We start from the raw sequence: 56059 nt of genomic DNA on the forward strand, positions 1-56059 counted from the left end.
GATATTGGTCGTTACCTGACACCGGACCCGGTGAGGTTGGCGGGTGGGATCAATGGGTACCGGTATGTGCCCAATCCTACGGGGTGGGTGGATCAGCTAGGCTTAAGTACGTGTCCAGATGCAGATGGATGTACGCAACATCAACGTACTGAAACCTCCCACGGCCAGGCAAAGGTAGATGAGGGGGCTCCCTCGCTCCCCAGCTCAGATAAAAAAAGAGAATATCTATTTCGCGGGGATTTAAGAGAGCCAGATGAAATTTTTGAAAGAGGTTTTGAAAGTAGAGGCGCCAGCACAGACCTATTCCTGCACACGTTGAATAATGCCAGCCCTCCCAGCAATTTCGTCCCTACTTCGACCTCAAGGAAACAAGCCTTGGTATTCGCTTCAAATTTTGGCTTCGAGGAAGGCTTTCTTTACACCCTAAAAAAAATCCCTGGAATAGACGTAAATAAAGCGTTGGGCGCACGTTCCAAACATAGAAACGAGTTAGAAATCGCAATTCCTGGACGAATTGATACCAAGGATATTTTAGGTGCATCGCCAGTCAACGAAGACGGTACCTTCAAGGGATACACAATATTGAACCCTAATAGGAAATACCCATGAAATCGCGTGAAATCACCATCATTAAAAACGGTATACGTGACAGCGCAGTGATCGAATACGAAGGAGGCAAGCCCACCCTTTATCTTTTGCTAAGCAATGGGACAAAAAAAACCTATACAGCAATGGATTTATACGACTGCTTCGGTGTATTGAGAGCGGATATGAAAGACACCGTTTTTCTTTGCAAAGGCGGAAAAATTAACGTTCATACATCAGGTATGTCCTCACATATGTCAAATGGTCTTATTGCTTACGAGCTAACACTGGGGCGGCCAGATGGGGAGGTTGTACATATATTCGCTCACGAGGAAAACGATCTCACCAATGATATACAACAGCAGCATGATTTCTGCCAGCGATGGGCTGAATCGGTGCAGATCTAGCGGATGCCCCGTGGCAACTAACCTCCTTTGCCACAGGGCTAAACGCCGCCTTTAAATCCCCGCCAACGCCAAATCCATCGCAAAATACGTAAATATCAAATCCGCCCCCGCCCGCTTGATCGACCCCAACGTCTCGCGCACCACTCGATCCTCATCAATCGCCCCGGCCTGTGCGCCGAACTTGATCATCGCGTACTCACCGCTCACCTGGTACGCCGCCACCGGCAGGCGCGAGGCTTCGCGGATGTCGCGGATGATGTCGAGGTAGGCACCGGCAGGCTTGACCATCAGCGCGTCGGCGCCTTCCTGTTCGTCCAGCAGCGATTCGCGCACGGCTTCGCGGCGGTTCATCGGGTTCATCTGGTAGCTTTTGCGGTCGCCCTTGAGCGCGCTACCGCCGGCTTCTCGGAAGGGGCCGTAGAGGGCCGAGGCGAATTTGGTGGAGTAGGCCATGATCGGGATGTGGGTGAAGCCGGCGTCATCCAGGGCGCGGCGGATGGCCTGGACCTGGCCGTCCATCGCCGCTGACGGGGCGATCACGTCGGCGCCGGCGCGGGCGGCGGCCACGGCTTGCTTGCCGAGGTTGACCAGGGTCGCGTCGTTGTCGACATGGGCACCGTGCATCACGCCGCAGTGGCCGTGGTCGGTGTATTCGCAGAAGCAGGTGTCGGACATCACGATCATTTCCGGCACGGCGTCCTTGATGATCGAGGACATGCGCGAAACCAGGCCGCGTTCTTTCCACGTGTCGCTGCCGCTGGCGTCGAGGTGGTGGGACACACCGAAGGTCATCACCGACTTGATGCCGGCGCGGGCGTAACGCTCGATCTCACCGGCGAGTTTTTTCTCAGGAATGCGCAACACACCCGGCATGCTGGTGATGGGCACGAAGTCGTCGATTTCTTCTTCGACGAAAATCGGCAGTACCAAGTCGTTGAGGGTGAATTCGCTTTCCTGGAACAGGCCACGCAATTCCGGGGAGCGGCGCAGGCGACGTGGACGGGCTTGGGGGAACTGGCTGGTCATGGCAATCCTGAAAAATGGCTGAACACTTTGGGGCGAAAGCTTATGCCCCCAAGTCCCGGCAACACAAATGCCGAGGGGCCAATAGTGTATTGCCGGGTGCGTAACAATTCATTGATCTACAGCTGTAGACGCCCTTCGATGCACAACGCTACGGCGCCTCCCACCCAGATTTCATCGCCCTGGCGCTCGATATGAATACGCCCAGCTCGCCCAATCGCCGTGCCTTGGCTGACCACGTAACGGCTGGGCGCCAGACCCTCGGCGAGCAGCCATTGGGCCACGCCGGCATTCAAGCTGCCGGTGGCCGGGTCTTCGGCGGCGCCATCGCCAGCGACAAAAGCGCGCACTTCAAATTGCGCGTCCACCGCATCACGCGTCGGATCACAGGGGGCGATCACCCCTACGGCCAGACCCAGCAGTTGCGCATAGTCCGGTTGCAACGCAAGCACCGCGTCACGATCAGCCAGCATCACCGCCAGCCAACCCGCACCATTATCGACCCACTGGCTGCGCACAATCGCCTCGGGCGCCAGCTTCAAAGCCAGGCGCACGCGCTCCAGCAACGGCGCCTCCACGGGCCCTGCACGCAACAATGGCGGCGCGATAAACGCCAGTTGGTCACCCTGGCGACGAATACGCACCAAGCCGATTTCGCACTCCTGGATAATCTCCTCCCCACGTGGCACGCCGCCAGCCTCCAACCAGGCGTGGCAACTGCCCAAGGTTGGATGCCCGGCGAACGGCAGCTCTTTGAGGGTGGTGAAGATTCTTACCCGATAGTCAGCACGTGGGTCGCGCGGCGTCAGTAAAAACGTGGTTTCGCTGAGGTTGGTCCAATTGGCAAAGTCCGCCATCTGCTGGTCGGTGAAGCTATCGGCCCCCAGCACCACGGCCAAGGGGTTGCCTTTGAGCGGCACGCTGCTGAATACATCCAGTTGTTGAAAATCGAAAGTCGGCATGCATCAGCTCGGAATGTTCAGGCCACGGATCACCGCAGGACGTGCGACAAAGCCGTCCAACGCGCGCAGTACGTTAGGGAAGTCGGTGATGCCTACCAGGTCACCGGACTCGTAGAACCCGATCAGGTTGCGAACCCACGGAAAGGTCGCAATGTCGGCGATGCTGTACTCGTCGCCCATGATCCAGGTGCGGCCCAACAGGCGCTTTTCCAGCACGCCCAGCAAGCGCCGCGATTCGGCGGCGTAGCGATCACGCGGGCGCTTGTCCTCATAAGCCTTGCCGGCGAATTTGTTGAAGAACCCCAACTGGCCAAACATCGGGCCAATGCCGCCCATCTGGAACATCAACCATTGCAGGGTTTCATAGCGCGTGGCCGGGTCTTCGGAGAGCAACTGGCTGGTCTTTTCCGCCAGGTAAATGAGGATCGCGCCGGATTCGAACAACGCCAACGGCTGCCCACTCGGGCCGTTGGGGTCGATGATCGCAGGGATCTTGTTGTTGGGGTTCAGGGACAGGAACTCGGGAGACAACTGGTCCTGGGAGTCGAAGCTGACCTTGTGCGCCTCGTAAGGCAGGCCCAGTTCTTCGAGCATGATCGACACCTTGACGCCGTTGGGCGTTGGTAGCGAATACAGCTGCAGGCGTTCTGGGTGCTGGGCGGGCCATTTGCTATTGATCGGGAAAGCGGCGAGTGCGTTCATCGAGAACCCCCTGGTCGGAAAGCCCCATCATAGTCATCTGCCTGCCGTCGTGCATGGGTCATCGTTGCGCAACATTTGCCGGCTAGTATCCCGCGTGGGCGAACCAAAGCGCCCGAATGCACTCTTAAGAGCGCCCGAACAATGAATGGAGGCTGCTTGCTATATCGACAGGGAACACCGCAGGACGCTGATGCGTCACTGGGGCCGGGCTTGTCCGCCTTAACCCGACGCACGAAGACTCGAACCTATCATGAAGATCAAGCCTCTGCGCCTTGTGCCACAACTCAAACGTTATTCCTACATGGTATTGCCGCTGCTGCTGGTCAGCGCTGCCATCGTCACCGCCCTGGACGCCCGTGAAAGCCGTGCGCAACCGGTCGATGGCGTACAAACCCTGGTATTCCTGCGCCACGGCGAAAAACCGGCCGGAGGCCTGGGCCAACTCAATTGCCAGGGCCTGAACCGCGCCATGAACCTGGCGACTCTGTTGCCGGAAAAGTTCGGCAAAGCCAACTATGTGTTCGCTGCCAACCCGACGCGTAACGTCGAGGAAGGCGAACTGGATAACTCCTACAGCTACATTCGCCCACTGATCACCATCAGCCCCAGCGCGATCAAGCTCGGCCTGCCGGTGAACATCGAGTTCTCAGCGAATGACACCAGTGCCCTGGCCGAAGAACTGGTCGAGGACAAGTACCGCAACGCGACCATCTACACGGCCTGGTCCCATGGTTACTTGCCGGAACTGATCAACAAAGTCGCCAGCGAAGCCGCCGGCGAAAAACACACCATTACCAATGATTGGTCTGGAAATGACTACGACTCCCTGTACGTGCTGACATTGACCTGGCACAACGGCAAGGCTTCGCTGCTCAGCCGCAACTACAAGCAAGGGCTGAATAACGGCGGGGAAAACTGCCCGGACCCGACCCAGGTCAGCGCAGATATCTGAAGCTTGGGCCGCAGGGGCGTATGATGCCGGGCTATCGACTCACCTGCGGATCATCTCCATGTCCAACCTCGCTTCCACCCAGCCCAACCGCGGCTGGGCATTCTGGTGCAAACCTGCGCTGTTTCTCCTGGTGGCCTGCATCGGCCTCTACTATGTGAAGTGGTCGCCCTACTACCTAAAGGCGTTTGTAGCGGCCGACAACCACAGCATTGGCGCCTCGATTCTCAATGACCAGCAAAGCTCGCCTCTGGCGGCGGCGCTGGCCTATGCCCAGGTGTATTTCCTGGCCATCTGGAAAGCCGCCGTACTGGCAGTGATCCTCGGTTCATTGCTGCAGGTATTGATCCCCCGCGACTGGCTGCTGCGCCTGTTTGGCCGCGCCGGGCTGGGCTCGACCCTGCGCGGTGGGCTGTTCGCCCTGCCGGGGATGATGTGCAGCTGCTGCGCGGCCCCGGTGGCGGCGGGCATGCGCCGCCAGCACGTGTCGGTCGGCGCGGCGCTGGCGTTCTGGATTGCCAACCCGGTATTGAACCCGGCGACATTGGTGTTCATGGGCTTTGTGCTGGGCTGGGGTTTCACCGCGCTGCGGCTGGTGGCGGGGATTGTGCTGGTGGTGGGCGTGTCCCTGGTGGCACAGCGTATTGCGCGCCCGGACCAAGTGCCGGAAGCCGCGCTGGAGGCCGTTGCCGACGTCAGCACGGTGGAGTCGCAACCGTTCCTGAGCCGCTGGTTACGCACGCTGTGGCAGCTGTTCTGGAGCACTATCCCGGTGTATATCCTGGCGGTGCTGATCCTCGGCGCGGCACGGGTTTGGCTGTTCCCTCATGTGGACGGGGCGATGGCCGACAGCCTGGTGTGGCTGGTGCCGCTGGCGATTGTGGGCACGCTGTTTGTGATTCCGACAGCGGCAGAGATTCCCATCGTACAAACCATGATGGCCCTGGGCATGGGCACCGGCCCGGCCGTGGCCTTGCTGATGACCCTGCCGAGCGTGAGCCTGCCGTCGCTGTTGATGCTGCGCAAGGATTTCGATGCGCGGGTGCTGGTGACGGTGGCCGGCTTGACCATGCTGGTGGGGGTGGTGTGTGGGTTGATTGGAGCGGTAATTCTTTAGATTTCAAGTGGGGCTGATGGCCTCATCGCAGCATAGGCGAGGTGCCGAGTGGTGGGGCAAGAGCGTTTTGCTTACTTTGGCCTGGGCCGGCATCCCGGCTTTTGCAAAGTGAGCCGCCGTCAGGGCGGAACCCTAGGTGGCCGTTACCGCAGGAATGGATATGTACAGGGTCCAACTGTGTTGACTGTCAGGCCGTCTTCGCAGGCAAGCCAGCTCCCACAGTTGGATCGCGGTGCGTCAGCTCGATCAACGTCGGCTGCCAGGCCATCACGGGAGCAAGCTCCCTCGCCACAGGTCCAGCGTCGCGCCGAAGTTGTGTAGATACCTATGCTCATCACAGGCAAGCCAGCCCCCACCTTTTTAAGTGTGAATACATACAAAGGTGGGAGCTGGCTTGCCTGCGATGGCGTCCGAAAGGTCACCCCACCCGAGCTGCTCGCTCGCGCAAATACTCCACCACCGCACCCTGCTCCCCGGCAAACTCGATACGCGCGCTCTTGCTCTCGCGCTGGAACGCATACATCGGGTCGTAATACTCACGCAGCAAGCCTTCAATCCATACCTGATGCAGCTCCACTGCGCCGCTGCGTGCCTGTTCGGCCAGGGCCTGCTGCAACACCGCCTGCAGCCGTTGGAAACGCTCACCGCCCAGGCGCTTGTGAATATTGGCCAGGCTCTGGGTCAGGCGCTCGGCAAATAATCGCTGGCCGGTTTCCCCAAACACCTCAATGAACTCGGCGCACAGATCCACCACGTAATCCTTCAGGATGCGCTCGACACGGCCCTCGACGCTGTCTTCCAGCCACACCATAGGAAACGTCTGCATACCCTTGTGCAATGGCAGCGGCAGCGCACAGCTGCCGATCATGCGGCTCTCGTCCTCCACCACAAACTGCTCGATACCACCTGCACGCTTCTTCAGCAAATCCACCGCCAGGCGATTTTCGAAGTCGATATTGGAGGGTTGCGCCGTGGCGCGCTTGCCGAAACTGGAACCGCGATGGTTGGCGTGCCCTTCCAAATCCAGGGCATTGCGCAGTTGGCCGAGCACTTCGGTCTTGCCGGTGCCGGTCATGCCGCCCAGCAGTACGAAATCACACTGGGCAGTCGCCTGCTCCAGGGTTTCCAGCAGGAAGGTACGCATGGCCTTGTAGCCACCGCCGACGCGGGGGTATTCGATGCCCGCTTCGGTTTTCAACCATTGCTGCACGATCTGCGAACGCAGGCCGCCCCGAAAGCAGTACAGGTAGCCATTGGGGTTAGCCTGGGCAAACTGCGCCCACTGTTCGATGCGCTCGGCCTTGATTGCCCCCGACACCAGTTCATGCCCCAGCACGATCGCCGCTTGCTGGCCTTGCTGCTTGTAACAGGTGCCGACTCGCTGGCGCTCATCGTCGGTCATCAGCGGCAGGTTGATCACCCCGGGGAACGCGCCCTTGGTGAATTCGACCGGCGCGCGGGTATCCATCATCGGCCGGTCGTTGAGGAAAATGTCGCGGTAATCGGTGATGTCCGTCGCCATCAAATCACCTCAACCGCGTTGGTCTGTCGCTCCAGCAGTTCACCGATAGGCTCAAGGGCCAGGCCCAGCTCGGCGGCCACGGCGTGGAACTCGGCATCACCTTCCGCAGTAACCGCGATCAGCAGGCCACCGCTGGTCTGGGGGTCGCACAGCACGCGCTTGTGCAGCTCCTGCACACGCCCCAGCTTGCTGGCGTAGCTCTCGAAGTTGCGCAAGGTGCCACCCGGCACACACCCCTGGTCCAGGTAATACTCCACCCCCGGCAGGCGCGGAACCTTTGCATAGTCGATACGGGCCGTCAGGCCACTGCCATCGGCCATTTCCACCAGATGGCCAAGCAGGCCGAAACCAGTGACATCGGTCATGGCCGTCACACCGGCCAACTTGCCGAAACGGCTGCCCGGCTTGTTGAGGGTGCACATCCAGTCACGCGCCAGGCCGATATCCGCCTCGCGCAGCTTGCCCTTCTTCTCGGCGGTGGTGAGGATGCCGATGCCCAGGGGCTTGGTCAGGTACAGGCGGCAACCGGCGGTAGCCGTGTCGTTACGCTTCATATGGCGCTTTTGCACCATGCCGGTCACGGCCAGGCCGAAGATCGGCTCCGGCGCGTCGATGGAATGCCCGCCCGCAAGCGGAATGCCAGCTGCGTCGCACACCGCCCGACCGCCGCGAATCACTTCGCGGGCAATCTCCGGCGCGAGCACATTGACCGGCCAGCCGAGAATGGCGATGGCCATCAAGGGATCGCCGCCCATGGCGTAGATATCGCTGATGGCATTGGTGGCGGCGATGCGGCCGAAGTCGAACGGGTCGTCGACAATCGGCATGAAAAAGTCCGTGGTGGACACCACGCCGCGCTCGTCGTCGATGGCGTATACCGCCGCATCGTCGCGGGAGGCATTGCCCACCCACAGGTTGGGGTCGAGGTTCTGTGCACCGCTGCCCGCGAGGATCACTTCCAGGACCTGGGGCGAAATCTTGCAACCGCAACCCGCACCGTGGCTGTACTGGGTAAGGCGAATCGGCTCGTTCATGGGAGACCTCAAGCTATCAAGTGGGCCGATTCTAGCAGACAGCAAAAGGCCGGCTGGGCTCTTGTGAGCACAGCCGGCCTGTTTGTTCAGCGGTTACTGGCGCGCAGCGAGCAAACGTGCGTGCCGGTTGCGCCGGGCGATGTTCAAGCATTCGATCGCAGCCGAGAACGCCATGGCCGCATACACGTAGCCTTTTGGTACGTGGGCGCCGAAGCCTTCGGCGATCAGCGTCATGCCGATCATGATCAAGAAGCCCAGGGCCAGCATCACCACGGTCGGGTTGTCGTTGATGAACTTGGCCAACGGCTCAGCGGCCACCAGCATCACGATCACCGAGACCACCACGGCAATGATCATGATTGGCAAGTGCTCAGTCATGCCCACTGCGGTGATGATGCTATCGATGGAGAACACCAGGTCGAGCATCAGGATCTGGCCAATGGCGGCGGCAAAGCCGATGGTCACGGTGTTGCTGACGGTTGCCTTCTCTTCAGGCTCCGGGTCCATGCTGTGATGGATCTCGGTGGTTGCCTTCCACACCAGGAACAGGCCGCCGGAGATCAGGATCATGTCCTTCCACGAGAACGCCTGGCCGAACACTTCGAACACCGGTGTCGTCAATTGCACGATGAATGCGATGGTGCTCAGCAGGCCCAGGCGCAATATCAACGCCATGCTGATACCAATGCGCCGCGCCTTGGCCCGGTGCTTCTCCGGCAGTTTGTTGGTGAGGATCGAGATAAAGATCAGGTTATCGATGCCCAGCACGATTTCCATGACGATCAAGGTCGCCAGTGCGACCCAGGCGGTGGGGCTGGCGGCCAGTTGTAGAAGGTAATCCATAGGTCAGTCCTGACGTGGTAGTGCTGGGGAATTAGGTTTCTTTGGTGTCGGATTCAGCAGCGTTTTCGGCGTCTTTTTCCTGCTTCTCAGGGCTGATCAAGCCCTGGGTGGCTTCACTCAATGCCTGCTCGGCGGCCTTGTGGGTGTCGTCGATGGCCTGCTTGGCCGACTCGGTGGCTTTGCCTAATACCTGTTGCGCGCTTTTCTCGACTTGATCACAGCCGCTGACCACTATCAATGAAAGCGCAAGCAACGACGCCGCGCCCAGGGAATTGAGTTTCATGATGTATTCCTCGTTAGAACCCTTGGGTCCAAGTAGTGGCCCCTCGATAGCGAGGCATTCTATGCAGGCGAACAGTTCAGGAAAATTCGTATTTTTATCGCGTATACTTCGATTTTTACGAAGTGTAGGCCGTGATGCTCAATTATCGACAACTGCATTACTTCTGGGTGGTGGCCAAGACCGGCAGCATCGTGCGCGCCTGTGAGCAATTGAACCTCACGCCGCAGACCATCAGCGGGCAGATCAGCCTGTTGGAGCAGACCTTCGGTATTGCCCTGTTTCAGCGGGTCGGGCGCCAGCTTGAACTGACCGAAGCCGGGCGCCAGGCGCTGCCCTACGCCGAGCAGATGTTCCAGACCGGCAATGAACTGGAGGCGATGCTGCGCGCCCAGCCTGACGAGCAGCAGATCCCGTTCCGCGTTGGGGTGGCGGATGTGGTGCCCAAATCCATCGTGTACCGGCTGATCGCGCCGACCATGGAGTTGAGCGAACCGATCCGCATCACCTGCCGTGAAGACAAACTCGAACGTCTACTGGCCGACCTGGCGATCCAGCGCCTGGACCTGGTGATTTCCGACAGCCCCATGCCCACGCACTTGGACATCAAGGGCTACAGCCAGAAGCTGGGGGAATGCGGCATCAGTTTTTTCGCCACCCAGGCGTTGGCAGACCAGCATGGGGGGGATTTCCCACAGTGTTTGCAGGGCGCACCGCTGTTGATTCCGGGCGCTGAGACCGTGGTGCGCAGCCGTTTGCAGCGCTGGTTTGCCGAACAGCAGATTCAACCCCGCATCATCGGCGAGTTCGACGACAGCGCCTTGATGCAGGCCTTCGGGCAATCCGGCAGTGGGATTTTTATCGCGCCCAGCGTGATCGCCGACGAGGTGGTGCGCCAATACGGCGTGGCGCTGATCGGCCAGACCGATGCAGTGACCGAGTCGTTTTATGCGATCTCAGTGGAGCGCAAGGTCAAGCACCCCGGCATTGTGGCCATTACCGAGGGTGCCCGGCGGGAGTTGTTTACCGCCCTGCCCTGATCGCTCAGGCATTGAGCGCCGTGGGTTTGGCGGTCATCAGCCACAGTGCGAGCAGGATCGACACCAGGATAAACCCCGAAGCGGCAAACCCCAGGCTGCCCAGGCCCAGAGTGTCGATGACATGCCCGCCCACCATCGCGCCCAGGCCAATGCCGAGGTTGGCGCCGGCGATATTCAGCGACGCGGCAAACGCCGGTGCATGGGGCGCGGCCTTCATCAAGCGCACATGGCTGACCAGGAACATCGCCGCCTGGGTCACGCCCCACACCGCCATCGCCGCGGCCAGGCCGATGGTCGAGTGAATCGCCGGCACCACCGCCACCATGCCCGCGATCATGAACCCGCAGAACACCATGGACGCGATCAATGGGTGACGATCCACGGCGCGTCCGCCAAGGGAGTTGCCAATCAGCCCGACCGCTCCAAAGCCCATCAGGCACCAGCCCACCAATGTACCGTCGAAGCCGGCCAGCCGCTCAAGGATATCTGCCAGGTAGGTATAGGCGGTGAACATGCCACTGAACACCAGGATCGACAGCAGGATATGCCCCTGCATCACGGGGCTGCGCAGGATCCTGAATTGCGAACGCAGACTGCCCTGCTGGTGCTTGGCCGGGGTGACCGGCAGATAGAGATACAGCAGCAATGCCTTGGCCAGGGCAATCACAGCGAGCATGGCGAACGCGGTGCGCCAGCCGAACATATCGGAAATCAGCGTGCCCACCGGAATACCAAATACGGTGGCGCAAACAATGCCAAAGCCGATTTTTTCAATCGCACGCCCGGCGAACTCAGGGCCGACAATGTCTACCGCCGTTTCGCTGGCGAGGGCCCAGAATACTGGCAAGCCCAAGGCGGGAATCAAACGGGCCACGGCCATCACCCAGATATTCGGCGCCAAAGCCGCCACGGTGTTGGCCGCTGCAAACATGATCAGGATGCTGATAAACAGGCGCTTGCGCGAAAAGCGCGCGCAGTAGGCCGTGAGGAACGGGCCGAACGCGGCCACGGTGAACGCGAACAGCGTCACCAGCAGCCCCGCCTGGGACACGCTGACGTTCAGGTCCCGAGCAATCGACGGCAACAGGCCGACGATGACGAATTCTGTGGTCAGCACGGTAAAACCGGCGGCTGACAGCAGCAGGATAGGAAACAACATGAAAACTCCAGAAACGACGATATCAACGACAGCCCGAAGGGCCCGCTGACGGAGAGGAAAGATGAGAGGGGGGAATCTTAACAGAACATGTCCGGATTTGACCAAGCCCGGCTGAAACGGGTGACGGAATGCCGCAGCAAACGAGACGTGCCCTACAGCATGCTAGACTTCGCGCCTACTTCCTACAGTACTTTCTGCCTGCAATGCTGTGCCCTACTAAAAAAACTAGAGACAACTCTTTATGACTGCTGCCCCTTCCCTGCTGCAACGTTTAATGCGCGTCAGCCTGGTCTCCCAAATTGTCATCGGCCTGATTGCCGGGATCGTGCTGGCCCTGCTGTTCCCCGAGGCCGCGCGCGCCACCGGTTTTATCGGCAAGGTGTTTGTCACGGCGCTGAAGGCTGTCGCGCCAATCCTGGTGTTTGTGCTGGTCATGGCCTCGATTGCCAACCATAAGCATGGCCAGGAAACCCATATCCGCCCGATCCTGTTCCTGTATCTGCTCGGCACCTTTGCCGCCGCCGTGGTTGCGGTGGTTGCCAGCATGATGTTTCCGTCGTTCCTGGTATTGGCTACCCATGACGCCACGGTGAGCGCTCCTGGGGGCATTGGCGAAGTGTTGCAAAGCCTGCTGCTCAGTGTGGTGGATAACCCGGTCAGTGCACTGATGAACGCCAACTTCATCGGCATCCTCGCCTGGGCCATCGGCATGGGCATCGCTATTCGCCATGCCGGTGAGTCCACCCGTACGGTATTGGACGACTTGTCCAACGGCGTCACCCTGATCGTACGCGTGGTGATCCGCTTCGCCCCGCTGGGTATCTTCGGTCTTGTGGCCTCCACCCTCGCCACCTCTGGTTTCGACGCCCTGCTCGGCTATGCACATCTGCTGGTCGTGCTGATCGGCTGCATGTTGTTCGTGGCACTGGTGATCAACCCGGCCATCGTGTTCTGGAAACTGCGTCGCAACCCTTACCCGCTGGTGCTGATGTGCCTGCGCGAAAGCGGCATCACCGCGTTTTTCACCCGCAGCTCGGCGGCGAACATTCCGGTCAACCTGGCGCTGAGCAAACGCCTGGGCCTGCATGAAGACACCTACTCGGTGTCGATCCCCCTCGGTGCCACCATCAACATGGCCGGCGCCGCCATCACTATCACCGTGCTGACCCTGGCGGCCGTGCACACGCTGGGCATCGCCGTGGACATGCCAACCGCCGTGCTGCTCAGCGTGGTCGCTGCGGTGTGTGCCTGCGGTGCATCGGGGGTGGCGGGTGGTTCGCTGCTGTTGATTCCCCTGGCGTGCAGCCTGTTTGGCATCCCCAGTGAAATCGCCATGCAGGTAGTGGCCGTCGGTTTCATCATCGGCGTGCTGCAGGACTCGGCGGAAACCGCACTCAACTCGTCTACCGATGTGCTGTTTACCGCGGCGGCGTGTTTGGGCAAGGAAGAACAGGCCGCTTAACACAGCCCCATAAAAAAGCCCGGTGCCGTTCGCAGAGAACGGCACCGGGCTTTTTTGTGCTTGCGGGTTTAGAACGCGCCCATGTAATCGCGCTTGCCCACTTCCACACCGTTATGACGCAGCAGCGCATAAGCGGTGGTGACGTGGAAGAAGAACTGCGGCAGGCCGTAGGTCAGCAGGTAGGACTGACCGCTGAAGCGCTTCTCTTTCGGGGTGCCTGGGCGCGTGACGATCTCGATGCCTTCCTTGCCGTCGATCTGCTCGGGCTTGATGGTGTCGACAAAGGCCAGGACCTTGGCGATCAACGCTTGCAGGTCGGCAAAGGTGACTTCGCTGTCTTCGTACTTCGGTACTTCGATCTCGGCCAGGCGTGCCGACACACCTTTGGCGAAGTCCACGGCGATCTGCACCTGGCGCACCAACGGGAACATGTCCGGGAACAGGCGCGCTTGCAGCAAGGCGTTGGGCTCGATGTTCTTGGCGCTGGCGTGGGCTTCAGCTTTGTTCAGCACATCGCTCAACGCGTTGAGCATTTGCTTGAAGACTGGGATAGAAGCGGCGTACAGGGAAATGGTCATGTCAGTCTCACTGATAATGGCAGGGTTGGAACCAGCGGCGATTATAGCCATGCCCGGTGCTTGTCTTTTATTTTTTGAGGATTACGCTGGTGAGCTTCACTGCATAGGGAAAGCGCGATGACCGCCGAGCACGACACCGACACCCCTGAGCCGCGCCTGAACAGCACGGAAATCCGCATCCTGGGCTGCCTGATCGAAAAACAGGCGACCAACCCGGAAACCTACCCCCTCACCCTCAACGCCCTGGTGCTGGCCTGCAACCAGAAGACCAGCCGCGAGCCGGTGATGAACCTCAGCCAAGGCCAGGTCGGCCAGAGCCTGCGCGCGCTCGAAGGCCAAGGCTTCACGCGCCTGGTGATGGGCAGCCGCGCCGACCGCTGGGAGCACCGTGTGGACAAGGCCCTGGAACTGGTGCCGGCCCAGGTGATCCTGACCGGGCTGCTGTTCCTGCGGGGGCCGCAGACCGTCAATGAGTTGCTCACCCGCAGTGGGCGTATGCATGACTTTGAGGATGCCGAACAGGTTGTGCATCAGCTCGAACGCCTGATTGCACGAGGACTGGCGCTGCTGGTGCCGCGTCAGGCGGGGCAGCGGGAAGACCGGTACACCCATGCGCTGGGGGACCCAGCGGATATTGAGGCGATTATGACCGCACGGGGGAATCCGGTAGAGCGTAGCGCGGGGGCTGTTTCGGTGGAGCGCATTGAAGAGCTGGAAGCGCGGATTGCCGCACTGGAAGAACGGCTGGCGCAGCTGGAACAGGGATAATGCAGATAAACATGTGGGGGCTGGCTTGCGGCCTTCGCGAGCAAGCCCGCTCCCACAGTTGGATCGTGGGGTGTCAGGTAGAGAAGCGTCGGCTGGCAAGGCGCTATCGCAGGCAAGCCAGCCCCCACAGTGGATTGGTGTAAGACTTTAGCTGCGGGCGAAGGCCACCGCTGCCTCGAACTGCTCCTGCGTAGGCCGCACGCCGGTATAAAGCACAAACTGCTCCAACGCCTGAATAGCGATCACTTCCAGCCCGGTAATCACCCGCTTGCCCTGCGCACGCCCCCGCACGATCAACGGCGTTTCCGCCGGGATCGCCACCACATCGAAGACCGTCTCAGCCTGATCGATTGCCTTGGCCTCAAACGCTAACGCATCCGCCTCGACCCCGCCGGTCATGCCGATGGGCGTCACGTTGATCAGCATCTGTGGCCGCAGATTGCCCAGATCCGCCTGCCACTGATACCCCAGGTTCCTGGCCAATGCCTGGCCCGCCACCTCATTACGCGCCACGATCACGCCATTGGCGTACCCTCCGTCACGCAAGGCGCTGGCGACCGCCTTGGCCATGCCGCCGCTTCCGCGCAGGGCGAAGCTGGAGTCCTTGGGCACCGCGTGTTTTTTCAGCAATTGCTCGATGGCGATGTAGTCGGTGTTGTAAGCCTTGAGGTGGCCGTTGGTGTTGACGATGGTATTCAGGGAGTCAATGGCTTGAACCGAATCGTCGAGTTCGTCCACTAAAGCAATGGCGGCCTCCTTGAACGGCATGGACACCCCACAACCCCGCACACCCAGGGCGCGGATACCGCCGATCGCGCCGGGCAAGTCCTGGCTGCTGAAGGCTTTATAGTAAAAATTCAGACCCAACTGTTCATACAGGTGGTTATGAAAACGCAGGCCAAAGTTCCCAGGGCGCGCCGACAGCGACATGCACAGTTGGGTGTCCTTGTTGGGGTGCATCTGCATGGATAACTCCTTGAAGTAAGCAAATCGGTACAGACCTTACACAACCTTTACCCATTGGCCGTGCTGTTTTCTCGAAATACGTTGTCTTAAAAGTATCCCCGCGACAATCCTTGAGTCTATTGATTGCAGACCACAAGCGCAGGGGCTAACCGAGGAAAGACCATCATGCGTAAACTCCCCAGGATCGCCTTGCTTATCGGCGCACTCGCGATGGCCGGCCAAGCCTCCGCCCACGGTGGTGGTTGGGGTGGCCCGGCCGTGTTCGGTGCGCTTGTCGGCGCAGCGGTAGTCGGCTCTGTGGTTGCCAGCCAGCCGCGTGAGGTGTACGTGCAACAACCGGTGTATGTGCAGCCGCAGCCGGTGTATGCCGCTCCGCCGCCGGTCTACTACGCGCCACCGCCACCGGTGTATGTGCAACAGCAGGTTTACTATCGCCCGGCGCCCGTCTACTACGGCCCACCGCGCGGTTATTATGGGCCGCCTCGCGGTTATTACGGCCCGCCCCACGGCTACTACCGCCATGGTTGGTAAGTTTTAATCCGTTGACAGCCACAGGCCTCGCCCACACGCGGGGCCTTTTTTTGCCTGGGAAGTCCGGATTAATCCTGCCAGTGTCGCTGTGAGAACAACGTACGAGCAGCAATCCCACATGATAAGCGTCAAATATCCTCTTGATCGATGACGGGCTGCGCTGTCATGTTTGCGTCACAAAACAGTCGCACTATCGACTCAGTCCAACCAATAACAATTAAGGACGATTGACCATGCCCACACAAAACCCGCACCGCACCGCCGGCCTTTGCACCTCCAGCAAGGTCTACAGCGCCTTGACTGAACTCAAGCACCTTGAAGGCCATCGCAGCGCCAAGTTCCTGGCATTGCTGGCAGAAAACCTGGTGCGCAAGGGCCTGCTCAGTGAGCACGAAGTGGTGAACATGCTCGACCAGGTGGTGGACTAACGCCTGACGTTGATGTCGACTATCGAGCCAGGTGATTTTTCCCAGGCACCGGCAAACCGTAAGGTGACCTCCATAACGTTTGGAGGTACTTATGCCCACTATTCAAATCATGTCCGTCATCGGCAGCGCCGTCCCCGCCCCTCTGCGCAAACTGGGCTTGCTCGCCTGCTGGTACGTTGTGCGCGATGGCGAGCCGATCAGCGGCCCGCTCACTTCGTTATCCGATGCCGAGACACAGCGCCGAATGGCAACCGACTTCAGGCTCGAGGCCTGAAAGCTACGGCAATGGCAACTTGACCCGCGGCTTGGTTTCGACGAACAACGCCCAGCACGACATGAACAACGCTGCCACCAGCGGCCCGATCACAAAGCCGTTAAGGCCGAACACCGACAGGCCGCCCAAGGTCGAGATCAGGATCAGGTAGTCCGGCATCTTGGTGTCCTTGCCCACCAGGATCGGGCGTAGCACGTTGTCCACCAGGCCAATCACGAACACCCCGAACAGCCCCAGCACCACGCCCTGCCAGATCGAACCGCTCAACAGGAAATAAACCGCCACCGGCCCCCAGACCAGCCCGGCACCCACCGCAGGCAGTAGTGACAGGAACGCCATCAGCACGGCCCAGAGCAAGGCACTCGGGATGTCCAGGAACCAGAAGATCAAGCCTCCCAGCGCACCTTGGGTCACAGCCACCAGCACGTTGCCCTTGACCGTGGCGCGCACTACGCGGTTGAACTTGAGCTGCAGGCGACGCTTTTGCGGCTCGGCCAACGGTACTGCCGTGCGCACCTTGCGTACCAGTTCCGGGCCATCGCGCAGCAGGAAAAACAGCAGGTACAGCATGATGAAAAAGCTCACCAGGAAATCAAACGTACCCTGGCCGAAGCTGAACGCCTGGGAGGCAAAGAACTGACTGCCCTGCATGGCGCCCTTGACCACTTTTTCCCGCAGCCCTTCGAGGTTGCCCATGCCAAAACGGTCGAGCAACTGCTGGAAATACGGCGGTAAAACGTTCTTGAATTGCTCGATATAACCCGCTACGTCGAGTTTGCCGCTCTCGATGTTTTTGTAGAGCGTGGCCCCCTCTTGCACCAGCAAAGCACTGGTGATGATCACCGGCAGAATCGCGATCACCAGGCACACCATCAAGGTGGTCAGGGAGGTCAGGTTGCGGTTCCAGCTAAAACGTTGCTGCAGGCGGCGCTGCATCGGCGCAAAGATAATGCCCAGGATCACCGCCCAGAACACCGCACCGTAGAACGGCAGCAATATCCAGATAAAAGCCACGGTGACCAAGGCCAGTAGCAGCAACAGGGTTTTGAATTGCAGGTTGGTTTGATTCATGTCCGGTCCATGTCAGAAAAACAGGGCCGATGGCGGCCCTGTTGCTTAGTCCGCAGCCAAACGTGGGAGTGCCCTTGTTTATCGAACAAGCATAGATCGCGTTATTTAGACCTGGGTCAATATCCCGTTATCGCTCCAGCACTACCCTCGCGCCTTTTTGCGACCCACACCCATGCGCCCGATAACTGCCCCCGAACTGCTCGCTCCCGCCGGAACCCTGAAAAACATGCGCTACGCCTTCGCCTACGGTGCCGACGCGGTCTATGCCGGCCAACCGCGCTACAGCCTGCGGGTGCGCAATAACGAGTTCGACCACGCCAACCTGGCCCTCGGCATCCAGGAAGCCCATGACCTGGGCAAGCGCTTCTACGTGGTGGTGAACATTGCGCCGCACAACGCCAAGCTCAAGACCTTCCTCAAGGACCTGGCGCCCGTGATCGCCATGGGCCCGGATGCGCTGATCATGTCCGATCCTGGGCTGATCATGCTGGTGCGCCAGCACTTCCCGCAGATGCCGATCCACCTGTCGGTGCAGGCCAATACGGTGAATTGGGCCAGCGTGGCGTTCTGGCAGCAACAAGGCATTTGCAGGGTGATTCTGTCGCGGGAGCTGTCTCTGGAAGAGATTGGCGAAATCCGCCAGCAGGTGCCGACGATGGAGTTGGAGGTGTTTGTACATGGCGCCTTGTGCATGGCCTATTCCGGGCGGTGCCTGCTGTCGGGCTATATGAACAAACGCGATGCCAACCAGGGCACTTGCACCAATGCCTGCCGCTGGAAATACCAGGCCACGCCGGCAGTGGAGAATGCCACTGGCGATATCGTCCATGAATACCAACCCACATTGGGCATCGGCACGCCCACCGATCAGGTGTTCCTGCTACAAGAGGCCAATCGCCCCGATGACCCCATGCCTGCTTTCGAAGACGAACACGGCACCTACATCATGAACGCCAAGGACCTGCGCGCCGTGCAGCATGTGGAGCGCCTGGCACAGATGGGCTTGCATTCGTTGAAGATCGAAGGCCGCACCAAGTCCCACTTCTACTGCGCGCGCACCACCCAGGTGTACCGCCAGGCCATCGATGACGCAGTGGCCGGCCGGGCGTTTGACCGCGGCTTGATGACCAACCTCGAGTCCCTGGCCCAGCGTGGCTACACCGAAGGTTTCCTGCGCCGCCACGTGCACGATGAATACCAGAACTACCAGAACGGCAGCTCGGTTTCCGAGCGCCAGCAGTTTGTCGGGGAGCTGACCGGCGAGCGCCGTGGCGCGTTGGCCGAGGTGAAGGTGAAGAATCGCTTTGTGCTGGGCGACCACCTGGAGTTGATGACGCCCGCCGGCAATTTTCATTTTGACTTGCCGAGCCTGCATAACGCCAAGGGCGAAAGCATTGAGCTGGCGCCGGGGGACGGGCATACGGTGTATGTGCCGATTCCGGCGCAGATGGACCTGCGTTTTGGCCTGCTGATGCGCGACGTTTAAACCCTGCCGTGGGTTGGATGGATCAGATCCTGAACTGGCCTACCAACTGCCCGAGGCGCTGGCCCAGATCTGCCAGGCTGCGAGACGTCTGAGCGCCCAACTGGGTTTCGTCCGCCACGCTGTCCACCGCTACGGCAATCTGATGCACGCTGCGGTTGATCTCTTCCGCCACGGCGGTCTGCTCTTCCGCGGCGCTGGCAATCTGGGCGTTCATTGAGTTGATGGTGCCAATCAGTTGCGCCATGGTGTCCAGGGACGCGCCGGCCTGGTTGGCCTGGGCCGAGGTGCCGTCGCCGGCATCGCTGGAGCGGCGCATAGCGTCCACGGCCGCCTCGGTGCCTTTTTGCAGGCGATCGATCATGCCCTGGATTTCCTGGGTGCTGGTTTGGGTGCGACTGGCCAGGGCACGCACTTCATCGGCGACCACGGCAAAGCCACGCCCAGCCTCCCCGGCCCGTGCGGCCTCGATGGCAGCGTTGAGCGCCAGCAGGTTGGTTTGCTCGGCGATAGAGCGGATCACGCCGAGCACACTGACGATTGACGACACATCCTGCTGCAGGCTGTCCAGGGACACGCCGCTGCTGCGAATGTCGTTCACCAGCGCATGGATCTGCGCGATGCTGCCGTCCACCACCCGCTTGGCGGCCTGGCCTTCGGCGTCGGTCTGCTGCGCAGCGACGGCGGCGCCTTGGGCACTGCGTGCCACTTCGTGGGCCGCCGAGGACATCTGGTTGATCGCGGTGGCCACCTGGTCGGTCTCGTGGCGCTGGCGTTCCATGGCCTGCTCTGAGCGCTGGGCCTGGTCGGACACCTGGCTCACCAGCCCGGTGAGTTGGGCGGTCATGTCGGTGATCTGGCGCACCAGGCCGTGGATTTTATCGACAAAGCGGTTGAATGCACCGGCCAGGTCGCCGAGTTCATCCTGGCTGGTGATGGCCAGGCGGCGGGTCAGGTCACCTTCACCCGCGGCGATGTCATCGAGGTTGGCTTTCATCAGGTGCAGCGGGCGCAGGATGGTATTGGCCAGCAGCATGCCCACGGCGGCGATCACCAGCAACACCACCACGGCCACGCCGAGGATGCTCAACAGTACGCCTTGCATGCGCTTCTCGACTTTTGCCTGCACCACCGCCACTTGGGCGTCGATGCCATCAAGGTTCACCGAGGTGCCGATCACCATGTCCCACTTGGGCAGATACTCGGTATAGCCGAGCTTGGGCACCAGCTCGGTCTGGCCGGGCTGGGTCGAGCTGTATTGCAGGTAGTGGGTGCCGTCCTTGCCGACCTTCACCAGGTCGCGGTTGACGTAGACGCCGTTGGGGTCGCGGTTGTCCTTGAAGCTTTTGCCCACGCCGTCCGGGCTGTTGCCCTTGAACAGGCGGATGGTTTCGGAGTCGTAGCCGAAGAAATAGCCGTCTTTGCCGTAGCTGGTATTGGATAACAACTTGACCACCTGCGCCCGCGCCGCGCTGTCGCCGGGGGCTGCCGCGTCGTAGAGCGGCTTGATGGTGGTCATGGCCACCTCGACATAACTTTGCAGGGTGGCCTTGGCGTCGTTGAGCAGGCGCTGACGGGTTTCATCCACCTCGTTGCGGGCCTGGCCCTGCAGAATCCACACGGTGGTCAGGCTGATGACCACGGCAAACAACAACACCGGCACGACAGCAAGGGCCAGGACTTTGGCCTTCAAACTCAGACGCATGGCTTTTCTCTCTTGTTAGTGGCGACTTGAGAGGTTAACGGCCATGTGAGCGATTACTGTAGGAGCGAGCTTGTGTGGCGAGGCAGCTTGCTGCCGCTGGGGTGCGCAGCGCCCGCACGCTTTTTTGGGGCTGCTTCGCAGCCCAGCGGGAGCAAGCTCCCTCGCCACAGAGGTTCTCGCCTGGATCAGAGCGTCATCGCGGCCAGCCAGCCGAACGCCAGTAGCGGCAGGTTGTAGTGCAGGAAGGTCGGCACCACGGTGTCCCAGATATGGTGGTGCTGGCCGTCGATGTTCAGGCCGGAGGTGGGGCCTAGGGTGGAGTCCGAGGCAGGCGAACCGGCGTCGCCCAAGGCACCGGCGGTACCAACGATGCACACGATGGCCACCGGGCTGAAGCCCAACTGCACACACAGCGGCACGAAAATCGCCGCGAGGATCGGCACCGTGGAAAACGACGAGCCGATGCCCATGGTCACCAACAACCCCACCAGCAGCATCAACAACGCGCCGACGCCCCGGCTATGGCCGATGAACGCTGCCGAGGCTTGCACCAGCGAGTTCACGTCACCGGTGGCCTTGAGCACTTCGGCAAAGCCTGAGGACGCGATCATGATGAAGCCGATCATCGCCATCATCTTCATGCCTTCGGTGAACAGGTCATCGGTGTCGCGCCAGCGCACGATGCCCGACACCGAGAAGATCAGGAACCCGGCCAGGGCGCCGATGATCATCGAGTCCAGCCACAACTGGATGATGAACGCCGAGGCAATTGCCAGGCCGGCCACCAGCAGGGTCAGCGGGTTGTACTGCACCGCCACTTGCTCGACACGTTCGATTTTCTTCAGGTCGTACACACGCTTTTTGCGGTAGCTGATCAGCACCGCCACCAGCAGGCCGACCACCATGCCCAGCGCCGGCAGGCCCATGGCGTGGGTGACGTTGACCCCGCTGATATCCACCCCGCTCTTGGCGACGTTGGCCAGCAGGATCTGATTGAGGAAGATATTGCCAAAGCCCACCGGCAGAAACATGTACGGGGTGATCAGGCCGAAGGTCATCACGCAGGCGATCAGGCGACGGTCCAGTTGCAGCTTGGTCAGTACATACAGCAGCGGCGGTACCAGCAGCGGAATAAACGCAATGTGGATCGGCAAGATGTTCTGCGAGGCAATCGCCACCACCCACAACAGGCCGATCAGCAGCCATTTGACGTGGTTGCCACCGCTGGCGTCCTGGCGGTCCACCAGCAGCAAGGCTTTGTCCGCCAGCGCATGGGCCAGGCCGGACTTGGCAATCGCCACGGCGAAAGCACCGAGCAATGCGTAGGACAAGGCCACGGTTGCGCCGCCGCCCAGCCCGCCGTTGAAGGCCTTGAGCGTGGCCTCGATGCCTAGACCACCGGTCAAGCCACCCACCAGGGCGCCGACGATAATGGCGATGACCACATGCACGCGGGACAGGCTGAGTACCAGCATGGTGCCGACCGCGGCGATGACTGCGTTAATCATGGTTACCTCAAGCAGAAACAAAAAAGACAGGCATGCCCGCGCGCGGCCCAAGGGAACAGCTGCCGGCGTGCAGGCTTGAAAGAGGTCTTATTAGAGGGCGCGCACTTTGCAGGAGCTGGGCTGTCATGTCAAAAACTGTGGTGAGACAAAGCCCTCTGCACAGATAAAGAAATACCGGCACTGGCCGATACGCTGTCTCTATGTGCTTTCAGGTAAGGATGTCCCGATGTCGCTCAGGCAGCTCTCCATTCAATGGAAAATCACCCTGCTGGCGGGCCTCTGCCTGCTGGGGATCGTGACCCTGCTGGTGGGTCTGTCGCTGTATCGCATGGCGCAGAGCTCGCAGCAGGTCAAGGCGTCCAGCATGCAGATGCTCGACGAAGCTGCCCAGTCGCGCATCGAGGCCCAAGGCGAAGTGCAAGCGCTGGGCATTCGCCAGCAGTTCATGGATGCTTACCAGTACGGCCATGGCTTTTCCCGCCAGGTGTTGTTTTTGCGCGAGCAGGCCGAGAAGCGCTTTCTCGATGCCTTCGACACCCGTGAAGACCTGACGCGCCAGGTCAAGGCCGCCCTGCAGGCCAACCCCGACCTGCTCGGCCTGTCCCTGGTGTTCGAAGCCAATGCGCTGGACGGCAAGGACGAACTGTTCGCCAATCAGGCGGAACTGGGCAGCAATGACAAAGGCCGTTTCGCGCTGTACTGGTCGCAACCGACACCGGGGAAAATCACCTCGATGGCGCTGCCCGAGAGCGACATGGCCGACACCTCCATCGGCCCCAGCGGCGAAAAGGCCAACGCCTGGTTCACCTGCCCGCGCACGACTCTCAAGCCCTGCGTGATCGAGCCCTACTTCTATGTGATCGACGGCCAGAACGTGCTGATGACCAGCATCGTGTTCCCGCTGATGGTCAATGGCAAAGTCATCGCCTCGCTGTCGGTGGATATCAACCTCAACAGCCTGCAGGCGGTCAGCCAACAGGCCAGCCAGAAACTGTACGACGGCCAGACCCAGGTCAGCATCCTCAGCGCCACTGGCTTATTGGCTGGCTACAGCCCGGATGCCAGCAAACTCAGCCAACGCCTGGAGCAGGTCGACCCGGCCAGCGGCGCACAGCTGACCAGTGCCTTGGCCAGCAGTACCCAGACCCGCAGCCTGCGCACCGACCACCAACTCAAGGTACTGGCGCCTTTTGCGCCGATTCCCGGCGGTAAGGCGTGGGGCGTATTGCTGGATGTACCGGAAAAAGTCCTGGTCGCCCCCGCCGAAGCGCTGAAAAACCAGCTGGACGCCGACAACGCCAAAGGCACCCTGCTGGAACTGGGCCTGGGCCTGCTGGCCGCCGTGGTCGGCTTGATCCTGGTGTGGCTGATGGCACGCAGCGTGACCCGGCCAATCCTCGGCGTGGCGCACATGCTTGAGGATATCGCCAGCGGCGAAGGCGACCTGACCCGGCGCCTGGCCTATGCCAAAAAGGACGAACTGGGCCAATTGGCCGGCTGGTTCAACCGTTTCCTCGACAAGCTGCAGCCGATCATTGCCGAGGTCAAACGCTCGGTGCAGGACGCTCGCGGCACCGCCGACCAGTCCGCCGCTATTGCCACGCAAACCAGCGCCGGCATGGAGCAGCAGTACCGTCAGGTGGATCAGGTGGCCACCGCATCCCACGAAATGAGCGCCACCGCTCAGGATGTGGCTCGCAGCGCCGCCCAGGCGGCCCAAGCCGCCCGAGATGCCGACCAGGCGACTCGCCAAGGCTTGACGGTTATCGACCGCACCACCGCCAACATTGGCGAGCTCGCCGCCGACATGAGCACCGCTATGACCCAAGTTGAAGGCTTGGCCGCCAACAGCGAACAGATCGGCTCGGTGCTCGAAGTGATTCGCGGCATCGCCGAGCAGACCAACCTGTTGGCGCTCAACGCCGCCATCGAAGCCGCTCGCGCCGGTGAAGCCGGCCGCGGTTTTGCCGTGGTCGCCGACGAAGTGCGCAACCTGGCACGGCGCACCCAGGAATCGGTGGAAGAAACCCGCCTGGTGATCGAACAATTGCAAACCGGTACCAGCGACGTGGTCGGTTCCATGGGCAACAGCTATCGCCAGGCCCAGGGCAGCGTCGAACAGGTCGGCCAGGCCGTCACCGCCTTGCGCCAGATTGGCGATGCGGTCACGGTGATCAGCGACATGAACCTGCAAATCGCCAGCGCCGCGGAAGAGCAAAGCGCCGTGGCCGAAGAGATCAACAGCAACGTGGCGACCATTCGCGATGTGACCGAATCGTTGTCGGAGCAGGCCAATGAATCGGCGCGGGTCAGCCAGGCGTTGAACAGCCTGGCGAACCAGCAGCAGGGGTTGATGGATCAGTTTCGGGTCTGAATGTAGCTAGGCTTTTCTGTGGGGGTCGGGCTTGCCCGCGATACAGACACCTCGGTATTTCAGGTAAACCGAGTCGATGCTATCGCAGGCAAGCCAGCTCCCACATTTTGAGCAGCGGTGCGCCAGTGTCAGCGGCGTGGCAACTGGATCAATACCTTGAGCCCACCCAGCTCGCTCTCTTGCAGTTGCAACACCCCGCCCCACACCTCAACGATGTCCCGCACGATCCCCAAACCCAGGCCATGGCCAACCCTTTGCTCATCAAGGCGTGCGCCACGGCTGAACACTTGGTCGCGCTGGGCCTCGGGAATGCCGGGGCCGTCGTCTTCCACCGCCAGCCGATAGCCCTGGGGCGTCTCGCTGACGCTCAGGCGTACCTCGGCGTCCGCCCATTTACAGGCGTTGTCCAACAGATTGCCCAGCAGTTCCAGCAGGTCTTCCCGGTCCCAGGGCAGTTGCAGGCCCGGCGCCACCTGATAGCTGAGGTCCAGGTGTTCGCCGTGGATCATGCGCAGGGTGGCCAGTAAACCGGGCAGCTCTTGTTCACAGTCAAACAACGCGCCCGGCAAGGCATCGCCCGCCAGGCGCGCACGGTTGAGTTCACGGTTGAGGCGCTGCTGCACCTGCTCCAATTGCTCGCGCAGCAACTGGCTCAGTTGCGGATGATCCTTGAGCGCGTCACTGGAGGCCGCGCTCAACAACACCGCCAGCGGGGTTTTCAGCGCATGCCCCAGGTTGCCGAGGGCGTTGCGAGAGCGCTTGAGGCTGTCTTCGGTGTGCGCCAACAGGTGGTTAATCTGCGCCACCAGTGGCTCCAGCTCAAGCGGCACTTGGGTGTCGAGTTGCGAACGCTGGCCTTGTTGCAGTTGGGCGATCTGGTTGCGTGCGGTCTCCAGGGGGCGCAGGGCACGGCGCACGGTGACCCGTTGCAGGATCAGCACCAACAGCAGCGCCGCCAGCCCCATCACCAGGCCGACCTGGCGCATCAGGCGAAAGCTTTCGCGCACAGGCGTGTAGTCCTGGGCCACGCTGATGGAAATCGATTGGCCGAAGCGCTTGTAGTCCGAGCGCAGCACCAACAGTTGCTGGCCTTCGGGCCCCAGTTGCAGGTTGCCCTTGAGCCCCGCCACCGGGAGCCGGGGCAGTTCCTGGTCCCACAATGAACGGGAGCGCCAATGCACATCGGCAAAGTCGATACGAAAGTAATGCCCGGAAAACGGCCGCTGGTACGCTGGCGACAGGCGTTGCTCATCCAACTGCACGCCGTTGGGCCCACGCACCAGCGCCACCAGCAGGTTTTCGCTGTCGTTGCGCAAGCCCGCTTCAAGGTAGCGTTGCAAACCCGCCTCGAACAACCACAGGCTGGTTTGCGCCAGCACCACGCCGACAATCACCATCACGCTGATCAACCCCAGGCTCAAGCGCCGCTGGATCGACCTCATGCCGGGGTGGCGCCGAAACGGTAGCCCTGGCCGCGCCGGGTCTCGATCACACTGCGGCCCAATTTGCGTCGCAGGTGGTTGACGTGTACCTCAAGTACATTTGAGTCGCGCTCGGTCTCACCGTCATACAAGTGTTCGGCCAGGTGGCTTTTGGACAGGATCTGTTCGGGATGCAGCATGAAATAGCGCAACAAACGAAACTCGGCAGCCGTCAGCTGGATCTCGGCGCCGTCACGTAGCACGCACTGGCGCCCTTCATCCAAATGCAGACCGGCAGCTTGCAGGGTGGGCTGGTTCGTCTGGCCGTGGGAGCGGCGCAGCAGCGACTGGATGCGCAGGTACAGCTCTTCAGGGTGAAAGGGTTTGCTCAGGTAATCATCGGCGCCGGCCTTGAGCCCTTCGATACGCTCGGCCCAGGAATCGCGGGCCGTGAGGATCAGCACTGGTATGGCCAACGAGGCGGCGCGCCATTGCGCCAGCACTTCAAGCCCGGGTAAACCGGGCAAGCCAAGGTCGAGGATGATCAAGTCATACGGCTCGCTGCGTCCCTGATACACGGCGTCGCGGCCATCGGCCAGCCAGTCGACCGCGTAGCCCTGGCGCTGCAGGCCGGCCATCAGTTCGTCGGCCAGGGGCACGTTGTCTTCCACCAGGAGCAGGCGCATCAGTCTTCCTCATCTTTGATCAGGTCGCCATTGGTGGCATCCAGCTTGATCTCGCGCACCACGCCCTCGGTGGTCACCAGTTCCACTTCATAGGCGTATTGCCCGTGTTTCTTTTCCAGTTCGGCTTCCAGCAGCCGTGAGCCGGGGTATCGCGCCATGGCCTGCTGCAACAGCTGTTCCAATGGCAGGATGACGCCTTGTTGGCGCAGGGCCAGGGCTTCGTCCTGGTTGAGGTCGCGGGCCGCGAGGCTGGAACAAAACACCATGAGCACCAGCGCCACGCGACTGCCGACGCGTAAATTTACCTTCATTACGTATCCTGATGATTCTTGAGAACCTGCCCGGTGAGCGCGTTCAATTCAACATCCCATTCAATGCCGTCGGTATCTCGTAGCTCGACTTCATAGACGTACTTGCCGTATTCCTCATCCAGATCGGTGTCCAGCAGCGTCGAACCAGGGTGAAGGGCCAGGGCCGTGGCTTCCAACTGATCGAAAGCGACAATTGTAACAGTGGCCGGCACGATCAGTGGCTTGTCGGGGTCCACGGCGGCGGCCGGGGTCGCCGTAACGAGGATGATAGCGGCGGCGCCCAGGGCAGTGAGGCGCTTCATGATAAGTCTCCGTTACATGATGTTTTCCTACATCGGCCACCGTACGCCCTGCAACTTAACTGAAACTGAATTGCCACCATGGCAATTCCAGTCAAGCCATTTTTCCCACTGCCTGCGAGATTTCCTATACTGCCCCGCTCGCCTCAACAGAGACCGGTATGACAGCCATCCATATCAAGTTCCCGGCCTTGACCCTCAAGGCCGGTAAACGCGCCATCACCCGCATCCGCGAGCAGGGCCTTGCGCCTGCCGACGTCGGTATCCTCCCCGGGGCGGCTGGCGGCCCCAAGGCCCTGGGTATCCAAGGGCTCGACCTGGCGCTGTTCGGTGATTGGTTGCCCCGTGCGCCGCGCGAGCGTGCGCTGATCGGCGCGTCCATTGGCTCCTGGCGGTTTGCCAGCGCCTGCCTGCCCGACCCGGTGCAAGGTTTGCTCGACCTGGGCCGGCTGTACAACGAGCAGCGCTTTGCCAAAGGCGTGACCATGGCGCAAGTCAGCCAGAGCTGCCAACGCATGCTCGACGACCTGCTGGCCGGGCGCGATGCGCGGGTGCTGGACAACCCCGACTATCGGCTGAACATCATGGTGGTCAAGAGCCACGGTTTGCTCGCCGATGACCACCGTGGGCGGCTGGGGCTGGGCCTGTCATCGGTGATTGCCGATAACCTGCGGGGCCGCGCACGGCTGTCGCGGCATTTCGAGCGGCTGATCATCCACGACCCGCGCCAGGCGCCCCCTGTACACCCCCTGAAGGATTTCCCCTCGCGCTTTCTCACCCTGGACGTGGGCAACCTGCGCCAGGCGTTGCTCGCGTCCGGGTCGATCCCCATGGTCATGCAAGGCGTACGCGACCTGCCTGGGGCCGGGGCCGGCACCTACCGCGACGGCGGCCTGCTGGACTACCACCTCGACCTGCCCTACCACGGCGATGACATCGTGCTGTACCCGCACTTTACCGACCGGGTCATCCCCGGCTGGTTCGACAAGGGCCTGCCATGGCGACGCAGCAACCAGCAAGGCTTGCAGGATGTGTTACTGCTGGCGCCGTCCAGGGACTACCTGGCCCGCCTGCCCCACGGCAAGCTGCCAGACCGCAGCGACTTCAAGCGCTTTATGGGCGATGACCCTGGCCGTAACAAATATTGGCAAGCTGCCATGAGCGAGAGCCAACGGCTGGGGGATGAGTTTTTGGCATTGGCGGATAACGGCAAGCTCGGCGACCGTTTGCTAGCCCTTTGACCGCATGGGCGCCTGCGGCCGAGGGGCGGTATGCGCAGAGGTTGATCAAGCTGTTAAACTCGCCGCCTGCCAGACACCTGACCGAGCTGAAAACACTGTGGAAATCTTCAAGGAATTTACATTCGAATCCGCCCACCGCCTGCCCCACGTACCGGAAGGCCACAAATGCGGGCGCCTGCATGGGCATTCGTTCAAGGTGGCCATCCACCTGAGCGGCGACCTGGATCCCCATACCGGCTGGATTCGCGACTTCTCGGAGATCAAGGCGATTTTCAAGCCGCTCTATGAACGCCTCGACCACAACTACCTCAACGACATTCCCGGCCTTGAAAACCCCACCAGCGAAGTGCTGGCCAAGTGGATCTGGAATGAACTGAAACCCTTGTTGCCGGAACTCAGTGCGATCCGTATCCACGAGACCTGCACCAGTGGGTGCATTTATCGCGGCGAGTAAGTGATCGAGTGTTGAAAAGACCACCTGCGGGGAATGTCACTGTGGCGAGGGAGCTTGCTCCCTCGCCACAGGTCACTGTTTGTTCGCTCTAGCTCTTAATTGGCTGGCATTGCCAACTGTAGGTGTTTTTTTTCGAAGCGGCGGGCTGATCCATTAGGAAAACCCGCACAGACGCCGATCGACTGAGCCAGTTTGGCTCACCGCTGCACTGCTTTTGCGCTGATTGGGAGGAGGCGGCCTTATAAAGGGCTTACTCCGTCAGCGCATACCTGCCTGCACCTGCATTGGCACGCAGGATGCACACGACCTGGGTCACCACTCAGGGAGCAGCCCCCATGACGCAACAAGACCCCGGCAACGACTACCCTCTCAGCGAAGTCCCCTTGCACGCGCGCAAGGGTCTGGCCTCTACGGCCATGGTGTTGCTGGGGTTCACCTTTTTTACCGCGACCATGTTCGCCGGCGGCAAGCTGGGGGTGGCGTTCAGCTTCATCGACATGCTCGGCGTCGTGGCCCTGGGTAACCTGTTGTTGGGTATCTACGCCGCAGGCTTGGGTTACATCGCGTTCAAGAGCGGCTTGAACTCGGTGTTGATGGGGCGTTTCTGCTTTGGCGAAGTGGGCAGCAAGCTCAGTGACTTGATCCTCGGTTTTACCCAGATCGGCTGGTATGCCTGGGGCACGGCCACGGCTGCGGTGGTATTGGGCAAGTATTTCCAATTGAGCCAGGGCAGTGTGCTGGGGCTGATGGTGGTATTTGGCTTACTGTTCTGCGCCACCGCCTACGTGGGGTATCGCGGCTTGGAAATCCTGTCCTACATCGCGGTGCCGGCCATGGGGCTCCTGTTGCTGCTGTCGATGTGGGTCGCCACTGTAAAGGTCGGCGGGCTGGAGGGGCTGCTGGCGGTGGTGCCCAGCGCTGAGCTGGACTTGTCCACCGCCATCACCCTGGTGTTCGGGACCTTTGTCAGCGGGGCAACCCAGGCCACCAACTGGACGAGGTTTTCGCGCTCGGCCAAGGTTGCGGTGTGGGCCAGTCTGATCGGTTTTTTTGTCGGCAATGGTTTGATGGTGCTGATCGGGGCCTATGGCGCCATCGTCTATCAGCAACCGGATGTAGTGGAAGTCTTGCTGCTGCAAGGTTTCGCCACGGCGGCGATGGCGATGTTGCTGCTCAATATCTGGAGCACCCAGGACAACACCATCTACAACTTCGCCGTCGCCGGTTGCAACCTGCTGCGTACCCAGCGTCGCAAGAGCGTGACCCTGGCCGGCGCGGTGATCGGCACCCTGCTCGCCTTGTTCGGCATGTACGACCTGTTGGTGCCGTACCTGATCCTGCTGGGCACGGTCATCCCGCCGATAGGGGGCGTGATCATGGCGGACTTCTTCTATCGCTATCGCGGCCAATATCCGCGCTTGGCAGAGGCTCACTTACCGGCATTCAATTGGCCAGGTCTGATCGCGTATGGGGTGGGTACCGTGGTCGCGTTCAACTCGCCGTGGGTCGCGCCGTTGGTGGGAATTTTTGCCGCATCGCTGACCTATGTGCTGCTCAGCGCCATACTACGCGCCATGACCGCCTGGACATCGGTATCGTCCTGAGGATCTGGCGGCTGTCTGCCTGATTTTTTAGCCAAGAGGAACTTGCCCATGCACATCATCAATGCCCGCCTGCGCAACCGTGAAGGCCTGCATGATCTGCACCTGGAAAATGGCCGGATCGCCAGCATCACTGCGCAAACCGGAGCGCCCACACTGATGGCCGGCGACTTGGACGCCGCCGGCAACCTGGTCATACCGCCCTTTGTCGAGCCCCACATCCACCTCGACGCCACCCTCACCGCCGGCGAGCCGCGCTGGAACATGAGCGGTACGCTGTTTGAAGGCATCGAGTGCTGGGGCGAACGCAAGGCCACCATTACTCTGGAAGACACCAAGGCCCGGGCCAAAAAAACCATTCAGGCGCTCGCCGCCCATGGCATCCAGCATGTGCGCACCCATGTCGACGTCACCGACCCGGACCTCACCGCACTCAAGGCCCTGCTGGAGGTACGTGAAGAGAGTACCCACCTGATCGACCTGCAAATCGTCGCCTTCCCCCAGGAAGGCATCGAGTCCTTCCGCAATGGTCGCGAGTTGATGGAAGAAGCCATTCGCCTGGGTGCCGATGTGATCGGTGGCATCCCCCACTTCGAATACACCCGCGACCAAGGCGTGAGTTCGGTGAAGTTCCTCATGGATCTGGCCGAGCGTACTGGCTGCCTGGTGGACGTGCACTGTGACGAAACCGATGACCCCCACTCACGCTTTCTCGAAGTCCTCGCGGAAGAAGCCCGCAGCCGCGACATGGGTGCCCGCGTGACCGCCAGCCATACCACCGCCATGGGTTCCTACGACAATGCTTACTGCGCCAAGCTGTTTCGCCTGCTAGGGCACTCTGGCATCAGCTTTGTCTCGTGCCCCACCGAAAGCATCCACCTGCAGGGCCGCTTCGACAACTTCCCGAAACGCCGTGGTGTCACCCGTGTGAACGAACTGCTTGAGGCCGGCATGAACGTGTGTTTCGGCCAGGATTCCATCGTCGATCCCTGGTACCCGCTGGGTAACGGCAACATTCTGCGAGTACTGGAGGCCGGTCTGCACATCTGCCATATGCTCGGTTACCGCAATTTGCAAAACGCCCTGGACCTGGTCACGGACAACAGTGCCAAAGCCATGGCCCTGGACGATCGTTATGGGTTGCAAGCAGGTCGCCCGGCCAACCTGCTGATCCTGTCGGCCGACAGCGACTACGAAGTCATACGTAGCCAGGGCCTGCCGTTGTACTCGATTCGCAACGGCAAGGTACTGATGAAACGGCAACCGGCACAGGTAGAGTTTATGTAATCGCGTGGGTTAGACGACTGAGTCGATGTCCAACGTTTGCACCCGTGCCTGTTCATCGTGGGAAGGCGGCGGGACGCTGGTGAATTGGGCCGGCTCACGATTCTCGCGATGGCGGAACCAACGCTTGAGGCTCGCTTGCAGACGTGCAGAAGAGGCATGGCTGCCGTAGACATCGCGGGCTTGCAGGCGACGCCAGCGCAGGCTTGCCAAGCGCTCGCGGCTGGTGTGCAAACGGTCGATCTCTGCGTTCAAGGCATCAGTAGGTTCATGGCTACGATCATTGGCAGGGCGCCGCAGAGCAAGTTCACGCCGCTTGGCCCGTAGTTGCTCGCGCATGTCTTCAAAGGCCCGGTCGAGCAGCTCGAATTCCCTCTGGGTCACCAACGAGCCCTCACTCTCCAGGGTTTGTTGCCAGCGGCGCAATGTCGCCCACGCCGCGGGGATGTAGCTGGTGGTCATGAAGTGCTGGTCGGCTTGAAACAGCTGCCTCAGCACATTATCGCGGTCGGGCATGTCGCCCTGCAGTTGCAATGCGCGGTTGCAACCCGCTTCTTGGAGGGATTCACAGCCAGGTTTCCATAACACCGAAGAATGGCTGCCATCCGGGAGCGTGATCGGCATGAAATGATATTGCTCGCCATGATGCCGATAGGGGTTGCCGCCCACGCGCACCAGCCCTGCGGCGAACAACAGGCCACCGGGTACGGGGTTGCTGAATAGTGTGATGGCCCCGGGAATCCAGAGCTTGGCGGTGGTATTCATCCAGGGCGCCGGGACGCTGGGGACGGGGTCGTTGTGGTTGACGATGCGGTGGTGGACCAGGGAAGAGGCACCGGCGGTAAATTCAGAGTCGGCGGCGCGGGGAGCGCCGTAGGTGTAGAGCAGGATGTTGTAATGGGCGTCTGGGGTTCGGCGCAGTCCTTCTGCCAACAGCAGTGCTATGGCGCCGCCGAGGCTGTGGCCGCACATTACGATGCGCTGGCCGGTGTGAAACTGATCAAGATATTGCAATACGAAATTACGCAGCGCCCGATAGGCCTGGTAAAAACCATCGTGGGCTTTTCCAACACCGCCTTCGAAGGCCACCTGATGGGCGTCGGCGTCACGTAATGCGTCGGCACGGCTGACCGTTCCTCGCACAGAGATCAGGATGACTTCATCGTGGTGGGTGATGAAGGCCTGGGTGTCAGTACCGAATTTTTCATCATCGAAAAAGTGCAAACGTGCGGGATGCTCCTGCTCTTCGTTTCGTTCCGGGCGATTTTGGGGATACAACACGGGATCGAACGGCAGGATTTCGAAGCGTTGGGAGTAAGGGATATCTTCGTAGATCGGGTAAAAACGGTGTGATTGCTTCGGATCAATTCGCCAGGCTTCGTGATACACCGAAAGCTGTTCAGCGAATAAATTTCCAACGCTCGGATCCAACGGAAACCGGACTTCGTCTAATGGTTTTTCGGCGGGGGCCTGTCCAAAATCGCAGTAACTCAACGCAGCAAACAATGCCAGTTGGTATAGGTTAAGGGCGCAGAAGCCGTCTTCGGTGGATAAGATGGGGCGTAAGGCCCGTAGTGGTCGCACTTCCAGAACGGTGTGCTTGTTGGGGAACAGTACGATACCCACCAATGAAGGCTGAGGCGGGCCGAAGCCCAGATCGGCCAACATTTTCAGTGCATGGCGCTTGGGACGCAAAGCTGACGAAGCAGGTCGGGGCAAATGAGCGCTATGGCGTACCAAATCGCTTACTTCAACCTGATAAAACCCATCCGCTTCTTGGTAGGCAGGCCCCCCCTCAACGCGTCTGCCGCCAGCACTACCAAAAAAAGTTCGCTCAGCGCGAATTTGAAGTTCGGTGATAGGCAGTTTGTACGTTCGGCGCGTTCTTAGCTGGTAGTACGGCTCCTCAGTCCCGCTATACAAATCATCCAACATGAGAACAACAGGGCCGCAGTAGAAATCTTGCAGCCTGGCAAAACCCTCGCCATTCAATTTACCGACGTACTGTCTCCCTGAACTGTCATGGACCGAAAATGGCAGTCCGCCATAGGCTTTTCCATTGCCTGCCATATCGACCAAACGAAAACTTACCCAGTGCCCTTTCAATGCGCAAGCAGGCATTCGTTCACTGAAAAAAGCTTGCTTCCATGCATCCAGCTTCATGAATTCGTCCTTGTTACTTGCATGTTGGATAGACGTCGCATATGCGCCCGTCCGGCATTTTTATGGGTTTAAAGTCCGTGGTGTTACCTGCGCAATATGCAAAAAGGTCTTCGAAACTCTTGCCTCTGCATCGCCGCCATCCACCCGGCACAGCTACCCATCTATCATCAAAGGCAGGTAACTCATCCTCACTGACAGATAGCACCAGCCTCAGCTTTTTCCCCGGTAATTGCGGCCGTTGCGCCACGCCCCCTACCCGCGACTCTTGCAAGTTACCCATCGAATCCAATGAATTGCAGATCAGGAGTTTTCTAATCGCATGCAAAGGCCCTACGGTCCGAAAGTGCCACTTACATTGCCCAAGTATTTCCTGCACACCCGAGTCGGGCATCCCAGGTAGCTCGGCCTCCAAACGGTCTCGAATGGAAATACTCCCGAAATTCCCGCCCACATCCGTACTCCGTGTCCCCCACTTCGCATAGAAGTCAAATTCCACACTGCGCAGGACCAATGGACAACCGTCTACCGTTTCAGTCAGTGGCAACTCATAACTCACACTGCTCGCCACAGGCTTGTAGTCTGTAAAAAAGACTTTTCGCTCAGGTCTTTTGCCTCGCCGCCGAGGCAAGGTGCAGGTCTCACCCGTTGCGGGCCGGTAGTTCGCAGCCGTTTTAAGTTCAAATTGCGCCGGCAAATCCACCTCCAATGTAAAACGCTCCACCGTCCTCCCCGTACACCCCGAAAGCCACGCAGCCGCAACAACCAGCAACACCCACCCTATCCACCTATTCACCTTTCCCTACCTCCCTGTGCCACTGCTCCACCACTCGTTCAAAATGCTCCCCTGGCGCCTCGCCGGCCCTCGGCTGCCAATGGATAACACTGCTTCGGGTCGCCTCTGCCAAACGACGCACCACCAGAAATTCGAGCTTCTCCGGCTCCCGCCATTGCCAGGCGCGCGCCTGCGCCAGTACCTGGGCCAGCCAAATCCTTGGGTCTTGGAATTCGACCAATGCCGCCAGGTCTTCACTGTGTTCCGCCAACAGGTAACGCAGGATATTGGCGTTCAGGATGGCTTCGGCCTGGGGATTGGGTGTATCGAGCCAAGGCGGGAGCCGAGGCGCTGGGTAATCGCCCGGTGCAGGGTTTTCGTGATGGCACCAATGGCCTTCGTGCCAATAGCACACACTGATCAGCGGCCCGAGGTAGACCGGCCAATGCTCTTTGGCCAGATAGGCCAGGGCGCGGGCCAAGGTGCGGTTGTCGTGAATGCGGTAAAGCGCCTGCTGGCCCTCCGGCCCTGTCAGGAGCCTTTCGCGCCAATGGCGCGCCACATCCGTCAAGTCGGTAGCCGACAAGCTCGCGAGCCACCCCCAGTTTGACTCGGGGTGTTGCAACAGATCAGCCAGGGCGGGTTCATTGATCTGCTCAAGCAAGAGGATGATCGGGCCAGAACTCGCCAGCTCCGCCGCGGCGGTATCGCTATAGAGATTGCAATAGTGCGACGGGGCGCAACCTGCCAATAGAGGCTGGCGAGCCTCGTGGCCACCTTCCACTATCAGGCACAATCGGTGCCCGTTCTGCAGCTGTTGGGCCATCCAACGACGGGGCAAGCTGTCCATCAAGCCGCCCTCTGCGTGATATCGCACAGGCCTTCGCGACAGCGCTCGCACAGGGGGCAAAAGTCCGCGTCAAGTTGCCTGGCCAAGTCCATGACGACGCTTTGCACTGCCGACAACTGCGCGCCAGCGAACAAAGCCAGGCTCGCCGAACTGTTTGCGACCGACGAACCGGCCTGGGTAAGGGGCCTGCTGCTTGAGATACTGCCCGCTTGCATCACCAAGTGTTCCCCGCCAGCCATCAAGCTCAGTTGCGCACCGGCCTCAATGACCAGGCTGGCACCGGCCTTGAGGTGAACCCGCTGCCCAGCTTCGATCACCAGATTCTGGCCAACGCGAGTCAGGCTATCGCCCTCTACCTCCAGGCGACTGTCATGACCCACCCGTTGTTCCAAGTCACGCTGGGCGTGCAGGTAGATGAGCTCTTCGCCGCGTCGATCTTCAACGTGCAGCTCGTTAGCCCCTCCACCATTCGGTGAACTGCGGCTACGCAGCACGCTGCGTGTCTTGTGCTGCGGCAAGGGATAGGCTGGCAGGTGTGATGCATTGGGCAGGCAACCCGTAACGAGAGGGTGGTCCGGGTCGCCCTCCAGAAAGCTCACCAGCACTTCCATGCCTACCCGTGGAATCACCATGGCACCAAACCCGTCCCCCGCCCAACCGGACGCCACGCGCAGCCAGCAACTGCTCGCCCCCTCGCGGTTGTCCACACGATCCCAATGAAAGCGCACCCTCACCCGACCATAGGCATCGCAATGCACGTCTTCGCCCGCAGGCCCGGTTACCGTCGCGGTCTGGCTGCCACTGATCGTTGGCCTGGGATGCTTGAGGGCCGGTCGATGCACTGCACGCCAGGGTGTCGCGGTGAATCGGTTGCGATAGCCCTGGAATCCACTGGCTTCAACCATCGACTCCTCCAACACCTGCGGCTGGTAACCCTCATGACGCACCGAAGTCAGCAGCCATAAATCGTTGCAGAGTGGGTCGGGGTGATCACATAGCTCAAGGAAGTGACCACTGCACAATGCCGGCTGATCGCTCTTGCCCAACACCCTGTGGCGATCACGCTGGTGACGCTCCAGGCCGCGTCGCGCCAGCTGCGCGCCGCGCGCATGCCCCTTAAAACCGGCAGGGTAGGCATAGTCTTCCAAAGTTTGCGCCTGCACGGCACCGGCCTCTTTTTGCAGGCGAAATGAAGGGTGCTCGAAGTCATAGTCACGGCGTACAGTGCGCCGGCTGCGCGTCTCCAATCGCAGGTCGAAGCGCTGTACAACACGGCTCTGGAGCACCGGATCAGGCGACGAGCAATACCGCTGCACCGGCAACCGTCGAAATACTGTCTGGTCATCACCGAACACCAGCAGATGATTGTCCACGCTGTGACGAAAGTGATAGTGGATGCCCTCCTCTTCACACAGCCGCTGGATAAAATGCAGGTCGGACTCCCTGTACTGCACGCAAAACGCGCGTGGCGGATACACCACCGGCCCGAGTTCAAAGGCATAGGCGTCAGAGAAGATGCCGTGGTGTTCGAGGACCGTCGCAATGATCTGCGGTACGCTGCGCTGCTGGAAAATCCGCTGGTCGCAACGATGGGCAAGGGATGCCAGACGTGGAGCCAGCGTGATGTGATAACGGGTGAGTCGCGCACCGGGATCGTCCCGACCGATGGCGTAGACGTGCCCATGCAGGCCCTGCCCTGCTTCCCCGAAGTCCAGATAGGCGGGTTTATGAAGCAATGCCTCCAGGTCAAGAGAAGGATCTTCGCTGACTAACTGCACCTGTATGAAGTAAGGTTGATCGAGGGCTTCGCTGCCTTTGAACGCTACTACCTGAAGATCTGTATTTATTTCTGAAAGGATCAATTTGAAACATGACGAAAGAAACTTGTTAACCATCCTTTGTTACCCGCCATCAACTTTTCGATTGAACGACTCTCTTTCGCCAACGCCAACTGGATTGGAAAAAAAGCACCTGAACATGCTCAAGCTTAGCGATTTCAGGCGATTTTCGGCCCGCACCGAATAAAAAAGAAGTTTCGTACAACGAGGATGGAAGTGTCTTTTTACAAAATATTAATACTTTCCATAACAAACAGAAAACGCGGACTGTTGCTTGTCTATTTACAACTAAGCTTTAAGGAAACGACTGACACTAATTCAAGGCACCTGCTGTTCCGAGATCTACATAATTAGTCGCGCCGTCCCGAAAAGACTCACACTCAGCACATTTCCAGACTCGGTCTGCAATCGCACTGGCGCCGTGCCACCCGGCATCACCACCGTTACGTCGTCACCCTCAATCCAACCCGCGCGCCATGCCGCGCATGCTACTGCGCTGGCGCTGGTCCCCGAAGACGCCGTAGGCCCCTCTCCTCGCTCAAATACGCGCGCGATGACTCGATTGCCAGCGTCTCGAGCAACCCATTGCAGGTTGACCCCGCCAACACAGAGTTGCCCGCACCCTGCCGGCGGTGCAAAAGCGATGGCCTTCAACCGATTGAAAAGTGCCAACTGGTGCATCGTGTCATTAACCGGCAACGCCGACACATGCTCAACCAGCGTCACACAATGAGGGTTGCCTATCCGGACAAATTGGCTGTTTCCCCATTGCGCATTGATCGACGCCAATGCCGCCACGCGGCTGAATTCATGATGTGCCGCGACCACAGGGCTCACACCGACCGCCCCCACCGCCAAGGGGCCAAACTCGGGCCTGCCCAACGCCAGCCAGAAGCCTGGCACCTGTTCATGCTTCGCCGGCTCGACATAGGTGATCACGGGCGATACCGCATCCGGCTTATCGTGATACACCCGCAACTCGCTACCGTGCACCATTAACCCCTGGTCGGTTAACGCCTGGGCAAAAATGGTCAGGCCATTACCACTGCGTTCGGCGAGAGAACTGTCGGTATTGATGATCAGCAGATCAAACGGTGGCCGTGCTTGAAATGGCCCGACTAACAAACCATCACAGCGATACGCCTTTGCACCGGTCGGTGGTGGTAATGCACCCCAGCCACATTCGGACGCAATGGCCGATGCGGCCCACATCTCGCGCGTGCTTGCAGCCAAGCGGGCGTTGTCGGGCACATCGATACCCAGACCGCGCAAATGGGCCGGGCTGACCACCCCATAGATATTTCCGCGTGCATCGTAGAACCGAGTCATGACCACGCCAGCCAGAGATTTTTCATCGGTTCGTCCGCTCACTTATCGACCATCGGGACAGCAGCGTATTACAGAACGGTCGATCTGTGGGAGGTGGGCGCAAAGGCAGTAAGCCACTGCAAGAACCTGGGGTTCAGCCACTCCTGCAGGGAGTACACACCTTCCGGACCACCTCCTACAGGTTCGACCATTCCTACGTGGTTACCCCACGCCAAAGCGTTCCATTTTTTGTAAAAAAAATGCTCGCAATCTGCGCTTTTAATCCTGATAACAAAAGGAACCCAGCTCGCTCGAGAGGGCCTGATGTGCAAGGATGTCGCGCCGGACATCGTTCGTTGAACGCCAAACCAAGGATTTTTCATGACTGCCATTCCCACCCCTGCCCCCGTGGTTCCCGGGCGGCTGGAGCAGATGTCGACCCGCATCGCTTTTTTTATCGCAGGTTTCGGTATCGCCGCCTGGGCACCTTTGGTGCCGTACGCAAAGGCGCGTGCAAATCTGAATGAAGGCACCCTTGGCCTGCTGTTGTTGTGCCTGGGGGTGGGGTCGATCATCGCGATGCCCGCTGCGGGCGTGCTGGCATCTCGCTTTGGCTGCCGACGCGTGCTCACCGCAGGGACGCTGATGATCTGCCTGGCCCTGCCGATGCTGGCCACTGTCAGTTCGATCCCGCTGTTGATCGCGGGGTTATTCCTGTTTGGCGCGGGCCTGGGCACCGTGGACTCCACCGTCAACCTGCAAGCGGTGATCGTTGAGCGCGCCAGTGGCAAAACCATGATGTCGGGCTTTCACGGGTTGTTCAGCCTGGGGGGCATTGTCGGCGCAGCGGGGGTTGCGGGCTTGCTGGGGCTGGGCCTGTCGCCATTGCAGGCGACTCTGGTGGTCGTCGTTATCACGGTGGCGGCGCTGTTGAAAGCCGCACCGCATTTGTTGCCTTATGGCAGCAAAAGCTCGGGACCGGCATTTGCAGTGCCCCATGGCGTGGTGTTGTTTATCGGTTGCCTGTGTTTCATCGTATTCCTGGCTGAAGGTGCCGTGCTGGATTGGAGTGCTGTGTTCCTCAGCGCCGAGCGCGGCCTGGATGAGGCTTACGCCGGCCTGGGGTACGCGGCATTTGCCTTGACCATGACTGCTGGACGCCTGACCGGCGATGCCATTGTTCGACGCCTGGGCCCCACTCGCGTAATCGTGATCGGTGGCGCGCTGGCCTGTGCCGGCTTGCTCCTCGCGACCCTATTGCCAACGTGGGAAACGGCGCTGCTCGGCTACGCGCTGGTGGGTGCAGGGTGTTCGAATATCGTACCGGTACTGTATACCGCCGTGGGTAAGCAAACGGTGATGCCAGAGCACATCGCAGTGCCTGCCATCACCACATTGGGCTACGCCGGGATTCTCGCCGGCCCCGCCATGATTGGCTTTATCGCCCATGGCAGCAGCTTGAGTACTGCGTTCATCCTGATCGCGGTATTGCTGGCGGCAGTAGCCATCAGTGGAAAAATCCTCAAGGTATGAGTCCAAGCTTCAACGCGCTTTGCGAGCATCGTCCTGCTCCCGCCAACGTTCGAGGCTTTTGTTGCTGAGCCAACCGTCCTTATGAGGCGGGCCAAACAGTCGTGTGCCATTGGCTCGCTGTAATGACGACAGCAAACCCGGACGGTCAAGAATATTCTTCGCTGTGTAGACACTGAGCTCGCTGTATTGGGACCTGGGCATGCCTGTAGACGTATCCAGCACAGGCGCGCCGTGTTGATCTACCTCATACGGGTCTTGCATAACCGACCGAAGCTTGGCTATTTCAACGTACTGATGCGTTTCAAAGAGATAGGTTCGATCCATGGTCTCGTCTCGCAGGTGCGCAAACTGGCTTTGCAGCGCTTGCACCACCTGTGCATTGCTTTGGGCATGAAACGGATCCTGGCTGAAAACACTTGGAGAGCTGTTGCCCTGCAAGGTCTGGGCAGCCGCACTGAGGCTGTCACGTGTGATATCGCCATCACGGCTGAAGATAGCGTCGCTTAGCCGAGGGCGTTTGAGAATTTCTCTGACGACCTGGATCGCGTTGTCCAACACCTCGTTTTCACCCGTCGGTTGAGCAGCGATCCGCTTCAAGGACGTCCAAGTCAAGCGCCCGTCATTCAGAAACGGGTGCACCGCGCCGAAGGATTTTTCCAAGGCCTTTGCCAACTGGCTATCCTTTGTAGTTGCACTTGGCAGGGAACCCCTGGCCCGCTCAACAGGGGGGTTCTGCAAGTCTCGATAGCGCAGAGCGGATAAGGTCCCACGCAAGAGAAAGGGTTTGTGCGAGCCTCCAGCCGAGGGCGCGGATGGGGCTTCATACCAGGTTTCAGATTGGCAGACCGGTGGTGGAGTGGTTGATTGTGCGGCCAGCCTGTCGGGAGGAAGCGGCCGGCCGGAAGGTACTGCACCCTTAATTGTCATGGGTTTTCTCCAACTCTTTTCAGATGCATATCCGCTGGGTGGTCTGTGCCGTGATGGGCAAAATCAACGAATAGACTCTCCTCAGGCAGGTACCTCATGTGTGGTTGGATGGGCTCGACAGTTCCGAGTAAAAGGCTAATACCAATGACAATATGTAAAACCGTGGTCAACCACCCTCATCCAGCTTTCGCCTACGCCACCAGCCTGCCAGGCTGTTGATCAAGCCGGTGTCTTTCAATGAATCGCCACCGGCCCCCGGCGTCTGCAACTCCGCCAGCAGGCCCCGGGAAAAATCATCCGAAACGGGCGCCTGGAATTTGCGCTCGCCGGCATACGCCTTCATGCGCCGCGCCTCGGCCTCATATTCGGTCGACTCAAAGGGAAGACTTTGCGACGCTGCGCACTCCTCTGGCATTGCCAGACTCGCTTGCTGGGTGTTGCGCAAAAGCTCGAGAGGGCCAGGTTTGGGGGAATTAAACGAGGTTGAAGTCATATGTTTTCCCTCATTCGAAAGCTGAAAAAACGGCATGCCAAATCACTACCGCAGGTACCACCTATGTGGCAACCGGGAATAATTCGTTCCTTGAAACATATAAAACTGGCGCCACCTCAAAAAGGTGGCGCCGCAAGAGCGGTCAGCGGGACAACGAGTACAGCCCTCTACGGCTGATCTTCCCATCGCCGTCTTTACTGAGGTGGTTATCCATTTTTTCGAGCACGTCACTGCGCGTGAGTATTTCCTGGGATAACTGAATCAGATGATCCTTGGCTGCATCGCCAGTGAGCGGCTTGCGCGCCCACTCTTTCAGTTCGCTGATTTTCAGGCTTGAGCCCCCGCTCCTTTTCTTCAACTCGTCGAAATGATCAAGCAGCTCACCGGCCAGTTCCTTGTCAGTCTTGTACTTGAAGTAGTTCTCTCCTTTGATCACCATATTCAGTTTTTGCCGGTCGATAAGACCATCCAGGGCGCCGGTGGAACTGTGCCTATCCATCGCTGCCATCAGTTCCGGACGTCGTAGCAGCTCATTGGCCAGGCGGATGTTCTCGTTCATGACGGGATTAGGCGACCACCCTCTTTTCGCCATCGCAAGAATGCTGTCAACGCTGACGTAGCCAGGCTTCTTCGGGTCTCTGAAGGCATTGAAGTTGTCGAGCAGTTGTTGGGCCAACTCTTCGCGGTTCTTCAACGCGTACTGCGGATCCGGCCTGCCGGGGGCGGGCGGATACGGTCGACCTGCGGTGGGGTCCGGTCGTGGTGGAGGATTGCTCTCAATAGGATTCGGTCTGGGGGGCGGGTTGCTGCAACCTGGGTTCGGCCTTGGCGGCCGATGTTCACAACCAGGATGCGTGGGCGGCCGATGTCCGCTGAAGCAATGACCGACCCACTGCTTGAATTGGCTCAGCAAACTCTGCGCCCCCTGCGGGCTGTGGTGACGCCCATGCGCGTCAGCCGCGGTGGTCGGCGCCTGAGGACTACCAAATACCGGCCCGTCCTTGTTCTCCCTGGATTGGAAATTAACATGGGCAGCATTCTGGCCATTGAAAGAACGCGCAGCCGCAGCCTCGTTAGCGACTTTAATGTCGACCTTGGCCGGTGGAAGGTCAGACGTTGCTGAAGCAGAGACGGGTGTATCCAACATCGATACCGACATAAGTTTCTCCATGACAGTGGGCGATTTTCAGCTTGTCGCTCCAACGCAATGTCGAAGCCCACCAGCTTTCCCATGTGTGGTTTTGCGTCGGAATCAGTTCCTGATCCAGCAACAATATGTGATCAAGGTGTAGGAAACAGCTTGGACAGCGGCGATCTTCTCGCGATGAATGGGCGGTGCCCCTGGCCCGGGCCAAAAAAAAATCGCGACCTTTGAGATCGCGATTTTTCTTCATCGGCTAAAGCTCAAAACCCTACGCTTGCCTGTAGGAAGAACGTGCGAGGCTCACCCAGGTACAACCCTGCATTGTTGTCGCTAGAGCGTGTGTAATGCTGCTGGTCGAAGACATTCTTCACGCCCACGCCCAGTTTCAGGTTCGACAGTTGCGCGCCAAAGTCGTAGCCGCTGCGCAGGTTGACCGAGACATACCCGGGGATATCACCGTATTGGCCATCAGCAGAGCCTTGGGTGATATAGGTGGTGCCGGTGCCGGGCGCACGCTGGCCGGACTGGGCATAGACGTCCAGGTTGTGGGTCCAGTGGTTGACGTCGTAACGCAGGCCCAGGGTCGCCACTTGGCGGGAATACAGTGGCAGGTCACGGCCCTTGAACGGCACATCACCTTCGGAGGTGGCCTTGGTGTAGGTGAAGCCCGCGTTGGCGGTCAGGCCGTCGAGGCGCGGGTCGAGGTTGGACAGGTCGTAATGGGCGGATGCTTCGATGCCGCTGTGCTTGGTGGCGCCGAGGTTGGTCCAGCCCACGTCATTGCTGACGTATTGCAGTTCATCCGAGAAGTCGATGTAGAACAGCGTCACTTCGCCGCCCCAGACGCTGTCGTTGTAGCGCGTACCGACCTCGTAGGTCTTGGCCTTTTCCGGGTTCAGGCCGTTGGCCGTCTGGTCGCCGGTACCGCCCTGGCCGAGTTGGAAATACTGCAGGCTGCCGAAGGAGGTTTCGTAGTTGGCGAACAGTTTCCAGGCGTCAGACACGTGGTACATCACGCTCAGCGCCGGCAGCGGTTCGTTGTTGTGGACCTCGCGGCGTTTTTCCTCGGTACGCTTGCCGTTCAGGGCAACGACCGGGCGGTCATGCCATTCGGTACGGATATCTTCAAAGCGAATGCCCGGGGTGATGGTCCATTTGCCAATATCGATTTTGTTATCGATATAGAAGGCGTTGGCTTCAGTGCCCCCCGTGCGGTCCTGATACACGTGACCGTCGCTCTGCCCGCCCGGCGTCGGTACGTTGTTGACCAGGTTCAGGCTGGTGGCCTCCTCGTGCATGCCTTCTTTGAGGTAGCGATACCCCACACTGACTTCCTGGGTACTGGGCCCCAGGTCAAACACATGGGACACACGCGGCTCGATGCCGAAGGTGTAGTAGGTGCGCGGGTAGGAGCTGAGGGTCTTGAGATCGCGGTTGGCAATGTTGCTGCCACGGAAACTGTCGGAATAGTAAGTCAGCACTTCGGCCTGGGTGCGGTCGTCGATCTGGCGGATGTACTTGAACGACACGTCCTTGCGGCGCCCGCTGAAGTTGTCCCAGTCACGCACCGATTGGTACGGGTTGGCATCGAACTGCTTCTGGGTCAGGCCGCCGGGCATATCGGCGCTGGCATCGTAATAGTGGAAGTTCAGCGAGAAATCGTCTTGATCGGTCGGCGCCCAGTGGGTTTTGAAGATCACATCATCGATGTCGTTGCCGTTGTTGCTGTTGCGGTAACCGTTACCGTTGACCCCGGAGTACAGCAGCGCGGCGCCGATACCGTTGTCGGCCGTGCCACCGATAAAGGCATTCTCTACATGCTTCCAGCCACCGTGGGCAGACGTTTGCAGGGTGGTGCCGACTTCACCGGAGAAGTCTTGCGGGATCGCACGGGTCACGAAGTTGATCACGCCGCCGACGTTCTGTGGCCCATAACGCACCGAACCCGCACCGCGGACAACGTCGATACTTTCCAGGTTACCGGCAGAAATCGGCGCCATCGACAGCTGTGGCTGGCCGTAAGGAGCGAACGCAGCCGGTACGCCGTCAATCAGCACGGTGGAGCGCGGTGACAGGCGCGAGGTCAGGCCGCGTACGCCGACGTTGAGGGAAATATCACTGCCACCGGTGCCGTTGGATTCCTGCACTTGCACGCCAGGCACGCGGCGCAGGACGTCACCGATGTTCATCGCGCCCTGCTCTACCATGGCTTCGCGTCGAATGACGGTGCGTGCGCCGGGATGGTTCTGCACCACTTCGGCATCGGCGTCGGCAAGCCAGTCGCCCACCACCTTGATATCGGTGACCCCCAGTTCCAGCGGTGAGCCCGCTTCACGGGTGCCGCGGCTCACCGGACGCAAGGTCACGGAGCCGGCGTCAATCTGGTAATCCAGGCCACTGCCTTGCAGTAATTGCCGCAGGGCTTGTTCGGGCGAGAGATTGCCATCGACCGCAGGAGCTTGCTTGCCAGCAACCATATCGGGGCTGAAGAACACTTGCAGCGAGGTCTGCTGGCCCAATTGGCTCAAGGCTGCGCCGAGGGATTGCGCACGAATGTGGATACCCTCGGCAGCCTGTGCGGTACTGATGGCAACGGCCAGGGCCAAGGGCGCCCAGCGGGAAATTTTATTGTTGTGGGGGGCAAGTTTTTTCACGTCGAACCTAGTCCTGTGATCGCAAGCATGCGCGGCCGTTAATGCAAACCAGTTGCAGTTGCAGGAGAAGACGAAGAACTCGAAAAAAACCTGAATGTCAGCGCGAAATAATTTCCTGGCTACCGTCCGGCAGAGTGCGCAAGGCGACCGGCAGGATGTGGGGCAAGGCCTTGAGCAAGGCATCGGTATCGCTGGAGTTGAAGACACTGGTCAAGCGCAGATTGCCCACCGCTGCCGTACTGACCCGCAGCGGTTGCTCGCGGTAGCGCGACACTTCCCGCGCCACGTCGACCAAGGTGGCGTTGTTGAACACCAGTTTACCGTTGCGCCACGCGGTCAGTTCTTCAGGGTTCACCGCGTAGGCCGCCGCCACTTGGCCTTGGGGATCGACATGGGTGCCACGCCCGGCGGTGAGCGTGACGATGTGATCGGATGCCCGGCCCTGCACCTTGACCGTGCCGGCTTCGACCGCCACGCGGGTCTGGTCCGCCTCCCGACGTACATCAAAGCGCGTGCCGGTGACGGTCACCTGCCCTGCCCCGGCTGCGACCACAAACGGGCGCCCGGCGTCATGCTGCACGCTGAACATCGCCTCGCCCTGCTTGAGCTCTACGCCCCGACGGCCCTTTTCGTAATGAACCGCGACCACGCTGCGGCTGTTGAGGTCCATCACGGAACCGTCAGGCAAGGTCACCTGACGATGCTCGCCTAACCGCGTGCTGAATTCGGCATTGTAGGGCTTTGGCTGCCCCAGACCGCTGTACGCACCCAGGCCCACTGCAACGGCGACCACACTGGCGGCCACGGCATAACGCATCAGCGCACGCCGTCCAAGGCGCTCGGTCGGCGCATCGCCCAGCGCCTGCAAGCGGGCCTTGGGCAGCAAATCCGTCGCACTCCATAACCCTTGCAGCACATCGATTTCGTATTGATGCGCGGGCTGCGACCTGCGCCAGGCATCGAAACGTTGGCGTTCCTGGGCGCTCAATGGGCCGTCTTGCAGGCGTACAAACCACTGCGCGGCCTCATCACGGACACGGTTATCCATCGTGGAAGATCCTGTTTCAAAGCCGGTCATGGCGCGCTCGCATCCAGACGATCACGCAGATGCCGCAGGGTGCGGATCATATACTTTTCCACCATGTTTTTAGACAGCCCCAGGCGTGTGGCGATTTCCTGCTGGGTGAGCCCTTCGATCTTTTGCCAGATGAAAATCCTGCGACAGTTGAGCGGCAACTCGGCCAGCGCCCGCTCGATGGCGTCGGCCAACTGGATCGCGTGCATGTAATGCTCCGGGTCGCTACTGTGAGGCGTGCTGTGATCAGCCGCCTGCAGCGTCAACGCCTCGCGGCGGTCTTCGCGGCGGTAGGCATCCACCGCAATATTGCGCGCGGTTTGATGCAGGTAGGCGCGTGGCTGCGCTACCTCGCAGGCAGCGCACTCAAGCACCCGCACGAAGGTGTCGTGCGCCAGGTCTTCGGCTTGCTGACGGTTTCTCAGGCGGCGCGTCCAGGTGCCGATCAACTCTTCGTAGTGCTCGAAAAAGCCTGTTCTGCGGGGCGGCTGAGGAGTCATCGCGAGAGCACTGGGGAGGCGGGACGTGAATAGTAATGCTTCCTATTAAGTGGGGCAATTGCTGCTCATCGCCCACCCACTATTTGTTTGAAATGACCTCACTCATGTATTGATGCAAATCGCGAAAGTCTTTAACGCTCCAGGCATGTGGCGCGATCTTTACGCCGTTGTCTTGCAGCGTCTTGGGGATCAGGTTGCCATTGGGGCGAAGGATGACCGAGGAGACGATAACGCCCGGATAATCATGGAGTCGTTTCTTGAAGGTGGCAGTTGTCAGGTCGGGGGTTGGCGGATTACTTTTTTTTGCCAATGGCCCCGTGCCTTTGATACCGGGCCCGTGGCACACAGCACAGCGCTGCAGATACAGCGTTTTACCATTGCTGTTTTCCGCGACGCACAAGGCTGTCTGAGCCAGTGATAAAGCGGCCACTACGCCGCTGAGTAATAGTTTCATCCATCGGGTAACGGCCCACGCATGCATTCCATCGCTTCCTGTATTGCCCTTTATTTTCAGCATCATACGATAAAGTCGCGCTTTGCCCGAGTTGGGCGTAAGCGCCAGGGGGTGAACTTCCGCTCGCCGCCGCCAGTCAGCAAGAAGGACTCTCATAAAACGGTGGGTGGGCGATGCAGATTTCCTTGCAGCAACAAGTGGCCCTGGTCACCGGGGCCAGTTCCGGCATTGGCGCGGGCGCGGCCAAAGCCCTGGCCGCAGCAGGCGCGGCGGTGGTGCTTAACTACAACTCCCAGGCGGCACCGGCTGAGGCTCTCGCCGCGCAGATCAATGCCAACGGCGGCCGAGCGCTTGCGATTGGCGGCGATGTGTCCAAGGAGGCCGATGTCGAACGCCTGTTCGCGCAAACCCTCGACGCCTTCGGCCACCTGGATATTCTGGTGGCCAACTCCGGGCTGCAAAAAGATGCCAATCTGGTCGATATGACCCTTGAGGATTGGAACACGGTGATTGGTGTCAACCTCACCGGGCAGTTCCTCTGCGCGCGCGCGGCGGTGCGTATCTTCAATCGCCAGGGTATTCGCGAAGGTGTGTCACGGGCCGCCGGCAAAATCATCCATATGAGTTCGGTGCATCAAGTCATCCCCTGGGCCGGGCATGTGAATTACGCCGCGTCCAAGGGCGGCGTGGAGATGCTGATGCGCACCCTCGCCCAGGAAGTCAGCGAACAGCGCATCCGTATCAATGGCATTGCGCCTGGGGCGATTCGCACGGCGATCAACCGCGCAGCCACTGAAGGTGCTGCAGAAAAAGAGCTGCTCAAATTGATTCCTTATGGTCGTGTCGGTGACGTCGAAGACGTGGCCAATGCGGTGGTGTGGCTGGCCAGCGATGCCTCTGATTATGTGGTTGGCAGCACCTTGTTCATCGATGGCGGTATGAGCCTCTACCCGGAGTTCCGTGGCAATGGTTGATTTCAAGAACGAACCTCAAAGCGCCATCGATGCCCACGGGATCATCGGCGACATGCGCAGCGCGGCACTGGTGAACGACCGCGGCAGCATCGACTTCTTCTGCTGGCCGGAATTCGACAGCCCTTCGGTGTTTTGCGCACTGCTCGACACGCCCGAGGCCGGCACGTTCCAGCTTACCCCGGACCTGCCCAACGCCCGCCGCGAGCAGATCTACCTGCCCGACACCAATGTGCTGCAGACTCGCTGGCTGAGCGATGAAGCGGTGGTGGAGATCACCGACCTGCTGACCGTCAGCGAAAACGTCGATGAACTGCCCTTGCTGATCAGGCGGGTACGGGTGGTCAGTGGCAAGGCGACTATCCACCTGAGCTGCGCCGTGCGCCACGACTATGCCCGGGCCCCCACCGAGGCTAAGGCCGAGGCTGCCAGCGTGGTGTTCACCGCCAGCGGCCAGCCCGGCCTGCGCCTGATTGGCAGTCAGCCGCTGACCCTCCAAGGCAACACCGCCATCGCCACCTTTACCCTCGCCCAGGATGAAGGCGCCGAATTTGTCCTCGGTGGCCAGGAGGATGCGCGCGTCACCAACGACTGTACCGACCTCTACCTGGAGCGCACCTTGAAGTTCTGGCGCGGTTGGATCAGCCAGTCCAACTATCGCGGGCGCTGGCGCGAGATGGTCAACCGCTCGGCCCTGGCGCTGAAACTCCTGACCTCGCGCAAACACGGCGCCATCATCGCCGCGGCCACGTTCGGGCTGCCGGAAACGCCCGGCGGCGAACGCAACTGGGACTACCGCTATACCTGGATCCGCGATGCCTCGTTCACCGTCTATGCGTTCATGCGCCTGGGTTTCGTCGAGGAAGCCAACGCCTATATGCGCTGGCTCAGGGGCCGGGTCAGCGACTGCTGCGGCCAGCCGACCAAGATCAACATCCTGTACGGCATCGACGGTCGCCAGGAACTGCCGGAAACCACCCTCGACCACTTGAGCGGCCACGGCGGCGCCCAACCGGTGCGGGTGGGCAACGAAGCGTTCGACCAGGTCCAGCTGGATATCTACGGCGAACTGATGGACGCGGTTTATCTGGTCAACAAGTACGGCGAAGCCATCTCCCACCAAGGCTGGAAACACACGGTGGAAGTGGTCGACCAAGTGTGTGAGATCTGGAACCACAAAGACGTGGGCATCTGGGAAATGCGCGGCGAGCAGCACCACTTCCTGCACTCACGCCTGATGTGCTGGGTGGCCCTGGACCGTGCCATTCGCCTGGCCTCCAAACGTTCGCTGCCGGCCCCGTTCGCACGCTGGGACCAGACGCGCCAGGCGATCTACGCCGACATCTGGACTAACTTCTGGAACGAAGAACGCGGGCATTTTGTGCAGCATATCGGCAGCACCGCCCTCGACGGCTCGATGCTGTTGATGCCGCTGGTGCGCTTTGTCGCCGCCACGGACCCGCGCTGGCTCACGACACTGGAAGCGATCCAGAAAAGCCTGGTGCGCGACGGCATGGTCTACCGCTACCGCAATGACGATAGCCAGATCGATGGGCTGCAAGGCGTCGAAGGCGCGTTTGCCGCCTGTTCGTTCTGGTACGTCGAATGCCTGGCGCGCGCCGGGCAAGTTGAAAAGGCCCATCTGGAATTCGAACAGTTGCTGCGTTACGCCAACCCGCTGGGGTTGTACGCCGAAGAGTTCGACAGCCAAGCCCGGCACCTGGGCAACACGCCCCAGGCCTTGAGCCACTTGGCATTGATCAGCGCGGCAACGTTCCTGGACCGCAAACTCAGCGGGGAGAAAACCGTATGGCAACCCTGACATCCCCTGCCCCACTGCTGTATGTGCGCACAACCCTGCTTGATGTGGCGTACGAAACCCACGGCCCCATCGATGGCGAACCGGTGATCCTGTTGCATGGCTTCCCTTACGATCCACGGGGCTACGATGACATCGCGCCGGTGCTGGCTGAACGTGGTTATCGGGTATTGGTCCCGTACTTACGCGGTTATGGCCCGACGCGATTTATCAACACGCAAGTGATGCGCTCCGGCCAACAGGCGGCGCTGGCCAAGGACCTGCTCGACTTCATGGATGCCTTGGCCATCCCGCAAGCCACCCTCGCCGGCTTTGACTGGGGTGGGCGCGCCGCCTGTATTGTCGCGGCGCTATGGCCGCAGCGGGTGCGCGGCCTGGTGACCGGCGATGGCTACAACATCCAGGCCATCAGCCAGTCGCTCAAGCCCAGGCCACCTGAGACAGAGCACCGGCTCTGGTATCAGTATTACTTTCACACCCAGCGCGGGGTCGACGGGTTGACGGCCAATCGGCGTGAACTCTGCCAATTGCTCTGGACGCTGTGGTCACCGTCCTGGGCCGAGGGGCCAAGCCACTACGCCCTGACCGCGCCGTCGTTTGATAACCCGGATTTTGTCGAGGTGGTGATTCATTCCTATCGCCATCGCTTTATGTATGCGCCGGGTGATCCCGCGCTGGAATACATCGAGCAGGCGCTGGTGCCGCAACCGCCGATATCAGTACCGAGCATTTCGCTGTGCGGGGCCGACGATGGCGTGGGCCCGCCGTCGCTGGAGGATGATGACGTGGAGCACTTCAGCGGTTTTTATCGCCGCCAGGTGTTGCCCGGCGTGGGTCATAACGTTTTTCAGGAAGCACCCCAGGTCACGCTTCAAGCTTTGCTGGAACTACTGGAGCGGTGAAAAACGCTCCCGATAAGCCTGGGGCGTCACCGACAAAGCCCTTAGAAAGCTGCGGCGCAAAGTCTCTTCACAGCCAAAACCGCATTGCATGGCGATACGCTTGATGGAGGTTGTGCTATCTGCCAGTTGCCGGCGTGCGTTTTCGACGCGAATCAGTTCCACGGCCCGCGCCGGGGTTTGGCCAGTCTCGGTGCGATAGTGGCGTACAAAGCTGCGCTCGCTCATGCCAGCCTGGGCCGCCAGGGTGGCGATGCTCAGATCCAGCGTCAGGTTTTCGGCGATCCAGGCATGCAGCTCGGCAAAACGGCTGTCGCTCTTTTGCAGGGATAACGTCACGCTGAATTGCGACTGACCGCCAGGGCGCTTGAGGAACACCACCAAGTGGCGCGCCACCTCCAAGGCAATCGCACGCCCCAGGTCATCCTCTACCAGGGCCAGGCACAGGTCGATCCCAGCGGTCACGCCGGCAGACGTCCACACCGCACCTTGCTGGATGAAAATCGGATTGGCCTCCACCGTGAGCGCAGGGAACTTGCGCGCCAGTTCTTCACAGCGCGTCCAGTGCGTGGCCACGCGGCAACCATCGAGCAAGCCACTAGCGGCCAGCAGAAAAGCCCCGGTGCAAACCGAAGCCATGCGCCGGGTGTGCAAGGATTTATCGCGCACCCATTGCACCAGCGCCGGGTCCTCGGCAGCGCCGTACACGCCCCAGCCACCGGCGATCACCAGGGTGTCGCAAGGCGCATCGATGGCGGGCAGCGGTTCAGCCAGCAGCGCCAGGCCGGCAGACGTCCTCACCGGTTCTGCCTGAGCGGCGATCACGCTCACTGCGTAGGGCAACGGTAAACCCCGTTGGCGCAGCAGGTCATTAGCCGACGCAAACACTTGCAGAGGCCCGGTGACATCAAGCACCTGAGCATTTTCAAAAGCGAGTACATGAATAATCTTGGGCATGATTGGCGCGATTAGTGGGCTCTATGGCGTACCCGCCAAAGCGTAGGCTTCTACAGTGAGGACGTCCATTCCTTTTCGGAGCTTGAACCATGACCTTGCAGATCGGTTTTCTATTGTTCCCCGGCATCCAGCAACTAGACCTTACCGGCCCCTATGATGTCCTCGGTTCGCTGCCAGACGTGAAGCTGCACCTGGTGTGGAAAGACCTCGCGCCGATCACCTCCAGCACGGGCTTGGTGTTCACGCCGACCATCACTTATGCCGACTGCCCGAACCTGGATGTGCTCTGCGTACCCGGCGGCGCCGGTGTGGGCCCATTGATGGAAGACCCGCAAACCCTGGACTTCCTCAAGGCCCAGGCCCAGACAGTGCGCTACATGACCTCGGTGTGCACCGGCTCATTGGTAATGGGCGCGGCAGGGTTGCTGCGCGATCGCAAGGCCACCACCCATTGGGCCTACCACCACCTGCTCGCCCCGCTCGGTGCCATCCCCGTACAGGAACGTGTGGTGCGTGATGGCAACCTGTTTACCGGCGGCGGGATCACCGCGGGCATCGATTTTGCCCTGACTTTGGCCGCGGAGTTGTACAGCGAAGCGGCAGCGCAACTGGTGCAACTGCAGATCGAATACGCGCCGGCCCCACCGTTTGACTCCGGCCGCCCGGAGACGGCGCCCAGGCATGTGCTGGAGGAAGCCAACAAGCGCACGGAGGAGTCACGCAAAGTGCGCGGGGAGATCGTGGCGCGGGCGGCTGCGCGGTTGGGGTGAAGTTGGATTTCTCACGTCCGGTCGCTGAATTTGCAGCGACTGAAGGTCCGTGGGAATGAACCGGTTTCAACGCTTGAACGTGAGGTAAGTCCTAGTCCGCTGTACGAAACTCCTTTTGATTCTTTCGGTGCTCAACGGCTGTCCAGTCGTAGCCAGTCTTTCGACTGACCTGGTAGTCGCGGCAAAGCTGGCCAAAGGTATCTCTTTCAGTCAAATAGGTGGCCGTTACCGCAGGAATGAATATGTGCTCGGTCTGATACCCGGTGTCGGCTGGCAGGCCGCCATCGCAGGCAAGCCAGCTCCCACAGTTGGATTGCGGGGTGTCTGGTAGATGAGCATCGGCTGTCGGGCCGTTGCGGGAGCAAGCTCCCCCGCCACAAAGAAACTTGCTTGGCTTCCCGCGTGTGTTCAGGCAGGACGTGACATCACCGCCAAGCGCACGGCCAACGCCATCAGCACCGCCGCCAAGCCCCACTTCTGCAGCCAAGCGCTTTTGGTGCGTTTGGCGAAGAAGCGGCTGAGCGCCCCGCCAAACAGTCCCAACAGCACATGAAACACACTGGCGATCAACGTCAACACACCGCCCAGCACCATCAGTTGCAAGGCGATGGGCCCCGCCTCGGGCCGCACAAACTGCGGCAGGAACACCATGAAAAACAACAACGCCTTGGGGTTGAGCAAACTGTTGAGCATGGCCTGCAGAAACACTCGGCCCAACGCCACGCGGCCGACGTGAGCGGTGTCCAGGCCGGGGCGTTTCTGCAAGGTTTTGAAGGCCAGCCACACCAGGTAAATCACGCCCGCATAACGGATCAGGTCGAATGCCGGCGGCCAGCTGGCGACCAACGCCGTCACCCCCATCGCGGTCAACGCTGTCAGCAACAGGTCGGCCACGCCAATGCCCAGGGCCGAAGCAACGCCGCCGCGCCAGCCATGGGTGACGCCCTGACTGATGACAAATGCCATGTTCGGCCCCGGTGACAGCAACAACAGCAACACAGCGCCGGAAAAAACACCGAGTGTGACAAGGCTGATCATGGTTGAACCGTCCGCTGGAAAAAAAACAGATTAATCGGCGCTTGCAGGCCCTACAAAAAATTGTGCTGGATACATTGCTCACGCAGCGAACCGAGTGATTGCTGAATGCCACGACCAACGTCTAGAATGCGAAACATTATCAATTAAGCCTGCTGCGCCAGGATGACCATGTCGAGCGATCACCCACTGGACCCTGCTGCCATCGGCCAGCTATACCAAGCCCACCATTCATGGCTGCGAGGCTGGTTGAGCCGGCGCACGGGCTGCCATGAGCGCGCCGCTGACCTCGCGCAGGACACCTTCGTGCGCCTGCTCAACGCGCGTCAGCAACAGACTTTGCAGCAGCCGCGCGCGTATCTGAGCAGCATCGCGCGCAGCTTGATGATCGACCAATACCGGCGCCGCGAACTGGAACGCGCCTACCTGGAAAGCCTGGCGCACTTCCCGCAAGTAGAGGTGCCGAGCGAAGAAACAAAGCGGCTGATCCTCGACAGCCTGGAGCGTATTGACCGTTTGCTCGACCAGCTCAAGCCGAGGGTGCGCGAGGCGTTCCTGTTGGCCCAATTGGACGGCCTGACCTGCCCGCAGATCGCCTTGCGCCTGGGCGTGTCCAAGGCCACGGTGGAACGCGACCTGTCCAAGGCGCTGCACGCCTGTTACCGGTTGCGCTATGCCGACTCCTGACTCGCACCTGGTCGACCAGGCCATCCAATGGATGATCAAGCTGCGCTACAACACCGCCGACGACGCCAGCACCGCGGCCTTTGACCAGTGGCTGCACACCAGCGAGGCGCATCAACAGGCCTGGCAACGGGTCGCCACCCTGAATGACGATTTCAACCACTTGCCGGCGCATGTCAGTCGCCATGCACTCGACGGCGCACGCCAGCACATCAGCCGTCGTGAAAGCCTGAAACTGCTCGGGCTGTTTGCCGGCGCCGCAGGTTTAGCCTGGCTGGGCCGCGACTACACGCCCCTGCCCGCCTTGATGGCGGACTACCGCACCGCCACTGGCGAGCGGCGCTGGGTAACATTGGAGGATGGCAGCAAAGTCCAGCTCAACAGCGCCAGTGCCGTCGACATTACCTCCAGCGCCGAACAACGGCTGGTGAACCTGCGCCAGGGTGAAATATTGATCAATACCGGCGCCGACCACCGCCCGCTGTGGGTGCATACCCGCGACGGTTACCTGCGCGCCGTCGGCACGCGCTTGCTGGTGCGCGAAGAACTCCAAGGTACTCTGCTGGCCGTGCAACAGGGTGCGGTAGCGGTGTTTGCCGATCGCCATGACGGCGCCGCACGCCAGGTGATCAAGCCAGGCGAACAGGTGATGTTCAACCGTAGCGGCATTCGCCCTTCCCCCAACAACGGCCTGGACCCCTGGGCCTGGAGTGACGGCGTGATCAGCGCCCACAACATGCGCCTGGACGACTTCCTGGCCGAGCTGGGCCGCTATCGCAGTGGGTTGGTGCGTTGCAGCGAAGCCGTGGCAGGGCTGCGGGTGTCGGGCACTTACCAACTGGAGGACACCGACCAAGTGCTCAAGTTGGTCACTCAATCGCTGGCGATCGATGTGACCTACCGCAGCCGCTACTGGGTAACCGTCTCCGCTCGGGTGTGACCGGCCGAAAATAAATGAGGTGAATTCTCATTGCCATTCGACCTGTAAGGAAGGGCCGATCAACAGGCCGGTTTGTCCACTTCCTTCAGGAGCATCCCGCGGTCATGCAAGCGTTCCCCTCCAAACGTTCTCTTCTCAAACACGCGGTGCAGGCCGCCCTCCTTGGCGCCTGCCTGGGCGGCGGCGTCTTGCCGCTCGCCGTGAT

Annotated in this window: 55 protein-coding genes (1 of these 55 cut by a window edge); 24 read left to right on the forward strand and 31 right to left on the reverse strand. The window is 60.4% G+C overall.

Annotated elements, in window-relative coordinates:
• Together AC1RAC_RS24840 and AC1RAC_RS24845 are read left to right on the forward strand one after the other, a co-directional pair.
• A partial coding sequence (locus AC1RAC_RS24840) for a scabin-related ADP-ribosyltransferase (protein ID WP_492617062.1) occupies positions 1-609 on the forward strand: 609 nt, incomplete at its 5' end.
• Positions 606-992, forward strand: coding sequence for a hypothetical protein (locus AC1RAC_RS24845; RefSeq protein ID WP_054898814.1), 387 nt, complete (start codon positions 606-608; stop codon positions 990-992). The genes AC1RAC_RS24840 and AC1RAC_RS24845, both read left to right, overlap by 4 nt.
• Positions 993-1043: 51 nt before the next feature.
• On the opposite strand, the gene hemB is transcribed toward AC1RAC_RS24845, so the two are convergent.
• From hemB to AC1RAC_RS24860, 3 genes are all read right to left on the reverse strand, one after another.
• Entirely contained in the window at positions 1044-2018 is a 975-nt protein-coding gene (gene hemB / locus AC1RAC_RS24850) for a porphobilinogen synthase (protein ID WP_016977356.1), read from the reverse strand.
• A gap of 116 nt (positions 2019-2134) precedes the next feature.
• Entirely contained in the window at positions 2135-2977 is an 843-nt protein-coding gene (locus AC1RAC_RS24855; protein ID WP_492617063.1) for a PhzF family phenazine biosynthesis protein, read from the reverse strand.
• A gap of 3 nt (positions 2978-2980) precedes the next feature.
• Entirely contained in the window at positions 2981-3679 is a 699-nt protein-coding gene (locus AC1RAC_RS24860; protein WP_105226389.1) for a glutathione S-transferase N-terminal domain-containing protein, read from the reverse strand.
• Positions 3680-3929: 250 nt separating this feature from the next.
• Here AC1RAC_RS24860 and AC1RAC_RS24865 point away from each other — a divergent pair, with 250 nt between their 5' ends.
• Together AC1RAC_RS24865 and AC1RAC_RS24870 are read left to right on the forward strand one after the other, a co-directional pair.
• Positions 3930-4631, forward strand: a complete 702-nt coding sequence (locus AC1RAC_RS24865; protein WP_492617064.1) for a histidine phosphatase family protein — start codon at positions 3930-3932, stop codon at positions 4629-4631.
• 58 nt (positions 4632-4689) lie between these two features.
• The gene (locus AC1RAC_RS24870; RefSeq protein WP_492617065.1) at positions 4690-5745 is read left to right on the forward strand and encodes a permease; all 1056 of its coding nucleotides are present in this window, start codon (positions 4690-4692) and stop codon (positions 5743-5745) included.
• Between the two features lie 418 nt (positions 5746-6163).
• Here the strand turns inward: AC1RAC_RS24870 and mnmH are convergent, their stop codons facing one another.
• The 4 genes from mnmH to AC1RAC_RS24890 form a co-directional block, all read right to left on the reverse strand.
• Complete coding sequence (gene mnmH, locus AC1RAC_RS24875; protein ID WP_492617066.1) at positions 6164-7267, reverse strand: tRNA 2-selenouridine(34) synthase MnmH; 1104 nt, start codon at positions 7265-7267, stop codon at positions 6164-6166.
• Positions 7267-8301 carry a selenide, water dikinase SelD gene (gene selD, locus AC1RAC_RS24880; protein ID WP_492617067.1) on the reverse strand — a complete coding sequence of 345 codons (1035 nt, stop codon included), beginning with the start codon at positions 8299-8301 and terminating at the stop codon, positions 7267-7269. Before selD ends, mnmH begins: the two co-directional genes overlap by 1 nt.
• A gap of 93 nt (positions 8302-8394) precedes the next feature.
• On the reverse strand, positions 8395-9144 hold the full coding sequence (locus AC1RAC_RS24885; RefSeq protein ID WP_492617068.1) for a TerC family protein: 750 nt from the start codon (positions 9142-9144) through the stop codon (positions 8395-8397).
• A gap of 31 nt (positions 9145-9175) precedes the next feature.
• The gene (locus AC1RAC_RS24890; RefSeq protein WP_060764289.1) at positions 9176-9427 is read right to left on the reverse strand and encodes a hypothetical protein; all 252 of its coding nucleotides are present in this window, start codon (positions 9425-9427) and stop codon (positions 9176-9178) included.
• Positions 9428-9561: 134 nt separating this feature from the next.
• Between AC1RAC_RS24890 and nhaR the strand changes: the two genes are divergently transcribed.
• On the forward strand, positions 9562-10464 hold the full coding sequence (nhaR, locus tag AC1RAC_RS24895) for a transcriptional activator NhaR (protein WP_034125797.1): 903 nt from the start codon (positions 9562-9564) through the stop codon (positions 10462-10464).
• A 4-nt stretch (positions 10465-10468) separates the two neighbouring features.
• Here nhaR and AC1RAC_RS24900 read toward each other — a convergent pair whose 3' ends face one another.
• On the reverse strand, positions 10469-11623 hold the full coding sequence (locus AC1RAC_RS24900; RefSeq protein WP_492617069.1) for an MFS transporter: 1155 nt from the start codon (positions 11621-11623) through the stop codon (positions 10469-10471).
• Positions 11624-11864: 241 nt separating this feature from the next.
• Here AC1RAC_RS24900 and sstT point away from each other — a divergent pair, with 241 nt between their 5' ends.
• A complete protein-coding gene (gene sstT, locus AC1RAC_RS24905) occupies positions 11865-13085 on the forward strand; it encodes a serine/threonine transporter SstT (protein ID WP_492617070.1) in 1221 nt (406 codons plus the stop codon).
• Positions 13086-13153: 68 nt separating this feature from the next.
• Here the strand turns inward: sstT and AC1RAC_RS24910 are convergent, their stop codons facing one another.
• Entirely contained in the window at positions 13154-13663 is a 510-nt protein-coding gene (locus tag AC1RAC_RS24910) for a DUF1993 domain-containing protein (RefSeq protein ID WP_003190292.1), read from the reverse strand.
• A 117-nt stretch (positions 13664-13780) separates the two neighbouring features.
• Between AC1RAC_RS24910 and AC1RAC_RS24915 the strand changes: the two genes are divergently transcribed.
• On the forward strand, positions 13781-14431 hold the full coding sequence (locus AC1RAC_RS24915) for a YceH family protein (RefSeq protein WP_014717951.1): 651 nt from the start codon (positions 13781-13783) through the stop codon (positions 14429-14431).
• A gap of 147 nt (positions 14432-14578) precedes the next feature.
• Here AC1RAC_RS24915 and AC1RAC_RS24920 read toward each other — a convergent pair whose 3' ends face one another.
• Complete coding sequence (locus tag AC1RAC_RS24920; protein WP_492617071.1) at positions 14579-15397, reverse strand: shikimate 5-dehydrogenase; 819 nt, start codon at positions 15395-15397, stop codon at positions 14579-14581.
• A gap of 165 nt (positions 15398-15562) precedes the next feature.
• On the opposite strand from AC1RAC_RS24920, the gene AC1RAC_RS24925 reads away from it, so the two are divergent.
• From AC1RAC_RS24925 to AC1RAC_RS24935, 3 genes are all read left to right on the forward strand, one after another.
• Positions 15563-15928 (forward strand): hypothetical protein, encoded by a 366-nt coding sequence (locus AC1RAC_RS24925; RefSeq protein ID WP_003190286.1) that lies wholly within the window; start codon positions 15563-15565, stop codon positions 15926-15928.
• Positions 15929-16161: 233 nt separating this feature from the next.
• Positions 16162-16356, forward strand: a complete 195-nt coding sequence (locus AC1RAC_RS24930) for a hypothetical protein (protein ID WP_003190284.1) — start codon at positions 16162-16164, stop codon at positions 16354-16356.
• Positions 16357-16447: 91 nt separating this feature from the next.
• Positions 16448-16630: a hypothetical protein gene (locus tag AC1RAC_RS24935; RefSeq protein ID WP_034125803.1), complete on the forward strand. Its 183-nt coding sequence runs from the start codon at positions 16448-16450 to the stop codon at positions 16628-16630.
• Positions 16631-16633: 3 nt separating this feature from the next.
• Here AC1RAC_RS24935 and AC1RAC_RS24940 read toward each other — a convergent pair whose 3' ends face one another.
• Positions 16634-17701: an AI-2E family transporter gene (locus tag AC1RAC_RS24940; RefSeq protein WP_019818663.1), complete on the reverse strand. Its 1068-nt coding sequence runs from the start codon at positions 17699-17701 to the stop codon at positions 16634-16636.
• Between the two features lie 172 nt (positions 17702-17873).
• Here AC1RAC_RS24940 and trhP point away from each other — a divergent pair, with 172 nt between their 5' ends.
• A complete protein-coding gene (gene trhP / locus AC1RAC_RS24945; RefSeq protein WP_089042733.1) occupies positions 17874-19187 on the forward strand; it encodes a prephenate-dependent tRNA uridine(34) hydroxylase TrhP in 1314 nt (437 codons plus the stop codon).
• Between the two features lie 22 nt (positions 19188-19209).
• Here trhP and ctpM read toward each other — a convergent pair whose 3' ends face one another.
• Both ctpM and AC1RAC_RS24955 read right to left on the reverse strand, forming a co-directional pair.
• Positions 19210-20889 carry a methyl-accepting chemotaxis protein CtpM gene (gene ctpM, locus AC1RAC_RS24950; protein ID WP_054922288.1) on the reverse strand — a complete coding sequence of 560 codons (1680 nt, stop codon included), beginning with the start codon at positions 20887-20889 and terminating at the stop codon, positions 19210-19212.
• Between the two features lie 185 nt (positions 20890-21074).
• Complete coding sequence (locus AC1RAC_RS24955; RefSeq protein ID WP_161793214.1) at positions 21075-22394, reverse strand: Na+/H+ antiporter family protein; 1320 nt, start codon at positions 22392-22394, stop codon at positions 21075-21077.
• A gap of 229 nt (positions 22395-22623) precedes the next feature.
• On the opposite strand from AC1RAC_RS24955, the gene AC1RAC_RS24960 reads away from it, so the two are divergent.
• Positions 22624-24771 carry a methyl-accepting chemotaxis protein gene (locus tag AC1RAC_RS24960; RefSeq protein ID WP_054922293.1) on the forward strand — a complete coding sequence of 716 codons (2148 nt, stop codon included), beginning with the start codon at positions 22624-22626 and terminating at the stop codon, positions 24769-24771.
• A 128-nt stretch (positions 24772-24899) separates the two neighbouring features.
• Here AC1RAC_RS24960 and AC1RAC_RS24965 read toward each other — a convergent pair whose 3' ends face one another.
• The 4 genes from AC1RAC_RS24965 to AC1RAC_RS24980 are packed head-to-tail and all read right to left on the reverse strand — an operon-like array spanning position 24900 to position 27491.
• Complete coding sequence (locus tag AC1RAC_RS24965) at positions 24900-26213, reverse strand: sensor histidine kinase (protein WP_014717944.1); 1314 nt, start codon at positions 26211-26213, stop codon at positions 24900-24902.
• Entirely contained in the window at positions 26210-26878 is a 669-nt protein-coding gene (locus AC1RAC_RS24970) for a response regulator transcription factor (protein WP_034125807.1), read from the reverse strand. The genes AC1RAC_RS24965 and AC1RAC_RS24970 overlap by 4 nt, the downstream gene beginning before the upstream one ends.
• Positions 26878-27189, reverse strand: a complete 312-nt coding sequence (locus tag AC1RAC_RS24975) for a PepSY domain-containing protein (protein WP_003190266.1) — start codon at positions 27187-27189, stop codon at positions 26878-26880. Before AC1RAC_RS24975 ends, AC1RAC_RS24970 begins: the two co-directional genes overlap by 1 nt.
• Complete coding sequence (locus AC1RAC_RS24980; protein WP_054898803.1) at positions 27189-27491, reverse strand: PepSY domain-containing protein; 303 nt, start codon at positions 27489-27491, stop codon at positions 27189-27191. The genes AC1RAC_RS24975 and AC1RAC_RS24980 overlap by 1 nt, the downstream gene beginning before the upstream one ends.
• A gap of 158 nt (positions 27492-27649) precedes the next feature.
• Here AC1RAC_RS24980 and AC1RAC_RS24985 point away from each other — a divergent pair, with 158 nt between their 5' ends.
• The 4 genes from AC1RAC_RS24985 to codA all read left to right on the forward strand — a co-directional run bounded on the left by AC1RAC_RS24985 (position 27650) and on the right by codA (position 32071).
• A complete protein-coding gene (locus AC1RAC_RS24985) occupies positions 27650-28729 on the forward strand; it encodes a patatin-like phospholipase domain-containing protein (RefSeq protein ID WP_054922297.1) in 1080 nt (359 codons plus the stop codon).
• A gap of 97 nt (positions 28730-28826) precedes the next feature.
• Positions 28827-29183, forward strand: coding sequence for a 6-carboxytetrahydropterin synthase QueD (gene queD / locus AC1RAC_RS24990; RefSeq protein WP_003190259.1), 357 nt, complete (start codon positions 28827-28829; stop codon positions 29181-29183).
• Positions 29184-29518: 335 nt separating this feature from the next.
• The gene (gene codB, locus AC1RAC_RS24995; protein WP_054898236.1) at positions 29519-30787 is read left to right on the forward strand and encodes a cytosine permease; all 1269 of its coding nucleotides are present in this window, start codon (positions 29519-29521) and stop codon (positions 30785-30787) included.
• A gap of 48 nt (positions 30788-30835) precedes the next feature.
• Positions 30836-32071, forward strand: coding sequence for a cytosine deaminase (gene codA / locus AC1RAC_RS25000; RefSeq protein WP_259038714.1), 1236 nt, complete (start codon positions 30836-30838; stop codon positions 32069-32071).
• A gap of 9 nt (positions 32072-32080) precedes the next feature.
• On the opposite strand, the gene AC1RAC_RS25005 is transcribed toward codA, so the two are convergent.
• From AC1RAC_RS25005 to AC1RAC_RS25025, 5 genes are all read right to left on the reverse strand, one after another.
• Positions 32081-34231, reverse strand: a complete 2151-nt coding sequence (locus tag AC1RAC_RS25005; RefSeq protein ID WP_492617072.1) for a lipase family protein — start codon at positions 34229-34231, stop codon at positions 32081-32083.
• A gap of 13 nt (positions 34232-34244) precedes the next feature.
• Positions 34245-35024, reverse strand: coding sequence for a hypothetical protein (locus AC1RAC_RS25010; RefSeq protein WP_371262642.1), 780 nt, complete (start codon positions 35022-35024; stop codon positions 34245-34247).
• Positions 35017-35853 (reverse strand): DUF4123 domain-containing protein, encoded by an 837-nt coding sequence (locus AC1RAC_RS25015; RefSeq protein WP_492617073.1) that lies wholly within the window; start codon positions 35851-35853, stop codon positions 35017-35019. Before AC1RAC_RS25015 ends, AC1RAC_RS25010 begins: the two co-directional genes overlap by 8 nt.
• On the reverse strand, positions 35853-37748 hold the full coding sequence (gene tssI / locus AC1RAC_RS25020) for a type VI secretion system tip protein TssI/VgrG (RefSeq protein ID WP_492617074.1): 1896 nt from the start codon (positions 37746-37748) through the stop codon (positions 35853-35855). Before tssI ends, AC1RAC_RS25015 begins: the two co-directional genes overlap by 1 nt.
• Before the next feature lie 285 nt (positions 37749-38033).
• Positions 38034-39020 (reverse strand): diaminopimelate epimerase, encoded by a 987-nt coding sequence (locus AC1RAC_RS25025; RefSeq protein ID WP_072448703.1) that lies wholly within the window; start codon positions 39018-39020, stop codon positions 38034-38036.
• Positions 39021-39380: 360 nt separating this feature from the next.
• Between AC1RAC_RS25025 and AC1RAC_RS25030 the strand changes: the two genes are divergently transcribed.
• Positions 39381-40532: an MFS transporter gene (locus AC1RAC_RS25030; RefSeq protein WP_034125817.1), complete on the forward strand. Its 1152-nt coding sequence runs from the start codon at positions 39381-39383 to the stop codon at positions 40530-40532.
• A 9-nt stretch (positions 40533-40541) separates the two neighbouring features.
• Here the strand turns inward: AC1RAC_RS25030 and AC1RAC_RS25035 are convergent, their stop codons facing one another.
• The 7 genes from AC1RAC_RS25035 to AC1RAC_RS25065 form a co-directional block, all read right to left on the reverse strand.
• Positions 40542-41204, reverse strand: a complete 663-nt coding sequence (locus tag AC1RAC_RS25035) for a type III secretion effector protein (RefSeq protein WP_230633825.1) — start codon at positions 41202-41204, stop codon at positions 40542-40544.
• 421 nt (positions 41205-41625) lie between these two features.
• Positions 41626-41802: a type III secretion effector protein gene (locus AC1RAC_RS25040; protein WP_080757665.1), complete on the reverse strand. Its 177-nt coding sequence runs from the start codon at positions 41800-41802 to the stop codon at positions 41626-41628.
• A 292-nt stretch (positions 41803-42094) separates the two neighbouring features.
• On the reverse strand, positions 42095-43111 hold the full coding sequence (locus AC1RAC_RS25045) for a type III secretion effector protein (RefSeq protein ID WP_169918900.1): 1017 nt from the start codon (positions 43109-43111) through the stop codon (positions 42095-42097).
• Between the two features lie 245 nt (positions 43112-43356).
• Positions 43357-45750 carry a TonB-dependent siderophore receptor gene (locus AC1RAC_RS25050; RefSeq protein ID WP_492617075.1) on the reverse strand — a complete coding sequence of 798 codons (2394 nt, stop codon included), beginning with the start codon at positions 45748-45750 and terminating at the stop codon, positions 43357-43359.
• A gap of 97 nt (positions 45751-45847) precedes the next feature.
• The gene (locus AC1RAC_RS25055) at positions 45848-46798 is read right to left on the reverse strand and encodes a FecR family protein (protein ID WP_236454845.1); all 951 of its coding nucleotides are present in this window, start codon (positions 46796-46798) and stop codon (positions 45848-45850) included.
• Positions 46799-46824: 26 nt separating this feature from the next.
• Entirely contained in the window at positions 46825-47325 is a 501-nt protein-coding gene (locus tag AC1RAC_RS25060) for a sigma-70 family RNA polymerase sigma factor (RefSeq protein ID WP_054922254.1), read from the reverse strand.
• 79 nt (positions 47326-47404) lie between these two features.
• Positions 47405-47806 carry a cytochrome c gene (locus AC1RAC_RS25065; RefSeq protein WP_082430503.1) on the reverse strand — a complete coding sequence of 134 codons (402 nt, stop codon included), beginning with the start codon at positions 47804-47806 and terminating at the stop codon, positions 47405-47407.
• Positions 47807-47952: 146 nt separating this feature from the next.
• Between AC1RAC_RS25065 and AC1RAC_RS25070 the strand changes: the two genes are divergently transcribed.
• Genes AC1RAC_RS25070 through AC1RAC_RS25080 form a run of 3 tightly spaced genes read left to right on the forward strand, consistent with a single transcriptional unit; the run spans position 47953 to position 51471 of the window.
• Positions 47953-48753: a glucose 1-dehydrogenase gene (locus AC1RAC_RS25070; protein WP_054898226.1), complete on the forward strand. Its 801-nt coding sequence runs from the start codon at positions 47953-47955 to the stop codon at positions 48751-48753.
• Positions 48746-50572, forward strand: a complete 1827-nt coding sequence (locus AC1RAC_RS25075; protein ID WP_054898225.1) for a glycoside hydrolase family 15 protein — start codon at positions 48746-48748, stop codon at positions 50570-50572. The genes AC1RAC_RS25070 and AC1RAC_RS25075 overlap by 8 nt, the downstream gene beginning before the upstream one ends.
• Positions 50560-51471 (forward strand): alpha/beta fold hydrolase, encoded by a 912-nt coding sequence (locus AC1RAC_RS25080; RefSeq protein ID WP_054922252.1) that lies wholly within the window; start codon positions 50560-50562, stop codon positions 51469-51471. The genes AC1RAC_RS25075 and AC1RAC_RS25080 overlap by 13 nt, the downstream gene beginning before the upstream one ends.
• On the opposite strand, the gene AC1RAC_RS25085 is transcribed toward AC1RAC_RS25080, so the two are convergent.
• Entirely contained in the window at positions 51457-52425 is a 969-nt protein-coding gene (locus AC1RAC_RS25085; RefSeq protein ID WP_492617076.1) for a GlxA family transcriptional regulator, read from the reverse strand. The genes AC1RAC_RS25080 and AC1RAC_RS25085 overlap by 15 nt on opposite strands.
• Before the next feature lie 89 nt (positions 52426-52514).
• Here AC1RAC_RS25085 and AC1RAC_RS25090 point away from each other — a divergent pair, with 89 nt between their 5' ends.
• A complete protein-coding gene (locus AC1RAC_RS25090) occupies positions 52515-53195 on the forward strand; it encodes a DJ-1/PfpI family protein (protein ID WP_314551490.1) in 681 nt (226 codons plus the stop codon).
• 408 nt (positions 53196-53603) lie between these two features.
• Here AC1RAC_RS25090 and AC1RAC_RS25095 read toward each other — a convergent pair whose 3' ends face one another.
• Entirely contained in the window at positions 53604-54233 is a 630-nt protein-coding gene (locus AC1RAC_RS25095) for a LysE family translocator (protein WP_314551493.1), read from the reverse strand.
• A gap of 168 nt (positions 54234-54401) precedes the next feature.
• On the opposite strand from AC1RAC_RS25095, the gene AC1RAC_RS25100 reads away from it, so the two are divergent.
• The 3 genes from AC1RAC_RS25100 to AC1RAC_RS25110 form a co-directional block, all read left to right on the forward strand.
• The gene (locus tag AC1RAC_RS25100) at positions 54402-54917 is read left to right on the forward strand and encodes a sigma-70 family RNA polymerase sigma factor (RefSeq protein WP_034125829.1); all 516 of its coding nucleotides are present in this window, start codon (positions 54402-54404) and stop codon (positions 54915-54917) included.
• The gene (locus tag AC1RAC_RS25105; RefSeq protein ID WP_054898220.1) at positions 54904-55854 is read left to right on the forward strand and encodes a FecR domain-containing protein; all 951 of its coding nucleotides are present in this window, start codon (positions 54904-54906) and stop codon (positions 55852-55854) included. Before AC1RAC_RS25100 ends, AC1RAC_RS25105 begins: the two co-directional genes overlap by 14 nt.
• 104 nt (positions 55855-55958) lie before the next feature.
• Positions 55959-56059, forward strand: the start of a protein-coding gene (locus AC1RAC_RS25110) for a TonB-dependent siderophore receptor (protein ID WP_492617077.1). 2389 nt of this gene lie beyond the right edge of the window; 101 of the gene's 2490 nt are visible here — the first part of the coding sequence; it begins with the start codon at positions 55959-55961; its stop codon lies beyond the right edge, outside the window.

It is taken from the genome of Pseudomonas sp. GW823-FHT02F05 (assembly GCF_058797315.1).

Excerpts from the sequence above, each read along its gene's own strand:
- tssI (WP_492617074.1), bottom strand. The coding sequence starts at position 37,748 with ATGGTTAACAAGTTTCTTTCGTCATGTTTCAAATTGATCCTTTCAGAA.
- ctpM (WP_054922288.1), bottom strand. The coding sequence starts at position 20,889 with ATGCGTCTGAGTTTGAAGGCCAAAGTCCTGGCCCTTGCTGTCGTGCCG.
- AC1RAC_RS24940 (WP_019818663.1), bottom strand. The coding sequence starts at position 17,701 with ATGAATCAAACCAACCTGCAATTCAAAACCCTGTTGCTGCTACTGGCC.
- AC1RAC_RS24970 (WP_034125807.1), bottom strand. The coding sequence starts at position 26,878 with ATGCGCCTGCTCCTGGTGGAAGACAACGTGCCCCTGGCCGACGAACTG.
- AC1RAC_RS24890 (WP_060764289.1), bottom strand. The coding sequence starts at position 9,427 with ATGAAACTCAATTCCCTGGGCGCGGCGTCGTTGCTTGCGCTTTCATTG.
- AC1RAC_RS24910 (WP_003190292.1), bottom strand. The coding sequence starts at position 13,663 with ATGACCATTTCCCTGTACGCCGCTTCTATCCCAGTCTTCAAGCAAATG.
- AC1RAC_RS24855 (WP_492617063.1), bottom strand. The coding sequence starts at position 2,977 with ATGCCGACTTTCGATTTTCAACAACTGGATGTATTCAGCAGCGTGCCG.
- AC1RAC_RS24965 (WP_014717944.1), bottom strand. The coding sequence starts at position 26,213 with ATGAGGTCGATCCAGCGGCGCTTGAGCCTGGGGTTGATCAGCGTGATG.
- AC1RAC_RS25085 (WP_492617076.1), bottom strand. The coding sequence starts at position 52,425 with ATGCCCAAGATTATTCATGTACTCGCTTTTGAAAATGCTCAGGTGCTT.
- AC1RAC_RS24915 (WP_014717951.1), top strand. The coding sequence starts at position 13,781 with ATGACCGCCGAGCACGACACCGACACCCCTGAGCCGCGCCTGAACAGC.
- AC1RAC_RS24870 (WP_492617065.1), top strand. The coding sequence starts at position 4,690 with ATGTCCAACCTCGCTTCCACCCAGCCCAACCGCGGCTGGGCATTCTGG.
- sstT (WP_492617070.1), top strand. The coding sequence starts at position 11,865 with ATGACTGCTGCCCCTTCCCTGCTGCAACGTTTAATGCGCGTCAGCCTG.
- codA (WP_259038714.1), top strand. The coding sequence starts at position 30,836 with ATGCACATCATCAATGCCCGCCTGCGCAACCGTGAAGGCCTGCATGAT.
- AC1RAC_RS24925 (WP_003190286.1), top strand. The coding sequence starts at position 15,563 with ATGCGTAAACTCCCCAGGATCGCCTTGCTTATCGGCGCACTCGCGATG.
- AC1RAC_RS25075 (WP_054898225.1), top strand. The coding sequence starts at position 48,746 with ATGGTTGATTTCAAGAACGAACCTCAAAGCGCCATCGATGCCCACGGG.
- AC1RAC_RS24985 (WP_054922297.1), top strand. The coding sequence starts at position 27,650 with ATGACAGCCATCCATATCAAGTTCCCGGCCTTGACCCTCAAGGCCGGT.
- AC1RAC_RS24885 (WP_492617068.1), bottom strand. The coding sequence starts at position 9,144 with ATGGATTACCTTCTACAACTGGCCGCCAGCCCCACCGCCTGGGTCGCA.
- AC1RAC_RS24900 (WP_492617069.1), bottom strand. The coding sequence starts at position 11,623 with ATGTTGTTTCCTATCCTGCTGCTGTCAGCCGCCGGTTTTACCGTGCTG.
- nhaR (WP_034125797.1), top strand. The coding sequence starts at position 9,562 with ATGCTCAATTATCGACAACTGCATTACTTCTGGGTGGTGGCCAAGACC.
- AC1RAC_RS25060 (WP_054922254.1), bottom strand. The coding sequence starts at position 47,325 with ATGACTCCTCAGCCGCCCCGCAGAACAGGCTTTTTCGAGCACTACGAA.
- AC1RAC_RS25030 (WP_034125817.1), top strand. The coding sequence starts at position 39,381 with ATGACTGCCATTCCCACCCCTGCCCCCGTGGTTCCCGGGCGGCTGGAG.
- AC1RAC_RS25095 (WP_314551493.1), bottom strand. The coding sequence starts at position 54,233 with ATGATCAGCCTTGTCACACTCGGTGTTTTTTCCGGCGCTGTGTTGCTG.
- AC1RAC_RS24845 (WP_054898814.1), top strand. The coding sequence starts at position 606 with ATGAAATCGCGTGAAATCACCATCATTAAAAACGGTATACGTGACAGC.
- AC1RAC_RS25005 (WP_492617072.1), bottom strand. The coding sequence starts at position 34,231 with ATGAAGCTGGATGCATGGAAGCAAGCTTTTTTCAGTGAACGAATGCCT.
- AC1RAC_RS25040 (WP_080757665.1), bottom strand. The coding sequence starts at position 41,802 with ATGAAGGCGTATGCCGGCGAGCGCAAATTCCAGGCGCCCGTTTCGGAT.
- codB (WP_054898236.1), top strand. The coding sequence starts at position 29,519 with ATGACGCAACAAGACCCCGGCAACGACTACCCTCTCAGCGAAGTCCCC.
- AC1RAC_RS25105 (WP_054898220.1), top strand. The coding sequence starts at position 54,904 with ATGCCGACTCCTGACTCGCACCTGGTCGACCAGGCCATCCAATGGATG.
- AC1RAC_RS24860 (WP_105226389.1), bottom strand. The coding sequence starts at position 3,679 with ATGAACGCACTCGCCGCTTTCCCGATCAATAGCAAATGGCCCGCCCAG.
- selD (WP_492617067.1), bottom strand. The coding sequence starts at position 8,301 with ATGAACGAGCCGATTCGCCTTACCCAGTACAGCCACGGTGCGGGTTGC.
- hemB (WP_016977356.1), bottom strand. The coding sequence starts at position 2,018 with ATGACCAGCCAGTTCCCCCAAGCCCGTCCACGTCGCCTGCGCCGCTCC.
- AC1RAC_RS24920 (WP_492617071.1), bottom strand. The coding sequence starts at position 15,397 with ATGCAGATGCACCCCAACAAGGACACCCAACTGTGCATGTCGCTGTCG.
- AC1RAC_RS24930 (WP_003190284.1), top strand. The coding sequence starts at position 16,162 with ATGCCCACACAAAACCCGCACCGCACCGCCGGCCTTTGCACCTCCAGC.
- AC1RAC_RS24865 (WP_492617064.1), top strand. The coding sequence starts at position 3,930 with ATGAAGATCAAGCCTCTGCGCCTTGTGCCACAACTCAAACGTTATTCC.
- trhP (WP_089042733.1), top strand. The coding sequence starts at position 17,874 with ATGCGCCCGATAACTGCCCCCGAACTGCTCGCTCCCGCCGGAACCCTG.
- AC1RAC_RS24935 (WP_034125803.1), top strand. The coding sequence starts at position 16,448 with ATGCCCACTATTCAAATCATGTCCGTCATCGGCAGCGCCGTCCCCGCC.
- AC1RAC_RS25015 (WP_492617073.1), bottom strand. The coding sequence starts at position 35,853 with ATGGACAGCTTGCCCCGTCGTTGGATGGCCCAACAGCTGCAGAACGGG.
- AC1RAC_RS25090 (WP_314551490.1), top strand. The coding sequence starts at position 52,515 with ATGACCTTGCAGATCGGTTTTCTATTGTTCCCCGGCATCCAGCAACTA.
- AC1RAC_RS24975 (WP_003190266.1), bottom strand. The coding sequence starts at position 27,189 with ATGAAGGTAAATTTACGCGTCGGCAGTCGCGTGGCGCTGGTGCTCATG.
- AC1RAC_RS24980 (WP_054898803.1), bottom strand. The coding sequence starts at position 27,491 with ATGAAGCGCCTCACTGCCCTGGGCGCCGCCGCTATCATCCTCGTTACG.
- AC1RAC_RS25080 (WP_054922252.1), top strand. The coding sequence starts at position 50,560 with ATGGCAACCCTGACATCCCCTGCCCCACTGCTGTATGTGCGCACAACC.
- mnmH (WP_492617066.1), bottom strand. The coding sequence starts at position 7,267 with ATGGCGACGGACATCACCGATTACCGCGACATTTTCCTCAACGACCGG.
- AC1RAC_RS25065 (WP_082430503.1), bottom strand. The coding sequence starts at position 47,806 with ATGCATGCGTGGGCCGTTACCCGATGGATGAAACTATTACTCAGCGGC.
- AC1RAC_RS25045 (WP_169918900.1), bottom strand. The coding sequence starts at position 43,111 with ATGTCGGTATCGATGTTGGATACACCCGTCTCTGCTTCAGCAACGTCT.
- AC1RAC_RS24960 (WP_054922293.1), top strand. The coding sequence starts at position 22,624 with ATGTCGCTCAGGCAGCTCTCCATTCAATGGAAAATCACCCTGCTGGCG.
- AC1RAC_RS25100 (WP_034125829.1), top strand. The coding sequence starts at position 54,402 with ATGTCGAGCGATCACCCACTGGACCCTGCTGCCATCGGCCAGCTATAC.
- AC1RAC_RS25055 (WP_236454845.1), bottom strand. The coding sequence starts at position 46,798 with ATGGATAACCGTGTCCGTGATGAGGCCGCGCAGTGGTTTGTACGCCTG.
- AC1RAC_RS25025 (WP_072448703.1), bottom strand. The coding sequence starts at position 39,020 with ATGACTCGGTTCTACGATGCACGCGGAAATATCTATGGGGTGGTCAGC.
- AC1RAC_RS25070 (WP_054898226.1), top strand. The coding sequence starts at position 47,953 with ATGCAGATTTCCTTGCAGCAACAAGTGGCCCTGGTCACCGGGGCCAGT.